59 protein-coding genes and 1 tRNA gene (2 of these 60 cut by a window edge) are annotated in these 54,802 nt (G+C 65.7%); 24 read left to right on the top strand and 36 right to left on the bottom strand.

Annotated elements, in window-relative coordinates; genetic code table 11:
• From DK847_RS13645 to yajC, 10 genes are all read right to left on the bottom strand, one after another.
• On the bottom strand, positions 1–27 hold the beginning of the coding sequence (locus tag DK847_RS13645; protein ID WP_111199076.1) for an ATP12 family chaperone protein. The gene continues 702 nt to the left of window position 1, outside the view; 27 of the gene's 729 nt are visible here — the first part of the coding sequence; the start codon lies at positions 25–27; its stop codon lies beyond the left edge, outside the window.
• Positions 24–698, bottom strand: a complete 675-nt coding sequence (locus tag DK847_RS13650) for an HAD-IA family hydrolase (protein ID WP_111199077.1) — start codon at positions 696–698, stop codon at positions 24–26. Before DK847_RS13650 ends, DK847_RS13645 begins: the two co-directional genes overlap by 4 nt.
• On the bottom strand, positions 695–1,681 hold the full coding sequence (locus DK847_RS13655) for an RluA family pseudouridine synthase (RefSeq protein ID WP_111199078.1): 987 nt from the start codon (positions 1,679–1,681) through the stop codon (positions 695–697). Before DK847_RS13655 ends, DK847_RS13650 begins: the two co-directional genes overlap by 4 nt.
• Entirely contained in the window at positions 1,678–2,061 is a 384-nt protein-coding gene (crcB, locus tag DK847_RS13660) for a fluoride efflux transporter CrcB (RefSeq protein WP_111199079.1), read from the bottom strand. Before crcB ends, DK847_RS13655 begins: the two co-directional genes overlap by 4 nt.
• A complete protein-coding gene (gene corA / locus DK847_RS13665; RefSeq protein WP_111199080.1) occupies positions 2,061–3,065 on the bottom strand; it encodes a magnesium/cobalt transporter CorA in 1,005 nt (334 codons plus the stop codon). Before corA ends, crcB begins: the two co-directional genes overlap by 1 nt.
• Before the next feature lie 91 nt (positions 3,066–3,156).
• Positions 3,157–3,900: a phytoene/squalene synthase family protein gene (locus DK847_RS13670; RefSeq protein WP_245414613.1), complete on the bottom strand. Its 744-nt coding sequence runs from the start codon at positions 3,898–3,900 to the stop codon at positions 3,157–3,159.
• Positions 3,897–4,271, bottom strand: coding sequence for an Mth938-like domain-containing protein (locus tag DK847_RS13675; protein ID WP_245414614.1), 375 nt, complete (start codon positions 4,269–4,271; stop codon positions 3,897–3,899). The genes DK847_RS13670 and DK847_RS13675 overlap by 4 nt, the downstream gene beginning before the upstream one ends.
• Positions 4,268–5,218 carry a protein translocase subunit SecF gene (gene secF, locus DK847_RS13680; RefSeq protein WP_111199081.1) on the bottom strand — a complete coding sequence of 317 codons (951 nt, stop codon included), beginning with the start codon at positions 5,216–5,218 and terminating at the stop codon, positions 4,268–4,270. Before secF ends, DK847_RS13675 begins: the two co-directional genes overlap by 4 nt.
• A 16-nt stretch (positions 5,219–5,234) precedes the next feature.
• Complete coding sequence (secD, locus tag DK847_RS13685; RefSeq protein ID WP_111199082.1) at positions 5,235–6,839, bottom strand: protein translocase subunit SecD; 1,605 nt, start codon at positions 6,837–6,839, stop codon at positions 5,235–5,237.
• 6 nt (positions 6,840–6,845) lie between these two features.
• Complete coding sequence (gene yajC / locus DK847_RS13690) at positions 6,846–7,187, bottom strand: preprotein translocase subunit YajC (protein ID WP_161957275.1); 342 nt, start codon at positions 7,185–7,187, stop codon at positions 6,846–6,848.
• Positions 7,188–7,297: 110 nt separating this feature from the next.
• Here yajC and DK847_RS13695 point away from each other — a divergent pair, with 110 nt between their 5' ends.
• Complete coding sequence (locus DK847_RS13695) at positions 7,298–8,158, top strand: ATP-binding protein (RefSeq protein ID WP_111199083.1); 861 nt, start codon at positions 7,298–7,300, stop codon at positions 8,156–8,158.
• A 151-nt stretch (positions 8,159–8,309) separates the two neighbouring features.
• On the opposite strand, the gene DK847_RS13700 is transcribed toward DK847_RS13695, so the two are convergent.
• The 3 genes from DK847_RS13700 to folK form a co-directional block, all read right to left on the bottom strand.
• Complete coding sequence (locus DK847_RS13700; RefSeq protein ID WP_111199084.1) at positions 8,310–8,975, bottom strand: glutathione S-transferase family protein; 666 nt, start codon at positions 8,973–8,975, stop codon at positions 8,310–8,312.
• A gap of 102 nt (positions 8,976–9,077) precedes the next feature.
• Positions 9,078–10,499: a peptidoglycan DD-metalloendopeptidase family protein gene (locus DK847_RS13705; protein WP_146256125.1), complete on the bottom strand. Its 1,422-nt coding sequence runs from the start codon at positions 10,497–10,499 to the stop codon at positions 9,078–9,080.
• Between the two features lie 111 nt (positions 10,500–10,610).
• Positions 10,611–11,096: a 2-amino-4-hydroxy-6-hydroxymethyldihydropteridine diphosphokinase gene (folK, locus tag DK847_RS13710; RefSeq protein ID WP_111199086.1), complete on the bottom strand. Its 486-nt coding sequence runs from the start codon at positions 11,094–11,096 to the stop codon at positions 10,611–10,613.
• Positions 11,097–11,160: 64 nt separating this feature from the next.
• On the opposite strand from folK, the gene DK847_RS13715 reads away from it, so the two are divergent.
• On the top strand, positions 11,161–11,757 hold the full coding sequence (locus DK847_RS13715) for a LabA-like NYN domain-containing protein (protein ID WP_111199087.1): 597 nt from the start codon (positions 11,161–11,163) through the stop codon (positions 11,755–11,757).
• The gene (locus tag DK847_RS13720; protein ID WP_245414615.1) at positions 11,744–12,397 is read left to right on the top strand and encodes a uracil-DNA glycosylase; all 654 of its coding nucleotides are present in this window, start codon (positions 11,744–11,746) and stop codon (positions 12,395–12,397) included. Before DK847_RS13715 ends, DK847_RS13720 begins: the two co-directional genes overlap by 14 nt.
• A 145-nt stretch (positions 12,398–12,542) precedes the next feature.
• Here DK847_RS13720 and DK847_RS13725 read toward each other — a convergent pair whose 3' ends face one another.
• From DK847_RS13725 to dapA, 3 genes are read right to left on the bottom strand one after another with little or no spacing between them, the layout of a single operon-like run.
• Complete coding sequence (locus tag DK847_RS13725; protein WP_111199089.1) at positions 12,543–13,043, bottom strand: redoxin domain-containing protein; 501 nt, start codon at positions 13,041–13,043, stop codon at positions 12,543–12,545.
• 11 nt (positions 13,044–13,054) lie between these two features.
• Positions 13,055–13,552, bottom strand: a complete 498-nt coding sequence (smpB, locus tag DK847_RS13730; protein WP_111199090.1) for an SsrA-binding protein SmpB — start codon at positions 13,550–13,552, stop codon at positions 13,055–13,057.
• Between the two features lies 1 nt (position 13,553).
• Positions 13,554–14,435, bottom strand: a complete 882-nt coding sequence (gene dapA, locus DK847_RS13735) for a 4-hydroxy-tetrahydrodipicolinate synthase (protein WP_280956406.1) — start codon at positions 14,433–14,435, stop codon at positions 13,554–13,556.
• Between the two features lie 217 nt (positions 14,436–14,652).
• Here dapA and DK847_RS13740 point away from each other — a divergent pair, with 217 nt between their 5' ends.
• Together DK847_RS13740 and DK847_RS13745 are read left to right on the top strand one after the other, a co-directional pair.
• Positions 14,653–16,797 carry a transglycosylase SLT domain-containing protein gene (locus DK847_RS13740; RefSeq protein WP_146256126.1) on the top strand — a complete coding sequence of 715 codons (2,145 nt, stop codon included), beginning with the start codon at positions 14,653–14,655 and terminating at the stop codon, positions 16,795–16,797.
• A 13-nt stretch (positions 16,798–16,810) separates the two neighbouring features.
• The gene (locus DK847_RS13745) at positions 16,811–17,674 is read left to right on the top strand and encodes an alpha/beta fold hydrolase (protein WP_161957276.1); all 864 of its coding nucleotides are present in this window, start codon (positions 16,811–16,813) and stop codon (positions 17,672–17,674) included.
• A 1-nt stretch (position 17,675) separates the two neighbouring features.
• Here the strand turns inward: DK847_RS13745 and DK847_RS13750 are convergent, their stop codons facing one another.
• Entirely contained in the window at positions 17,676–18,272 is a 597-nt protein-coding gene (locus DK847_RS13750; RefSeq protein ID WP_146256127.1) for a TetR/AcrR family transcriptional regulator, read from the bottom strand.
• A 218-nt stretch (positions 18,273–18,490) separates the two neighbouring features.
• On the opposite strand from DK847_RS13750, the gene DK847_RS13755 reads away from it, so the two are divergent.
• Positions 18,491–18,817 (top strand): hypothetical protein, encoded by a 327-nt coding sequence (locus DK847_RS13755; protein ID WP_111199095.1) that lies wholly within the window; start codon positions 18,491–18,493, stop codon positions 18,815–18,817.
• On the opposite strand, the gene DK847_RS21030 is transcribed toward DK847_RS13755, so the two are convergent.
• The 3 genes from DK847_RS21030 to DK847_RS13760 are packed head-to-tail and all read right to left on the bottom strand — an operon-like array spanning position 18,801 to position 19,479.
• Positions 18,801–18,935, bottom strand: a complete 135-nt coding sequence (locus tag DK847_RS21030; protein ID WP_280956407.1) for a hypothetical protein — start codon at positions 18,933–18,935, stop codon at positions 18,801–18,803. The two genes, DK847_RS13755 and DK847_RS21030, sit on opposite strands and share 17 nt — an antisense overlap.
• Positions 18,932–19,090, bottom strand: coding sequence for a hypothetical protein (locus tag DK847_RS20640; RefSeq protein WP_161957277.1), 159 nt, complete (start codon positions 19,088–19,090; stop codon positions 18,932–18,934). The genes DK847_RS21030 and DK847_RS20640 overlap by 4 nt, the downstream gene beginning before the upstream one ends.
• Positions 19,090–19,479: a hypothetical protein gene (locus DK847_RS13760; protein ID WP_111199096.1), complete on the bottom strand. Its 390-nt coding sequence runs from the start codon at positions 19,477–19,479 to the stop codon at positions 19,090–19,092. Before DK847_RS13760 ends, DK847_RS20640 begins: the two co-directional genes overlap by 1 nt.
• Before the next feature lie 227 nt (positions 19,480–19,706).
• Between DK847_RS13760 and DK847_RS13765 the strand changes: the two genes are divergently transcribed.
• The 3 genes from DK847_RS13765 to DK847_RS13775 all read left to right on the top strand — a co-directional run bounded on the left by DK847_RS13765 (position 19,707) and on the right by DK847_RS13775 (position 24,191).
• Entirely contained in the window at positions 19,707–21,185 is a 1,479-nt protein-coding gene (locus tag DK847_RS13765) for a porin family protein (RefSeq protein ID WP_146256128.1), read from the top strand.
• A gap of 523 nt (positions 21,186–21,708) precedes the next feature.
• Positions 21,709–23,172, top strand: a complete 1,464-nt coding sequence (locus DK847_RS13770) for a porin family protein (RefSeq protein ID WP_146256129.1) — start codon at positions 21,709–21,711, stop codon at positions 23,170–23,172.
• A 167-nt stretch (positions 23,173–23,339) separates the two neighbouring features.
• Positions 23,340–24,191 (top strand): S1 family peptidase, encoded by an 852-nt coding sequence (locus tag DK847_RS13775; RefSeq protein ID WP_161957278.1) that lies wholly within the window; start codon positions 23,340–23,342, stop codon positions 24,189–24,191.
• Here the strand turns inward: DK847_RS13775 and DK847_RS13780 are convergent.
• The gene (locus DK847_RS13780) at positions 24,188–25,753 is read right to left on the bottom strand and encodes a tetratricopeptide repeat-containing sulfotransferase family protein (RefSeq protein ID WP_111199100.1); all 1,566 of its coding nucleotides are present in this window, start codon (positions 25,751–25,753) and stop codon (positions 24,188–24,190) included. The two genes, DK847_RS13775 and DK847_RS13780, sit on opposite strands and share 4 nt — an antisense overlap.
• Positions 25,750–26,721, bottom strand: a complete 972-nt coding sequence (locus tag DK847_RS13785; RefSeq protein WP_111199101.1) for a quinone oxidoreductase family protein — start codon at positions 26,719–26,721, stop codon at positions 25,750–25,752. Before DK847_RS13785 ends, DK847_RS13780 begins: the two co-directional genes overlap by 4 nt.
• Before the next feature lie 69 nt (positions 26,722–26,790).
• On the opposite strand from DK847_RS13785, the gene DK847_RS13790 reads away from it, so the two are divergent.
• A complete protein-coding gene (locus DK847_RS13790; protein WP_111199102.1) occupies positions 26,791–27,951 on the top strand; it encodes an aminotransferase in 1,161 nt (386 codons plus the stop codon).
• Positions 27,952–27,967: 16 nt separating this feature from the next.
• Here DK847_RS13790 and DK847_RS13795 read toward each other — a convergent pair whose 3' ends face one another.
• From DK847_RS13795 to DK847_RS13805, 3 genes are all read right to left on the bottom strand, one after another.
• Complete coding sequence (locus tag DK847_RS13795; RefSeq protein ID WP_111199103.1) at positions 27,968–28,672, bottom strand: Crp/Fnr family transcriptional regulator; 705 nt, start codon at positions 28,670–28,672, stop codon at positions 27,968–27,970.
• Positions 28,673–28,737: 65 nt separating this feature from the next.
• Complete coding sequence (locus DK847_RS13800) at positions 28,738–29,808, bottom strand: DUF2279 domain-containing protein (RefSeq protein WP_161957279.1); 1,071 nt, start codon at positions 29,806–29,808, stop codon at positions 28,738–28,740.
• 81 nt (positions 29,809–29,889) lie between these two features.
• Complete coding sequence (locus tag DK847_RS13805; protein ID WP_111199105.1) at positions 29,890–30,720, bottom strand: PfkB family carbohydrate kinase; 831 nt, start codon at positions 30,718–30,720, stop codon at positions 29,890–29,892.
• A 107-nt stretch (positions 30,721–30,827) separates the two neighbouring features.
• Between DK847_RS13805 and DK847_RS13810 the strand changes: the two genes are divergently transcribed.
• From DK847_RS13810 to DK847_RS13820, 3 genes are all read left to right on the top strand, one after another.
• Positions 30,828–31,190: a PilZ domain-containing protein gene (locus DK847_RS13810; protein ID WP_111199106.1), complete on the top strand. Its 363-nt coding sequence runs from the start codon at positions 30,828–30,830 to the stop codon at positions 31,188–31,190.
• Between the two features lie 40 nt (positions 31,191–31,230).
• Positions 31,231–33,102 (top strand): methyl-accepting chemotaxis protein, encoded by a 1,872-nt coding sequence (locus DK847_RS20930; RefSeq protein WP_146256130.1) that lies wholly within the window; start codon positions 31,231–31,233, stop codon positions 33,100–33,102.
• Positions 33,103–33,174: 72 nt separating this feature from the next.
• Positions 33,175–34,227 (top strand): Gfo/Idh/MocA family protein, encoded by a 1,053-nt coding sequence (locus DK847_RS13820; RefSeq protein WP_111199272.1) that lies wholly within the window; start codon positions 33,175–33,177, stop codon positions 34,225–34,227.
• 45 nt (positions 34,228–34,272) lie between these two features.
• Here the strand turns inward: DK847_RS13820 and ku are convergent, their stop codons facing one another.
• Positions 34,273–35,100, bottom strand: a complete 828-nt coding sequence (gene ku, locus DK847_RS13825) for a non-homologous end joining protein Ku (protein ID WP_111199107.1) — start codon at positions 35,098–35,100, stop codon at positions 34,273–34,275.
• A gap of 256 nt (positions 35,101–35,356) precedes the next feature.
• Between ku and DK847_RS13830 the strand changes: the two genes are divergently transcribed.
• Complete coding sequence (locus DK847_RS13830) at positions 35,357–36,877, top strand: sensor histidine kinase (protein ID WP_111199108.1); 1,521 nt, start codon at positions 35,357–35,359, stop codon at positions 36,875–36,877.
• Positions 36,878–36,883: 6 nt separating this feature from the next.
• Here the strand turns inward: DK847_RS13830 and DK847_RS13835 are convergent, their stop codons facing one another.
• Positions 36,884–37,666, bottom strand: a complete 783-nt coding sequence (locus DK847_RS13835; protein WP_111199109.1) for a DUF3108 domain-containing protein — start codon at positions 37,664–37,666, stop codon at positions 36,884–36,886.
• Between the two features lie 146 nt (positions 37,667–37,812).
• Between DK847_RS13835 and DK847_RS13840 the strand changes: the two genes are divergently transcribed.
• The 4 genes from DK847_RS13840 (at position 37,813) to gspD (ending at position 42,513) form a co-directional block, all read left to right on the top strand.
• Complete coding sequence (locus DK847_RS13840) at positions 37,813–38,883, top strand: fatty acid desaturase family protein (protein WP_111199110.1); 1,071 nt, start codon at positions 37,813–37,815, stop codon at positions 38,881–38,883.
• A gap of 17 nt (positions 38,884–38,900) precedes the next feature.
• The gene (locus DK847_RS13845; RefSeq protein ID WP_111199111.1) at positions 38,901–39,215 is read left to right on the top strand and encodes a MocE family 2Fe-2S type ferredoxin; all 315 of its coding nucleotides are present in this window, start codon (positions 38,901–38,903) and stop codon (positions 39,213–39,215) included.
• Positions 39,216–39,472: 257 nt separating this feature from the next.
• Complete coding sequence (locus DK847_RS13850; RefSeq protein WP_425358694.1) at positions 39,473–40,063, top strand: carbonic anhydrase; 591 nt, start codon at positions 39,473–39,475, stop codon at positions 40,061–40,063.
• A 272-nt stretch (positions 40,064–40,335) separates the two neighbouring features.
• Entirely contained in the window at positions 40,336–42,513 is a 2,178-nt protein-coding gene (gene gspD, locus DK847_RS13855; RefSeq protein ID WP_161957280.1) for a type II secretion system secretin GspD, read from the top strand.
• Between the two features lie 70 nt (positions 42,514–42,583).
• Here gspD and DK847_RS13860 read toward each other — a convergent pair whose 3' ends face one another.
• Positions 42,584–44,791 carry a multicopper oxidase domain-containing protein gene (locus tag DK847_RS13860; RefSeq protein WP_245414616.1) on the bottom strand — a complete coding sequence of 736 codons (2,208 nt, stop codon included), beginning with the start codon at positions 44,789–44,791 and terminating at the stop codon, positions 42,584–42,586.
• Between the two features lie 354 nt (positions 44,792–45,145).
• Between DK847_RS13860 and DK847_RS13865 the strand changes: the two genes are divergently transcribed.
• From DK847_RS13865 to DK847_RS13880, 4 genes are all read left to right on the top strand, one after another.
• Positions 45,146–45,355, top strand: coding sequence for a cold-shock protein (locus tag DK847_RS13865; RefSeq protein WP_111199114.1), 210 nt, complete (start codon positions 45,146–45,148; stop codon positions 45,353–45,355).
• A gap of 10 nt (positions 45,356–45,365) precedes the next feature.
• Positions 45,366–45,635, top strand: coding sequence for a hypothetical protein (locus DK847_RS13870; RefSeq protein ID WP_111199115.1), 270 nt, complete (start codon positions 45,366–45,368; stop codon positions 45,633–45,635).
• A 275-nt stretch (positions 45,636–45,910) separates the two neighbouring features.
• Positions 45,911–46,303, top strand: a complete 393-nt coding sequence (locus tag DK847_RS13875; protein WP_111199116.1) for a Rap1a/Tai family immunity protein — start codon at positions 45,911–45,913, stop codon at positions 46,301–46,303.
• Between the two features lie 170 nt (positions 46,304–46,473).
• On the top strand, positions 46,474–46,842 hold the full coding sequence (locus DK847_RS13880; RefSeq protein WP_146256131.1) for a Rap1a/Tai family immunity protein: 369 nt from the start codon (positions 46,474–46,476) through the stop codon (positions 46,840–46,842).
• Positions 46,843–46,853: 11 nt separating this feature from the next.
• Here the strand turns inward: DK847_RS13880 and DK847_RS13885 are convergent, their stop codons facing one another.
• The 6 genes from DK847_RS13885 to DK847_RS13905 form a co-directional block, all read right to left on the bottom strand.
• Positions 46,854–47,534: a sulfotransferase family 2 domain-containing protein gene (locus tag DK847_RS13885; protein ID WP_161957281.1), complete on the bottom strand. Its 681-nt coding sequence runs from the start codon at positions 47,532–47,534 to the stop codon at positions 46,854–46,856.
• 114 nt (positions 47,535–47,648) lie between these two features.
• Positions 47,649–49,541, bottom strand: a complete 1,893-nt coding sequence (locus DK847_RS13890; RefSeq protein WP_111199119.1) for a tail fiber domain-containing protein — start codon at positions 49,539–49,541, stop codon at positions 47,649–47,651.
• 711 nt (positions 49,542–50,252) lie between these two features.
• On the bottom strand, positions 50,253–50,438 hold the full coding sequence (locus tag DK847_RS20410; RefSeq protein ID WP_146256132.1) for a hypothetical protein: 186 nt from the start codon (positions 50,436–50,438) through the stop codon (positions 50,253–50,255).
• A 26-nt stretch (positions 50,439–50,464) separates the two neighbouring features.
• Entirely contained in the window at positions 50,465–50,941 is a 477-nt protein-coding gene (locus DK847_RS13895; RefSeq protein ID WP_245414617.1) for a thermonuclease family protein, read from the bottom strand.
• A 273-nt stretch (positions 50,942–51,214) separates the two neighbouring features.
• Positions 51,215–51,307 (bottom strand) — tRNA-Ser (locus tag DK847_RS13900).
• A gap of 56 nt (positions 51,308–51,363) precedes the next feature.
• On the bottom strand, positions 51,364–51,570 hold the full coding sequence (locus DK847_RS13905) for a hypothetical protein (protein WP_111199120.1): 207 nt from the start codon (positions 51,568–51,570) through the stop codon (positions 51,364–51,366).
• Between the two features lie 169 nt (positions 51,571–51,739).
• On the opposite strand from DK847_RS13905, the gene DK847_RS13910 reads away from it, so the two are divergent.
• A complete protein-coding gene (locus DK847_RS13910) occupies positions 51,740–52,774 on the top strand; it encodes a Fe(3+) ABC transporter substrate-binding protein (RefSeq protein ID WP_111199121.1) in 1,035 nt (344 codons plus the stop codon).
• Between the two features lie 123 nt (positions 52,775–52,897).
• The gene (locus DK847_RS13915) at positions 52,898–53,179 is read left to right on the top strand and encodes a hypothetical protein (RefSeq protein ID WP_146256133.1); all 282 of its coding nucleotides are present in this window, start codon (positions 52,898–52,900) and stop codon (positions 53,177–53,179) included.
• Between the two features lie 56 nt (positions 53,180–53,235).
• Here the strand turns inward: DK847_RS13915 and DK847_RS13920 are convergent, their stop codons facing one another.
• Together DK847_RS13920 and DK847_RS13925 are read right to left on the bottom strand one after the other, a co-directional pair.
• On the bottom strand, positions 53,236–54,243 hold the full coding sequence (locus DK847_RS13920) for an endonuclease/exonuclease/phosphatase family protein (RefSeq protein WP_111199123.1): 1,008 nt from the start codon (positions 54,241–54,243) through the stop codon (positions 53,236–53,238).
• 18 nt (positions 54,244–54,261) lie between these two features.
• On the bottom strand, positions 54,262–54,802 hold the 3' portion of the coding sequence (locus tag DK847_RS13925) for a glutathione S-transferase family protein (protein ID WP_111199124.1). It continues 233 nt past the right edge of the window; 541 of the gene's 774 nt are visible here — the last part of the coding sequence; its start codon lies beyond the right edge, outside the window; it ends in the stop codon at positions 54,262–54,264.

Here is a 54,802-nt window from a genome sequence, read left to right on the forward strand (position 1 = left end):
CTTGTAGAAGCGTTTGCGCGCAGTCATCTCATTCGTTCCTGCCAAAGCGATTCAAGGTGCCGCTCCAGCTCGTTGAAATCATTGGATATGGTGTGGGCGCCCGCAGAGGTCAATTCGGCCGTCGCGTGGTTGCCCCAGGATACGCCGGCAGCGCCCACATCCGCCGCCCGCGCCATGGCGATGTCGAAGCTCGTGTCGCCGATCATGATGGCGGCGGCGGGCTCCGACCCCGTTTCGGCCAAGGCAGTGACGATCATCGAGGGGTGCGGCTTCGAAGGATGGTCGTCGGAGGTCTGCACCGTTGCGAACCATCCCTGCCAGCCATGTTTCTCGATCAAGTGGGCAACGCCGCGGCGCGACTTGCCGGTGGCGATTCCCAGGGCGACGTCTTCCCGTGCCCGAAGTTTCGCCAGCAGCTGCTCGGCGCCGGGAAAGAGAGACTCGGTATGCTCGCCGCGCGACCGGTGCTGCCAGAAGGCCTCCTTGTAGGCGGCGGCGAGGCGCTCGTGGCGAGCGGCCTCATGCTCCGGCGCCAGTGCGGCCATGGCATCGACCAGCGACAGGCCGACGATGGACATCATGCGGCTGCGCTCTGGCACGGCAAGGCCCTCGCCCAGGAAGGCGGCGGTGAGCGAGGCGGCGATCATGGCCTGGCTGTCCACCAGCGTGCCGTCGACATCGAAGATCGCGAGCTTCACGCCTGCCCCTCCGCGAAGCGCCCGGCGTCGAAATCGAGGCGCTCGAAGCTTCGCAGCATGTGCTCCGGCAGGGGAGCGGTGATGTCGATGGTGCCCTCGCGCGGGTGCGGGAAGATGATGCGGCGGGCATGCAGGTGGAGCTTGCGGTCGATGCCCTCCGGCAGGCCCTCGAGTCCGCCATATTTCTCGTCGCCCAGGATGGGGGTGCCGATATGGGCCATGTGGGCGCGGAGCTGGTGCTGGCGGCCGGTGACGGGCTTGAGCGACACCCAGGCGGCGACAGGGGCGGAGCGGTCGAGCACGTTGTAGAAGGTGACGGCGGGCTGCTCGTCCTCCTCCTCGCCTTCGCGCGAGGCGCGCATGCGGTCGCCCTCGGGCCCCTTGGCCTTGATGAGGGCCACCTCGATCCGGCCCTGCGGCGGCTCCGGTACGCCCTTGACCACGGCCCAATAGGTCTTCTTCACCGCGCGGGTGGCGAAGAGCTTTCCCAGCGCCGCGGCGATCGAGCGGCGCCTGGCGATGACGATGACGCCGGAGGTGTCACGGTCCAGCCGGTGGACGAGCAGCGGGCGCTCGCCCAGTTCGGCGCCAAGCCCCATCAGCAGGCCGTCGAGGTGATGGTGCGTCTTGGTGCCGCCCTGCACGGCGAAGCCCGAGGGCTTGTTGAGGACGAAGATGTCCTTGTCCTCATAGAGCACCATGCTGTCGAACAGCCGGCGCTCCTGCGGGGTGAGCGGCTTGACGTCGCCCTTGGGAACATCGGCGGGGCGCGTGTCGAAAGCGAGGGGCGGCACGCGGATTTCCTGCTCCGCCTCGAGCCTGGTGTTGGTCTTGGCGCGGGCGCCTGCGACGCGCACCTGGCCGGTGCGGGTGAGCTTGTTCAGGTAGGCGAAGGTCACCTGCGGGAAATGCAGCTTGAACCAGCGGTCGAGCCGCATGCCGGATTCTTCGGCCGTGACCACATGGCGCTTCACCTCGCTCATGATGCGATGAGCGTGCGCACGAGGTTCATGCCGGCGAAGACGGCAATGAGCGAGATGACCACGGAGGCGATGGCATAGCCGCCAGCGGCCATGACCTGCTTGCGCTCCACCAGATAGGCGAAGTCGAGCGAGAAGGCCGAGAAGGTGGTGAAGCCGCCAAGGATGCCGGTGGTGAGAAAGGCGCGCGTCTCCTGCCCCACGTTGAGCTTCAGCGCCATCATCTCCGTCAGCGCGCCCATGATGAAGCAGCCCAGGACATTGACGGTCAGCGTCGCCCACGGGAACTCGGTGCCGAACATGCGGCCCGACCAGACATTCACCGTGTAGCGCGCCGCCGAACCAATGGCGCCGCCGAGGGCCACCCAGAGCACCACCGGCATCACAGCCAGCCCTTGCCCTTGAAGTAGTAATAGGGGAGCACGGCGGAGAGGATCATCAGGCCGATGGCGAAGGGATAGCCCAGCTGCCATTGCAGCTCCGGCATGAAGGCGAAGTTCATGCCGTAGATCGAGGCCACCAGCGTGGGCGGCAGGAAGACCACGGCCGCCACCGAGAAGATCTTGATGATGCCGTTCTGCTCGATGGAGATGAGGCCGAGCACGGCGTCCAGCAGGAAGCTGATCTTGCCGGAGAGGAAGGTGGCGTGGTCGGTCAGCGAGACGATGTCGCGCTGCAGGATCTTGGTGCGCGCCTTGTTTTCCTTCACCTGCTTGTTTTCCCGCGCCTGGTCTTCCACCGCCTGCATGAAGGCGACGGCGCGGCCGATGGAGACGAGGCTTTCGCGCATCTTGGAGACGAAGTCGCCCTCCTCGCCGATCCGCTCGATCAGTTCCTGCAGGTTGACGCCCTTGCGCGGGTTCTGCTTGTGCACGCCCGCCAGCGTGCGCTTGGCGCCGAAGGTCTTCTTCGAGGTCTCGTCGACGATCTGGCCGGCGCGCTCCAGATGGTCGGCGGCGCGGTCCACCACCGCCTCGAGCAGCGAGATGAGGATGCCCCAGCCGTTCATCGCCGTGGTCTGCGGCCGCATCGCCCGCTTCACATAGGCCGGGAAGGCCTGCGGGTGGTGGTAACGCACGGTGATGAGCGTGTTGTCCTTGATGATGAAGGTGACGGGGGATGATTCCGGCTCGTCATTGTCGCCGCGGCGGATCAGGTTCGCCGTCATGAACACCGCGCCATCCTCCTGGTAGAGCCGGGAGGAAGCCTCGATCTCGGCCAGTTCCTCGCGCGTCGGGATGTCGATCCCCAGCACCGCCTCGACCTTCGATTCCTCGCCCGCCGTGGGCTCCACCAGGTCGAGCCACACGGCCTCCGGCGGCAGGCCCTCGGCAGTGGCGGGAAGCTCGGTCAGGCAGCCATTGGCCGCGCCATAGACATTCAGCATGGGGTGGACTCAAGCGACGGGGTTAAGGGGGTTCCGACCACTTCCGTAACCCTCATGGGCGGGAATGGCAAGCTGGGCGGGACCATGGGCATCAGCCCCACCGTTTCGCCGTCCACCACATGTGCCACTGGCGGCGCAGGGCCGAGACCTGCAGGGGCACCTCCGGCCTCCTGTCGATCTTCGCAAGATAGAGGCCCGTGAGGCTCACCGGCAGGAAGGCCGGCAGGACGCTGCGGGGCAGCTGCGGCAGCAGCGCCATGGCCTGGGCGAGGCGGTTTTCGGCATGGCCCAGCACCGCCTTCACGTCCATCCCCTGCGGCAGGAAGGGGCCGCGGTGGCGCGGATCGCCCAGGATCAGCGCGAGGCCCTGCGCCACACCCGCGAGCCCGGCGCATTCGCTGGCGCGGGGTGCGGCCTCGCGGTCGAGGACCATCGCGGCCATCACGATCAGCCGCGACCAGGCCTCGCCGAGATAGGCCTCGAGTTCGGTGAGGCCGGGCATCGGGTCGTGGAACAGGTCGAACTCATGGGCGGTGACGAGATCGAGCAGCGCCTGTTTCGGCAGCCCGCCTTCCGCGATCGCACCTGCCAAGGCCACCGCTACGGGATGCTGCGGGGCGGCGGCGCCCTGACAGATGCCCTCGATCGTGTCGCGCCACCACTGCAGGCGGATCATGCCGAGATGCGGCTCGCTCACCACGTCCCGGACCTTCACCACCTCGGCGTTGAAGGCATAAAGGGCGAGCAGATGCGGGCGCTTGCCGTCGGGGGCGAAGAAGGTCGAGAGATAGCGGTCACGGTCGCGCTCGCGGACGATGGCCTCCACCTCGTTCATGCGGCGAAATCCACGGCGATGAGCGCCGCGGCAACGCGGCGCTTCTCCTCGAGCAGTAGGTTGTAGGTGGAAACGGCATGGCCGGTGGCCATCGGGTCATACATGATGCCGGCGGCTTCCAGCGCAGCGCGCACAGGCTTCGGGGGCCGCGCCATTTCCGGCCCCATGCCGATGAGGAAGAGGTCGATCTCCGCCTTCTCCGTGATCACCATGGAGAAATCCGCCGGCGCAAGCGCCAGCGGATCGATGTTCCAGGCGTAGATGCCGGAGGGCAGCGCCAGGATCGGGCCGCGGTGCGACATGCCCGCGAAGCCGAAGCCGCCCGCTCCATAGGTTTCGATGACGGCCCGGCCGGGGTAATGCGCCGTCACGGACGGGCCGCGGCGGCGGCCTTTGCTGCGTCGGTCGCGGTCTTCTTCTCGCTCATCACCGTGCCCAGCAGGATCAGCACCGGCGAGGCGATGAAGATCGAGGAATAGGTGCCGATCAGCACGCCGAGGATCATGGTGAAGGTGAAGCCCCTCAGCACCTCGCCGCCGAAGATGTAGAGCGCGATCAGCGCCAGCATGGTGGTGACCGAGGTGAGGATGGTTCGCGGGAACACCGAGTTGATCGAGAAGTCGATCAGGTCGGCGAGGTTCATCGACTTGTACTTGCGCATGTATTCGCGGATGCGGTCGAACACCACGACGGTGTCGTTCAGCGAATAGCCGACGATGGTCAGGATCGCCGCGATGATCTGCAGGTTGAACTCGATCCGGAGCAGGCAGAAGACGCCGATGGTGATCAGCACGTCGTGCAGCAGCGACAGCACGGCACCCGCCGCGAACTGCCATTCGAAGCGGAACCACACGTAGAGCAGGATGCCGATGATGGCCGAGACGACCGCAATGATGCCCTGCTCGGCCAGCTCCGCCGAGACCTTGGGGCCCACCACCTCGACCGAGCGGAACTCGACGCCGGAGCCCAGCGCCTGCTTGACCTTGGCGATGGTGGTCTGCTGCGCCTCGTCGCCGCCCTCGACGGCGGGAAGCCGGATCAGCACGTCCCTGGGCGAGCCGAATTCCTGGATTTCGGCATTGCCGAAGCCCAGCGAGTTCACCTCCTCGCGCAGCTGCTCGATGTTGGCGGCCTGCGCCGTGCGGATGGTCATCACCGTGCCGCCCTTGAAGTCGACGCCGACATTGAGGCCGACGAAGACGAAGAGCAGCACGGAGGCGAGCGACAGGAGGCCCGACACGAAGAAGCCGAAGCGGCTGAGCCGCATGATCGGGAAGCGGGTGTCGTCCGGAATGAAGCGGATGGGCTTGAATTTCATGAGATGACCTCCGCCCTCAGAGCGGAACCTCCTTGGGCTTGGCCCAGCCGACCCACAGGGACACGATGTAGCGCGTCACCGTATAGGCCGTGAACACGGTGGTGAGGATGCCGATCACGTGGGTGATGGCGAAGCCCTTGACCGGGCCGGAGCCGACGCCGAACAGCACCACCGCCGCGATGAGCGCGGTGAAGTTCGAATCGAAGATGGTGCCGAAGGCGGCCTTGAAGCCGGTCTCGATGGCGCTCATCGCCGAGCGGCCGTTGCGCCACTCCTCGCGCATGCGCTCGAAGATGATGACGTTGGAGTCCACCGCCATGCCCATGGTGAGCACGATGGCCGCGATGCCCGGCAGCGTCATGGTGAAGCCGAAGAAGCTCATCACCGCGATCAGCATGACCAGGTTCACCAGCAGCGCGATGTTGGCGAAGAGGCCGAACAGGCCATAGGCGATGACCATGAAGATGACGACCAGCGCGAGGCCGATGATCGAGGCGTTGAAGCCGGCCGAGATCGAGTCGGAGCCGAGGCTCGGGCCCACGGTGCGCTCCTCCACGATGGTGAGCTTGGCGGGCAGCGCGCCGGAGCGCAGCACGACGGCGAGGCTGTTGGTTTCTTCCACCGTGAAGTTGCCGGAGATCTGGCCGGAGCCGCCGAGGATCGGCTCGTTGATGCGCGGCGCGCTCATCACCATGTCGTCGAGCACGATGGCGAAGGGCTTGCCGACATTGTCACGCGTCATCTTGCCGAAGCGCTCCGCACCCTTCTGGTTGAAGCGGAAGGAAACGACGGGCTGGTTCGACTGGTCGAAGGCGCCGCGCGCATCGGTGAGGTCGGCGCCGTCCACCGTGGCGCGGCTCGAGGTCTGGATCCAGATGATGTTCTTGGGATCATCCTTCATCGGCAGCGCCTTGCACTCGGGCGGCGGATTCTGGCCGGCGGCGGTGGGCTGGGCCTCGCAGACCAGCTGGAAGGTGAGCTTGGCGGTGCGGTCCAGCCGGCTCTTCACCTCCTGGGAATCCTGCACGCCGGGGAGCTGGACCACGATGCGGTCCTTGCCCTGCTGCTGGATGGTTGCTTCCACCACGCCGTCAGGGTTCACGCGCTTCTCGACGATCTTGATCGACTGGCTCACCGCCTGCTGGATCTTGTTGTCGATGCCCTGCTCGTTGAAGGTGAAGTTCACCTGCTGGCCATCGACGGACACGTTGAACAGCGATGTCGCCGCACCGGTGCCGAACAGGCCGCCGGCATCGACGGGCTGCGCCAGCTTGCGCAGGTCGGTCACCGCCCGGTCGACGTCCTCGGGCTTGGTGATGCGCACGCGCACGCCATCGGGGCCGCGGTTGATGCCGTTGTAGCCGATCTTGGCCTCACGCAGGCTGGAACGGATGTCGCCCACCAGCTGCTCGGTCATGCGCTTCTTCAGGTCGTCGCGGTCGATCTCGAGCAGGATGTTGACGCCGCCCTGCAGGTCGAGGCCGAGCGTCATCGGCCGCAGGCCATAGGGCCGCAGCATGTCCTGGTACTTGGCGGGCAGCACGTTGGGCAGCGCCACCACGATGGACAGGAGCACCGCGAACAGGATGCCGAACTGCTTCCATTTGCTGAAATGCAGCATCGGCGCTTACTTGGCTTCGGACTTGACGGGCTCACCCTTGGCGCGGACGTCGGCGATGCCGGTGCGCAGCACGCGCACCTTGATGTTCTCGCCGATCTCCACCTGCAGCTCGTTGTCGTCCACGACCTTGACGACGCGGCCGATGAGGCCGCCGCTGGTCACGATCGTGTCGCCCTTGCCCACCTTCTTGAGCATCTCCTGATGCTCCTTCATCTTCCTCTGCTGCGGGCGGATGAGCAGGAAGTAGAACACGCCCATGATGAGCACGAGCGGCAGCACCATGCCGATGAAGTCGCCCGCACCGGCGGGAGCGCCGGCGGCCTGGGCAAAGGCCGGAGTGATGAACAAGGATGTTCTCCTGAACGAAGTTTGGGCGGAATATAGCGATGGTTGCCTCTATTGCAACCAATCGATTGGTGCTTCTTTACGGCCCCGCTGCCCTCGGCTAAGAGTGCAGAATGGCACAGGAAATCGATAATTCACTGCTGTTGCGCATCGCCGACGCGCTGGACCGGCTGGCCCCCCCGCGGGCGGCGCAGCCCGACCTCGGGGCCGCTTCCGCCTTCGTCTGGCACGCCGCACCGCCCGGTCTGGAGCCGGTCCGCCGCGTCAACCGGGTCGATCTGTCGCTGCTGCGCGGCATCGACCTGACGCGCGACATCCTGATCGAGAACACCGAGCGCTTCGCCCGCGGGCTGCCCGCCAACAACGCGCTGCTCTGGGGGGCGCGCGGCATGGGCAAGTCGTCCCTCGTCAAGGCCGCCCACCACGCCATCAACGAAGCCACCGGCGGCCGGCTGAAGCTGGTCGAGATCCACCGCGAAGACATCGAGAGCCTGCCGGTGCTGATGGGCCTCATCCGGCGCCACCCGGATGACCGCTTCATCGTGTTCTGCGACGACCTCTCCTTCGATGCCGACGACACGTCCTACAAGTCGCTCAAGGCAGCGCTCGACGGCGGCATCGAGGGCCGGCCCGCCAACATGATCTTCTACGCAACCTCGAACCGCCGCCACCTGCTGCCGCGCGACATGATCGAGAACGAGCGCTCGACCGCCATCAACCCCTCCGAGGCGGTGCAGGAGAAGGTCTCCCTGTCCGACCGCTTCGGGTTGTGGCTCGGCTTCCACAATTGCTCTCAGGACGAGTTCCTGGCGATGATCGAGGGCTATGCGCGGCATTATGGGTTGAAGGCCGACGCCGAGACACTGCGCGCCGGCGCCATCGAATGGCAGGCCACCCGCGGCAGCCGCTCGGGCCGCGTGGCCTGGCAGTACATCCAGGACCTGGCGGGCAAGCTGGGGCAGCGGCTGGAGTAGGACAGAGAGACGCCCTCACTCCCTTGTATTCATCCTTGTATTCATCATGGCCGGGCTCGACCCGGCCATCCTCTTCTGGCGGTCGAAAAGGAAGCGCGGGTCAAGCCCGCGCATGATGGATTGAGAGGAGTCAGTGACGGCTGCGGCGTCCCTAACCCGTCTCCTTCTCGATCCGGTTCCAGTCGGCGAGGTCCCTGGCGCGGGGCACGGCCATCACGGTGCGGCGGAAGGGGTCGCGTTCCTGCAACGCATCGAGCCATTCGTCGAGATGCGCCGTGGCGGGGCGTTCGATCGCCAGGCCCTTGTAGCGCCAGAACAGCGCGCCCATGACGATGTCGGCGAAGCTGAAGTCATGGCCCGCGAACCAGTCGTGCCGCGCGATCCACCGGTCGGCGAGTGTGGCCAGTTCTGCCGCGCGCGTGGTGGCGGCGGTGACGGCGGCATGGTCGCGGCTCTCAGGCAGCGTGCGCACGAGGTTCATCTGCAGCGTGCCGACGGCGGGCGAGAAATTCACCTGCGCCCATTCCATCCACTGCTCGGCCATCGCAAGGCCCTTCGGATCCGACGGGCGCAGCACCCCTGCCCGGTAGCGCGCGGCGAGCCAGCGCAGGATGGCATTGGACTCGAACATGGTGACGTCGCCATCGCGGATCACCGGCACGAGGCCCATCGGGTTCATGGCGAGGAAATCGGCATCCCTGTTGCCGCCGAAGCTGCCGCCCACGTTCTCACGCGTGTAGGCGATGTCCAGTTCCTCCAGCGCCCACAGCACCTTCTGCACATTGACGGAATTGCGCCGCCCCCACACCGTGATCATGGCCCTGCTCCCTGACGAGGCCGGGGAGCATGGCCGAACGGCGCACAAAAACAAGAGGCCCGGAGTTGCCTCCGGGCCTTGAGTTTCACACTTGGGACGAAATCAGTTGGCGGACGCGGTGTTCTGCGAAAGGAACTTCATCGGGTCCAGCGCCACCGCGCCCTTGCGCACTTCGAAGTGCAGCTGCGGGCTCGACACCGAGCCGGTCTGGCCGGCCTTGGCGATGACGTCGCCGCGCTTCACCGTGTCGCCGCGCTTGACGAAGAGCTCGCTGGCATGGGCGTAGGCCGTCACATAGCCGTCCTCGTGGCGGATCAGCACGAGGTTGCCATAGCCCTTCAGCTCGTTGCCCGAATAGGCGACCACGCCATCGGCTGCGGCGCGGATCGAGGTGCCTTCCGGCACGGCGATGTTAATGCCCTCGTTCTTCAGGCCATTGGCCTTGGGGCCGAAGCCCGAGATGATCTTGCCGCGCACCGGCCAGCGCATGCCGGGCGCCCCGGCAATCGGCGCGCCTTCGGCGACCTGCTGGCCACCGGCGGCAGCCTCAGGCGGCGTCGTGGCGGCGGCGGAGGAACCGGGGATCGGCTCGGGAACGGCGGCCGCGGTGGTCTTGGAGGCGGTGTCGCCGGCTGCTTCCTCGCCCGTGGCGGCGGGCATGGCGCCGGCCGCGGCCGTGGTGGTGGCCTTGGGTGCCGCGGGCTTGGGCGCGGCGGCGACCGCCGGGGCAGACTCGCCGCCCGCCGGGATCCTCACCTTCTGGCCGAGCACCAGCTGGGCGTTGTGCGGCAGGCCGTTGGCATCGGCGATGGCATAGGGCGACATGCCGAACTTGCGGCCGAGCGAGAACAGCGTGTCGCCGCTCGCAACCGTGTGCAGCTCACCCGTGCCGGAGTCGGCGACGGAGGGGCCCGTCTTGAACGGCTTGGCGGCAGCGCTCGTGGCCGGCGCGCCGGGCTTCGGCGCGATCGGCGTGTCCGACGGCTCGGAGAAGGTGGTGTTGTCGGGCGGCACGGCATTCTGCGAGGCGACGCGGGGTGCAGCACCGCCGGGCAGCTTCAGCACCTGGCCGGTGTGCACCGAGTAAGGCGCCTTGATGCCGTTGACCGCGGCGAGTTCGGCGACCGAGAGGTTGTTGGCGCGGGCCACCGAGTAGAGCGTCATGCCCGGGCCCACCGTGACGGTGCCGCCGGTGGCGGGTGCGGTGGTGGCCACCTGCGGCTGCGGCGCCGGCTGGCGATACTGCGGCGCCTGGTAGGACTTGGAGTAGTCATAGGTCGGCGGCTGGGAGGAGGCGCCGGCGAGCGGCTTCGAGGCGACGCCGGTGTCGGACATGCCGACGTTCGAGGCGTTCACGTTCTTCGGCACGCTGGCGGTGTAGACCGGATCGGCGTCGGAAGGGTTCGACGCAAAACGCTCCGTGTCTGCGGAGCAGGCGGTGAGCATGACAGCGGCGGCGGCGGAAACCAGAAACTGCGGCCTGGCGAGAGAAGACCAGGCGGTAAAGCAAAGTTTGGACGACATGCCCCGAACTCCAGAACAAACTGACAGGGCAAAAATGGCTTGGTTAGGTTAAGGGAGCGTTATCGTTGACGATGTCCTGTTCATTTTGGAACAGAGCGGGAACACGCACCCTCAGAGCAGCCTGCCCTCGCCCTCGTGGTCAAGCCGCGCCAGCATTTCCGCCGCGGTGAGTTCGGTGACCGGGTGGCGCCACTGCGGGGCAATCTCGGCAATGGGGGCGAGCACGAAGATGCGCTCGGCAATGCCCGGGTGCGGCAGCAGCGGCGGGGCGTCGCTGCGGATCAACCCGTGATAGTCGATGAGGTCGAGGTCCAGCGTTCGCGGGCCCCAGCGCAGCGTGCGCTCACGGCCCGCCTGGCGCTCGATCCCATGCAGCTGCGCCAGCAGCTCCTCGGGCGAGAGCGCCGTCCGCAGTTCCGCAACGGCATTCACGAAGTCCGGCTGGTCGGTGACGCCGAAGGGCGCGGTGACGAGGAGCTTCGAGGCTTTCACCAGGCTGATGCCACCACGATCGAGATGACGCAGCGCCTCGGCCACCGCCTCACGCGGGGTTCCCCAGGGGCCGGCACTGTTGGAGCCAAGGGCAACGAGAATCATTTTGCTTGAGCGTCTTCGGGTGGCTGTCTAAATCGATCCCATACACGTTTAGGAGTTTTCAGACATGCATTTTTATCAGGATGAACGCGTTGCGCTGTTCATCGACGGATCCAATCTCTACGCCACCGCCAAGACGCTGGGCTTCGACATCGACTACAAGCGGCTGCTCGGCTATTTCCGCAAGCGTGCGCGGCTGATCCGCGCCATCTACTACACCGCGCTGCTCGACGATGCCGACTATTCGCCGATCAAGCCGCTGATCGACTGGCTCGACTACAATGGCTATCGCGTCGTCACCAAGCCCGCCAAGGAATTCACCGATGCCATGGGCCGCCGCAAGGTGAAGGGCAACATGGACATCGAGCTCGCAGTGGACGTGATGCAGCTGTGCGACCAGCTTGACCACATCGTGCTGTTCTCGGGCGATGGCGATTTCCGCTCGCTCGTCGCCGCGGTGCAGGCCAGGGGCCGCCGCGTGACGGTGGTCTCGACGCTCACCACGAGGCCGCCGATGATTGCCGATGACCTGCGTCGCCAGACCGACCAGTTCATCGACTTGAGCGACCTCCGCGACGAAATCGGCCGCGATCCATCGGAGCGCCGCGAGCGCCCTGCCCCGCAAGCCCCGCGCGAGAGCTTCGAGGACTTTGCCGATATCTGACCCCAAGCCCCACGAGCCCGGCCGCGATTGCCCGCTGTGCCCGCGCCTCGTCCAGTACCGGCATGAGCAGCGCAAGCTGCATCCGGACTGGTTCAACGCGCCGGTGCCGACCTTCGGCAGCGACGATGCGCGCCTGCTGATCGCAGGCCTCGCCCCCGGTGTCGCCGGGGCCAACCGCACGGGGCGGCCCTTCACCGGCGACTTCGCGGGCGAACTGCTCTACGGCACGCTGATCCATTTCGGCTTCGCCAAGGGCGAGTTCAAGGCAGACCCGAAGGACGGCCTCACGCTCAAGGACACGATGATCGCCAACGCCGTGCGCTGCGTGCCGCCGCAGAACAAGCCGCTGCCCGTGGAGATCAGGACCTGCAACGGATTCCTCCGTGCACGGATCGATGCGCTGCCGAAACTCACGGCCATCGTGGCACTGGGCCGCATCGCACATGATGGCGTGCTGACGGCACTCGGCGCAAGGAAGTCGGCGCATCCCTTCAGCCACGGCGGCGAACACCAGCTTGGCGAGGTGCGCCTCTTCGACAGCTATCACTGCTCGCGCTACAACACCAACACCGGCGTGCTGACGCCCGAGATGTTCCGCGTGGTGTTCGGACGGGTGCGGGCGTATCTCGACTCGGTGTGAGAGCCCTCATCCGGCACTCACTCCACAGGGATTTCATCATGCCCGGGCTCGTCCCGGGCATTTTTTTCGGTGGCCACCGGAGAGGATCGCCGGGACAAGCCCGGCGATGATGACTTGAGGAAGATGCCCAGAAGACCGCGCGGCCCTACATCAGCGCCGCAAGCACCTCGACGGCATCCTTCTCCGGCTCCGGCACCGGGAAGCGGACCGACGAGATGATGCCGTCATGCAGGATGAAGGTGATGCGCTGGAGATAGAGCCCGCCTCCGGTCTCGAACATCGGCAGCCCGAGGCGCGACTGGAACAGCCGGCCGTGGTCGGAGAGCAGGCGGTAGCTGAGCGCATTGCGCGCCACGAAATCCTGCTGCCATTCGCTTGTGAGCAGGCTGAGACCGAAGAGCTTGACGCCGAGGCGACGGAACTCGCCATAGAGATCCGAATAGGCCAGCGCCTGCGGCGTCGAGCCGTGCGCCCCCTTGATGTGGTCCCAGTTGGGCGGGTTGGGGTAGCCGGGCCTGCCGGTGAAGGGATAGCAGAAGATGACTGCCGGGCCCTGCAGGCGCGCCGGGTTGACGGGGGCGCCGGAGGTTGCCTCGAGCTCGACGTTGGGCATCCTGCGGCCCAGCAGATGCTGCATGAAAACCATGGTGACCGGCGTCAGCCTTTCTCGCGCATCAGGCGCGCCCGCTCACGGTCCCATGAGCGTTCCTTGATCGTCTCGCGCTTGTCGTGGAGCTTCTTGCCGCGGGCCAATGCGATGTCGACCTTCACGCGGCCGCGCGGGTTGAAGAACATCTTGAGCGGAATGATGGTCAGATGCTCCTTCAGCACGCCGGCCGAGAGCTTGTTGATCTCCGACTTGTGGAGGAGAAGCTTCCGCGGCCGCTTCGGCTCATGGTTGAAGCGGTTGGCCTCGCGGTATTCGGGGATGTTGGAATTGATGAGCCAGAGCTCGCCCCCCTTCATCGCGGCATAGGCCTCGGCCAGGTTGGTGTGGCCGGTGCGCAGCGACTTGACCTCGGAGCCCTTCAGCTCGATTCCCGCCTCGAAGGCCTGGAGGATCTCGTAGTCATAGCGCGCGCGCCGGTTGTCGGAGACAACCTTGATGCCCTCTTCCTTGCGCGACGCCTTTGCGCCGCCGCTCTTGGAACTCATCTCAGTTCAGGAGCCCCGCGTGCATCATCGCCTCGCGCACCGCCTTCTTGGTGGATTCGACGACGGGCACCATGGGAAGGCGCGCTTCCGGAGTGCACAGGCCGAGCAGGCTCGCGGCATACTTGACCGGGCCGGGGCTGGTTTCCACGAACATCGCGTGGTGCAGCGGCATCAGCCGGTCCTGAAGTGCCAGCGCCTTGGCATAATCGCCCTTCAGCGTCGCTTCCTGGAACTCGGCGCAGAGCCTGGGCGCCACATTGGCCGTGACCGAGATGCAGCCCACGCCGCCATGGGCGTTGAAGCCCAGCGCCGTGCCATCCTCGCCCGAGAGCTGGATGAAGTCTTTGCCCGAGGCGAGGCGCTGGCGCGACGGCCGCGTCAGGTCGGCCGAGGCATCCTTCGTGCCAATGATGTTCTTGCAGTCGTGCGAGAGCCTGGCCAGCGTTTCGACCGAGATGTTGGCCACCGTGCGGCCGGGCACGTTGTAGACGATGATCGGAATGTCCACCGCATCGGCAATCGCCCGGAAATGGGCGTAGAGGCCGTCCTGGGTGGGCTTGTTGTAATAGGGAACGACCACGAGGGCGGCATCGGCACCTGCTTCCTTGGCGTGCTCGGTATAGTCGATCGCCTCGGCGGTGGAGTTCGAGCCGGTGCCGGCGATGACGGGCACCCGGCCCCGCACCTCCTCGATGCAGATCTCGATCACGCGCTTGTGTTCCTCCGGGTCGAGCGTCGGGCTCTCGCCCGTGGTACCGACGGGAACGAGGCCATGGGAGCCCTGCTCGATCTGCCAGTTCACGAATTTCCGGAACGCCACCTCATCGACCTTGCCATTCTGCATGGGGGTGATGAGCGCGGGGAAGGAACCTCTCAACTGCACGGGACTGCTCCGGTAATGACTTGCGGTAATGACTTGGAAACCATGACTGGCCTAGTTTGGGAACCGGTTTCACCGCCAGCCCGCAAACGGCGCGGCACCATAGACGCATCGCCGGTGAGCGGCAAGCGCCGATGGGGCCCGTCCAAAGGCCATGCAAAGGGCACAATTGGCCCCTAGCGGCGGTTCTCGACGATTAAAGGATGTGATTGGATCGTTCATGCGTATCAACCGGTTCCTGCGTATCAGCCTGATTGCCCTCGCCGCCACCACGGCGATGGTGACACCCGGATTCGTGTCGCAGTCCGGCATGGTGCTGGCCGCCTCCGAGCCGTCCTCGGCCGCGGTGGAAGCCGCACGGCTGGCGCTGAAGGGTGATTTCGTGGCCGCGGGCCAGGCGGCGCAACGCTCCGGCGACGAGGCCGCGATCAAGCTCGTGGAGCTGATCTACCTGCGCGACCACCCCAATGACGCGGGCTACCAGCGCATCCTCGCCTTCCTCGACACCGCCCCGAAGTGGCCGCTGTCGGAAGCGCTTCTGAAGCGCGCCGAGCGCTCGCTCTATGTGAACAAGGAATCGTCCGAGCTCATCCTCGCTCACTTCGCCAGGCGCAAGCCGGTGACCGACGAGGGCTCGCTCGCGCTGGCCCGCGCCCTTCTCGCCACCGGCGACACCAAGGGTGCGCGGGCCCAGGTGCAGAAGGTGTGGGCCGACCCCGAAGCCACCGCCGAACTGGAGAAGCAGGTCGCCGCCGAATTCGGCGACCTCCTCACCGAGGACGACAACAAGCGCCGCATGTGGCGCCTCGTCTATGCCCAGGAAACCAATGCCGCCATCCGCGCCGCCAAGCGCCTGCCGTCCGAGTACCAGAAGGCCGCCGCGGTGGCGCAGAAGCTGGTGCGCGGCGAGAAGGGCGCGGACAAGCTCTATGCCGGCCTCCCCTCCGCCATGCGCCAGCAGCTGGGCATGCGCTATGCGCTGGCGCGCTACCACCGGGTGAACGACAACTATTCCAAGGCGCGCGAGGTGCTGCTCGGCGTACCGGGCGATGCCGACAAGATCGGCGATGCCGAGGCCTGGTGGATCGAGCGCCGCATCGTGGCGCGCCGCTCGGTGGGCCTCGACGACAACAAGGCCGCGCGCAAGGCAGCCTACAAGATCTCCGCCGCGCATGGCTTCGCGGATGGCGACGAGGCGGTGGAAGGCGAGTTCCTCGCCGGCTGGATCGCGCTGCGCTCGCTCAACGACCCCGAGACGGCACTTCGCCACTTCCAGCGCCTAGCGGCCATCGCGCCGTCGCGCACCGAGAAGGCGCGGGCCGGCTACTGGACCGGCCGCGCCTATGAGGCGATGGGCGACAAGGGCAGCGCCAAGGCCGCCTACCGCGAGGCCTCGGCCTATTCCACCATCTATTACGGCCAGCTGGCGCGCGAGAAGATCGGCCTCGGCAAGGTGCCGGAGGAAATCGAGAGCGGCAAGGCTTCCTCCGCCGCGCAGGCCAGGGTTGCCCAGGACGAAGTGGTCCGCGCCTTCAAGATCATGACCGAGGCCGGCACCAAGAACGACCTCTACATGTTCCTGTGGTCCTTCGCCAACCGCTTCGACACGACCGACGAGATGAACGCGGTGGCCTCCATCGTGTGGGACGCGGGCGGTGCCACCATGGCCGTGCGCCTCGCCAAGGCCGCGGCGGCGCAGAACGTCGACATCGATTCCTGGGGCTATCCGGTGCGCGCCCTTCCGGACTGGAAGCAGGTGGGCAAGCCCATCGAGAAGCCGATGGTCTATGCGCTGGCGCGCCAGGAGAGCGAATTCAACCCCAATGCCGGCTCGAAGGTGGGCGCGCAGGGGCTGATGCAGATCATGCCGGGCACGGCCAAGCTCATCGCCAAGCAGCACGGCATCAAGTACAATCCCTCGCAGCTGATGAACCCGGAACTCAACGTGACGCTGGGCGCCGCGCATCTGGGCGATCTCGTCGCCGACCATGGCGGTTCCTATGTGCTGACGCTGGTGTCCTACAACGCGGGGCCGCGCCGCTCGCGCGAGTGGATCAAGGAATATGGCGACTTCCGTGCCGGCCAGGTCGACCCGGTCGACTGGGTGGAATCCATTCCCTTCCAGGAAACCCGCCAGTACGTGCAGAAGGTGATGCAGAACCTGCACGTCTACCGCTCGCGGCTGGCGCCCAAGACAGTGCGGCCGATGACGGCGGACCTGATGCGCGGCGCGCGCACCGACAGCCTCAACGTTGCCTCGACCTCGGCCGCCCCCGAAGCGGCCGCACCCGAAGCCACCGCCGATGCGGCGCCGCAGGGCTGCGCCAAGTCGTCGATCGCCTCGCTCATCACCGGCTGCGACTGAGACACCCCCCGAGATGGACTTCGCCGAGCATTTCGTCACCGCGGCCGACGGCACGCCGCTTTATGCGCGCGACTATGCGGCGGAACGCACGGGGCCCGTGCCCGTCATCTGCCTTCCGGGGCTCACGCGCAACGCCAAGGACTTCGAGACCATCGCGCCGCGCCTGGCGCGCACGCGCCGGGTTCTGGCTTTCGACTTCCGCGGCCGGGGCCGCTCGGGCCGTGCCGATCCCGCAACCTACCGCCCCGACCAGGAGGTGGCCGACACGCTCCAGGTACTCGACACGCTGGGCATCGGGCGCTTCGCCATCATCGGCACGTCACGCGGCGGCATCGCCGCCATGGTGATGGCGGCACGCGCACTGCCGCGCATGGCGGGCGTGGTGTTCAACGACATCGGGCCGAAGATCGACAAGGCCGGATTGCTCCGCATACGGACCTATCTCGGCAGCGACCCGCAGTTCGCCAGCTGGGCCGAGGCCGTTGCGGCGCTGAAGGCATCGAACCCCGGCTTCGACAGCCTCGGCGCGGATGAGTGGCTGGCCTTCGCGCGCCGCGTCTACCGCGAGGTCGACGGCCTGCCCCGCGCCGACTATGACCCCGCCCTGGCGCAGAACTTCCCCAGCGTCGCCGACATCGAGGCCGGCAAGGTGGCGGAACTCTGGCCGCTGCTCGGCATGATGGCGGATGTGCCCTCGCTTGTGCTGCGCGGCGAACACTCCGACCTGCTGAGCGCCGAGATCGTCGCGGCCATGCACCAGCACCACCGCAGGCTGGCCGCGGTGACGGTCAGCAACCGCGGCCATGTGCCCTTCCTCGATGAACCGGAAAGCGTAGCGGCGATCGACGCCTGGCTCGCGCAGGTGGACGCCGCCTGAACTAGGCCGCGGCCTTCTTCGGCCTGTGGCCGTCGAGCATGTTGCGCACCAGCGCGCCGATGTCCTGGCCATAGGCGGAGGAGTGCGTCACCAGCTGGATCATCAGCAGCCCGTTGATCATCACCACCAGCTGGCGTGCCAGGGCGGTGGGCTCCCGATAATCCTCGCGCGCGAGTTCGGCCTCGATCCAGCGCTCCATGTCCTGGTTGGCGGCGGCCACCAGCATGTGGACGGGGTGGCCCTGCAGGCTGCCCAGCTCCGCCGCCATGCGGATGAAGCAGCAGCCCTTCCAGTTCGGATTGTGGGCGGCCTTGGTGATGTTCTCGAAAATGTTTGCGATGCGCTGATCAATCGTCGCATCGGATCCACAATTGTCCGCCCAGGTCCGGTAGCGATCGAGATAGGTCGGCCGGCTGTATTCCACCACTGCCGCCAGCAGGTGATCCTTCGAGGGGAAGTGCTGGAAGAATGTGCGGCGGGACACGCCGGCCTTGTCGGCGATGTTCTCGATGCTGAGATTGGCGAGACTCTCCTCCGCCACCAGGACCGATGCAGTCTCGAGGAGCCGGAGCCGGGTGGGTTCGCTGCTTTTCGGCATGATCTGCGGCTCCTGGTAGAAGAATCTGGAAACGATTTCAAACACACTGCGTCACGATCATCATACCATGAAATACCAATGAAAATCCGGATTTTCCCTTAGGAAGTGACGTTTTGTCCCCGTAATTGCACCGAGATGTGAAACAAAAGCATCGTGGACAATGCAACAAATGATGGGACGAAACTTCACACCTCCCGTTCCCTGAAAGGAAGCCCCTGATGGACACCGTGCAGAGCCCGCTTCGCAACATCGTCATGCGCTTTGCCGAGATCGTCGACCAGGTGGGCAAGCGCCTGCACGTCGGCTGCGTCATGGCGGCCGGCCAGGACTGGGTGGAGGTGAGCATCCCGGAGCACCTGCAGCTGGGCAGCCACCTGCAGGTGCGCTTCCTGCCCTCCACCGTGTCGCATGACGTCAGCGCCGGCTGGCGCGGCAATGACCGGGTAGGCTTCACTTATGACCGTGGTGGCCCGCCGGAGGACCAGTTCGCCGGCATCCCCGGCCTGCTCGATCCGCGCCCGGCCTCGCTCAAGACCCGCCGCTGAGGCGCTTCCTGTCGGCCACGCGGCGCGCCAGCGCGCCAAGGGGGCAGCCGAGCAGGAACAGGCCCGCCATCCACAGCGCCAGCTCGGCCCAGTAATGTATCAGGCCTGAATGGATCATGGCTGTTCCTCCTCCGGCGGCGGCGGGGCAGGCTCGCCCGCCGTGAACCAGCCCACCCAGACCCCCAGCCCCAGCGCCACCAGCATCCAGAACCAGTGAACCTGGAGCAGGACCAGCGTTCCGCTGAAGGTCAATGCATCGGCAATGGTGCTCATCACCGGGCCGTCCCCGTCCGAATCTCGAGGCGGCGCACCCCGAAGCTCGCCGCCGCCACCGCGGCGGCCGACGCGGCGGCGGCCTTGTCGGGGGCGAGGCCGCGCATCTCCACATCGCGGCCACGCACCGTGACCTCGGCCCAGCCCTGCCCGGCCGCCGCGAGCTCCGCCTGCAGCTGGCGCTGCAGCCGCGCCTCGAGCCGCGGCCCCTGAAGCGCGGCCGCCGCCAGGAACGGCAGAAGGGCCAGCGGCAGGAAGGCAATCCAGCGCAACGGCCTCAGATAGACGGTCGACTCATCCATGACGGGAAGATTGCGCAACTTCCAGGGTGAGTCGATGGCTGCGCCGTGATCGTCCACATGCAGTGGCGTGACTGCAAACCTTTTCATTCACAATCCCGTCTTTGCAATTGATTTCATTCAATCTTTGTCCAGTCAAAACTGTGGCAATGCGGTAACAGCACCCAAAATTCCCGACGGATTTCTCTCGCAGACGTTGACCCGCCGCCCGATTGCGGTGACAACGGAAGCGTGCTCGACCAGATCGTGCATTTACCTCCGGATCTGTTGCAGGGGATGGGGGGATGTCTCAACTCCAAGACTTGGGAGAAACAAGAATGAAGACTATGAAGATGGCGCTTCTGGCTGGTGCGGCGGTTGCCGCCTCCGCCGCCGCCGCCCACGCCGACGAGCTGCAGGACCTCAAGGCGCAGGTCGAGGCCCTCAACGCCCGCATGGCCGCCATGGAAACCGCCCCGTCGGTTCCCGCCGGCTACCAGCTGCTGGCGATCACCGAGGGCGAAGCCAAGCAGATCCCCGGCATGATGGGCTCTGACCGCGACCGCGTCGTCAACAACCGCGCCACCTATATCTCGATCCTGCCAACGGCCGATGCGCCGGCTGGAACCCAGATCTCGTGGTCGGGCTATGTCCGCGCTGCGATCGTCTATTCGGGCAAGTCCGGTGATGCGACCGTGAAGAAGTACGACACGGCGAATGGCACCAGCACGCTGACATCAAAGGTAAAGTACTCCCGCAACAGCGATGATGACTGGGATGTGAAGTCCCGCGGCCAGCTCCGCGTGGTCGCCACGACCGACACCGCCGTTGGTGAAGTGGGCGTCGAACTGAAGATGCGCGCCGATTTCGACGGTACCAGCAAGGCTGACGTCTATATGAAGACGGCCTGGGGCTACTGGGCGATGACCCCGGAACTGACGTTCGGCGGCGGTTACGCTGGCTCGCTGGGCAACATCGGCTACGGCTATGATGGCGCCTGCACCTGCTACTACACCGACAACGCGGACGTCGGCTTCGATCCGGGTGACACCACCCAGCTGCGTCTCTCCTACAACTCCGGTCCGTTCGCCATGGCAATCGCTCTGGAAGATTCGACGACCGGAAACTTCAATGGCGCCGAACTCGGCGTTGCGGGCGAGATGAAATACACCGGCGACAGCTTCTCCGGCGAGATCTCCGGCGTTTATCGCAACACCAACGAGGGCGACTACAACCTCAAGGGCACTTACAAAAATGCCGGCGCCGGTGTTCCTGGAACGACGGGTGCTGACTTCAACTACAATGCAGACCTCGAAGCCCTCTGGCAGGTCGGCATCGGCGGCGCCTTCAGCCTCGGCGACATCGCGAGCATTTCGCTTGCCGCCGCCATGGGCTCGGGTCCGTACCAGGTTGTCAATAGCAACGGGTCGATCGAAGCCGAATACCCTGTCAACAACAGCTGGTGGGGTGTGTCCGGCTTGGCTTCCGCCAACCTGTCTGACTCGGTGCACACCGAGTTGGGTGTGGGCTACAAGAGCCGCGACATCGACAACTTCAACGGCGTGACCATTGGTACCGACGATAATCCGCTGTGGCGTTACACGGGTGTCGAGCAGGACACTTTTGCAGTCCTCGGTGGCGTCTACTACACGCCTGTCGACCAGCTGACCATCGGCTTGGAAGCTGAATGGTACCAGAACCAGCTCTCTGGCAAGCGCACGGGCAACGTCGACACAGCTGCAGAAAACAAGAAGCAGGACGTGGATGCGTCCGGTGACAACTGGACGGTCGACCTCGTGTCCGTCTGGCGCTTCTAAGCGAACTTACAAGACCGGGGGGAGACGGCCTGCTTCGGCGGGCCGTCTTTCTTTTTGGCTGGCCCTTTGGCTGGCATTTTGGGGATCATTGGGTGGGGCACCCCCTCTTCAGGGCGTTTTCAGGCATGAACTGCCTGGCTGGAGCCCTTGCCGGCCGCCCGGCGACTCGGGCGGTTCACGGGGGCAGAATCATCGGGCCCCGGAATCGGGCGGGCCTGCCCCACTCGTGGCGGGAGCGTGGAGAAGTCCGGCACCCGGCCAGACCGGGTTTGCGGCGGTTTTTGTTTACGATCTGTTAACTTGTTGATAACGTGCCGTTAATTCGGCCTGCCCCAGGGGCCCGCAACTGTGGCAATTGTGTTACAGGGGCCAAAATTCAAATCGATTGCAGTGGGTCTTCGTTGACCTTTGGGGGATTAGGGACGACAACAGCACCGTGCCCGATGACGTCGTGCATGGCCTTCCGCAACCGTTTGCAGGGGATGGGGGGCTCCTCAACTCCAAGAGACTTGGGAGAACAAGAATGAAGACTATGAAGATGGCGCTCCTGGCTGGTGCGGCGGTAGCCGTTTCCGCCGCGGCTGCTCACGCCGACGAACTGACCGACCTGAAGGCTCAGGTCGAAGCTCTCAACGCCCGCGTCGCCGCGATGGAAACCGCTCCGTCGGTTCCGACCGGCTACCAGCTGCTCGCCATTTCGAAGGGCGAAGCCATGCAGGTCCCGGGTCTGACCGAGTCTGCCCGTGAGCAGTTCACGGAAGGCAAGAATGCCACGATCATCTCCGTCATGCCGACGGCTGATGCTCCGGCCGGCACCACGATCTCGTGGTCGGGCTACGTCCGCGCTGCGATCATCTACGCTGGCGCCGAGGGCGACGCCACGCTGAAGCGCTCCTACGCTGGCACCGTGTACTCGAAGTTCACGATCTCCGGCAGCAGCGATGACGATTGGGATGTGAAGGCCCGCGGTCAGCTCCGCGTGGTCGCCACCACCGACACCGCCGTCGGCGAAGTCGGCGTCGAACTGAAGATGCGCGCTGACTTCAACGGCAACGGCCCGGGCGACGTCTACATGAAGACGGCGTGGGGCTACTGGGCCATGACCCCCGAGCTGACGCTCGGCGGTGGTTATGCTGGCTCGCTCGGCAACATCGGCTACGGCTATGATGGCGCCTGCACCTGCTACTACACCGACAACGCCGACCTGAGCTTCGATCCGGGTGACACCACCCAGATGCGTCTCAGCTACGCTTCGGGTCCGTTCTCCATGGCTGTCGCCATCGAAGACTCGGGCTTCAACAACGGCTTCGGCAACGACAACGTCTACGTCAACGGCCAGAACCTGGGCGTCGCCGGCGAAATGAAGTACTCGGGTGACTCGTTCTCGGGCGAGATCTCGGGTGTGTATCGCTCGGTCAATGACGACGACTACAACACCAGCGCCGTTCTCGCGACCGGCACTGTAATCGGTTACAACGCGAACATCGACGCGCTGTGGCAGGTTGGCATCGGCGTCGGCTTCAACCTCGGCGACATCGCCAGCCTCTCGCTCGCGGCCGCCATGGGTTCGGGTCCGACCCAGGAGACCAACAGCAACGGCGACATCATCCGTTCGTATCCGGTCAACAACGACTGGTGGGGCATCACGGGCTTGGCTTCTGCCAACCTGTCTGACTCGGTGCACGCTGAAATCGGCGCGGGCTACAAGCACCGCGAAGGCGACAGCCACAACGAGGCCACCGCTGCTGGCGTCGACCCGATCTGGCGCTATGCCGGCTTCGACTACGACACCTGGGGCGTGCTCGCCGGCGTGTACTACACCCCGGTCGATCAGCTGACCATCGGTCTGGAAGGCGAGTGGTACACTGCGGACACCAACGTGACCCGTCGTGGCATCACCGGCACCGTGGCCGAAGGCTACAAGGACAGCCTCGACGTTTCGACCGACAACTGGACGGTCGACCTCGTCTCGGTCTGGCGCTTCTAAGCCTTACCCCTGCAAACGATCCCAAGAGACGGCCCGCTTCGGCGGGCCGTTTTTTTATGCCGCCCTGCCCTGCGCCCACCGGCACTGCCAGTTTTTCTGAATTGCGTGTCTCAGGGCCATTCCGTGGCCTGATTTTGTGCTATGAGGCTGGAGAACACGAGAGACAGATGTTGCCTCCCTTTTGCGCCCTGCTTTCACTGAGCTTCCTCGCCCTGGCACTGGCTGCCTGCGAATCGACGTCCAACGTCGATCTCGAGAGCCGGAATTTCAACGTGCAGCAAACCTCCGTGCCGCCGGGCGAAGCGGTGGCCAGCACCGAGCAGATCACCAGCCTGGTGCGCCGCTCCGGCCCCACCTATGTGACGCTGATCGTGTCGCAGCCCGCCTCCGCCGACACCGTGTCGAAGGAAACCCGCAAGGGCACGCCGGTCACCTCCGGCTCGGGCTTCGTGGTCGATGGATCGGGCTATGTGATGACCGCCGCGCATGTGGCCAAGCGCGTGGGCAACACGGTTTCCGCCAAGGCGGCGAATGGCCGGGTCTATTCGGGCGACGTGATCGCGCTCAACCCTGGCAACGACATGGCGGTGATCCGGCTGCGCGGCTTCTCCGGCAAGGCGGTGACACCGGCCGACAACCAGTGCCTGGCCAAGGGCAACATCGTCTATTCCCTCGGGCGGCCCCACGCCCAGGGCGACACCGCGCGCCTCGGCGAGTTCGAATCCGCCAGCTTCGGCCAGGCGGTGAAATATGCCGGCGACGATTCCAAGTTCGGCTACCCGGATGCCATGGTGCTGCGGCTGTCGACGCAGAAGGGCGAGTCGGGCGGCCCGCTGTTCAATGCCAAGGGCGATCTCGTCGGCATGGTGGTGAGCACGCTCTATGACAATACCGGCCAGCCCCTGAACCTGGCCCATGCCGTGCCGTCGCGCACGCTCGCGGGCTTCCTGTGCAGCAATTCGCAGTGCTCGGCGCAGTGGCGCGCCATTGCCGCCGGAAATGGCGGCTGCCAGTCCTAGCGGCTGGCGAGGATCGGCCCGAGGTGCCGCTCATAAGGCTTCCAGCGCGCCACCGACGACGTGTTGATCCCTGACCTCACCTGCAACCGGCTGAAGGTGGTCACCGCCCCCGCATTGCGTTCGGGGTGGAGGCAGGCTTCTTCCATCGGCAGGCCGAGATAATCCAAGAGTCCGGCAATGGCAGCCTCCGGCTCCGACACCAGACGCTCATAGGGAAGATCGAGGACGCGGCCCGGCAGGGCCTCATGCCAATGCGCCATCAGGCGGCGGTACTGGGCGTGGTAGGCGGCATAGTCGGCAGGGTCATAGCTATAGGAATGCGCCGCGTTCATTTCCGTCTGCAGTGCCGAGATGAAGGTATCCGCCGGGTGGCGGGTGCAGTTCACGAAGCGGGCGTGCGGAAAGAGGATCGCCGCCTCGCCGATGAACCGGAAGTTCAGCGGCATCTTGTCGACGGCCAGTTCCTTGCCCGGCACGACATGGCGCATGCTGCCCTGATAGAGCGCTGCAAGCTTCGCAATCCCCTGCTCGCCGAGGGCAGCAAGTGCAGCATCTAATTCCGCCAGGGGCCGGCCACCGCCAAGCTTCGCCGCGACATAGGTCATGGTCTCGAGCTCGCCCGCATTGCCGGCCTTGCTGTGGGCCGAAATGATTTGCGCGGCGAGCGTGGTGCCGGAACGCGGCAGGCCAACGACAAAGATCGGGCGGCAATCGCTGCGGCCATGGCGTGCGGCGAGTTCGGCCAGCTTCCCGCGCCCGAAGGCTGCGATGCGGGCATCGACCTCCTGGCGGAAGGCGGCGGTTACGGAAGGCGCGCGCAGCAGCTTCTTGCCTTCGGTGAAACGCGCGAAGGCCTCGTCGAAACGCCGGCTCTGCTGCAGCATCACGCCCTGGCGCACCATCAGGTCGCTGCGATCGACGGGTGACACGCCGGGCCTTGCGAGTTCCTGGGTGATGCGGGCAAACATCTCCGAGTCCGCATCATGCTTGCCGATGGACGAGAGCAGGCAGAGATAGCGCGCATGGAAGGGTGTCACGCCGATGAACCGCGCGATGTGCTCGCGCGCCTCGTCGATGCGGCCGAGCGAGAGAAGGCAATCCAGCACCTCGAGACGGATCGGGTGCTTCATGCCCTCCGGGGCGCGTTCCAGCGCCTTGGAGAAGGCGGCGAGGGCCTGCTCCATGTGGCCGATGCGCGCCAGGAAGGAGCCGTTGCGCCAGACTGCCTCGACATTGGACGGAGCCGCCCGGCGCGCCGCGCCATATTGCACGGCCGCCTCCTCCACCCGGCCCATGCTGAGCAGGCAGAGGCCGTAGTTGAGGAGATAGCTGACGTTCCTGCCATCGAGCGTGACGGCGCGCGCGAAATGCGGCTCCGCCTGCTCGAAGCGACCCTGCGACTGGATGGTGATGCCCAGCATGAACTGCGCCTGCGGCGACAGCGGGTTCTCCACCACCAGGCGGCGCGCCAGTGCCTCCGCCTCGCGCGGCTGGCCGCGGCGCAGCAACTCGTCCGCCTGCTGGAGCGCCGCCTTGATGCGCTCCGCGCGGCCTGCCGTCATGGCGTCAGGACCGTGGTGCCCGTCGTCTTGCGGCTTTCGAGATCACGGTGCGCCTGCACCACGTCAGCCAGTGCATAGCGCTGGTTCACCGGGATCTTCACCTTGCCGCTGGCCACGATGTCGACGAGGTCGCGCGCGGTGTCCTGCAGGTCGGCATCGGAGGCGGTATAGGCCATCAGCGTCGGGCGGGTGGCGTAGAGCGAGCCCTTGGCGGAGAGGAGGAGCATGTCCAGCGGCGGCACGGGGCCCGAGGCATTGCCGAAGCTGACGAACATGCCGCGCGGGCTGAGGCAGTCGAGCGACACCATCAGCGTGTCCTTGCCGACGCCGTCATAGACGACGGGCACGCCCTTGCCGTTCGTCAGCTCGCGCAGGCGCTTCACGGTGTCTTCGGTCGAATAGTTGATGACGTGGTCACAGCCATGGGCGCGCGCGATCTCCGCCTTCGCGTCGGAGCCCACGGTGCCGATGACGGTTGCGCCCAGCGCCTTGGCCCACTGGCTCATGATGAGGCCCACGCCACCTGCCGCGGCATGGAGCAGGATGGTGTCGCCCGGCTTCACCACGTAAGTGGCACGCAGCAGGTAGCGCGCCGTCATGCCCTTCAGCATCATGCCGGCGGCCGTTTCGTCCGAGATCGCATCGGGCAGCTTCACCAGCCGGTTGGCGGGAAGGTTGCGCATGTCCGCATAGGCGCCGATGGGGCCCGTGCCATAAGCGATGCGGTCACCCGGCTTCAGGCTCGTAACACCTTCGCCCAGTTCTTCCACCACGCCCGCCGCCTCGAGGCCAAGGCCCGAGGGAAGCGGCACCGGATAGAGGCCGGTGCGATGGTAGGTGTCGATGTAGTTGAGGCCGATCGCCGTCTGGCGCACCCGCACCTGGCCGGCGCCCGGCTTGCCGACCTCGGCGTCGACCAGCTTCATCACCTCGGGTCCGCCGGTTGTCTCGATCCGGATTGCTTTCATGCTTGCACCTCCTGGCGGTCGACGGCATGTTCCGGCGCATCCGCATTTTCGAGCCCTTGGTGCCCCATCATGACCTATGCCGTCAATCCTGCCGTCAACCGCGTCGAGGCGCCGCCGATCATGGAGGCGCAGACCTGGGTGCGGCCCGGATTGCGCAACAGGAAACTGCTCAATCTCTGCCAGGCGGTGCCGAGCTGGTCCTGCGCCGAAGAGCTCGACGCGGAAGTGGCGCGCCTGGCCCATGAACCGGGCATCAGCCTCTATACCGACATCTACGGCATCCCGGAGCTGCGCGCCGCGATCGCGGATCATTTCAGCGCGGACTACCAGGGCAAGGTTGTGGCGGAGAATGTCTGCGTCACCGCCGGCTGCAACCAGGCTTTCGCGGCGGCGCTCATGGCGATTGCCAAGGCGGGCGACAACGTCATCCTGCCGGTGCCCTATTTCTTCAATCACACCATGTGGCTCGGCATGCTGGGCGTGGAGGCGCGCTTGATCTCCGGCCTCGGCCAGCCGGACCCCGCCGAGGCGGCGAAGCTCATCGACGACCGGACCCGCGCCATCGTGCTGTGCTCGCCCAACAACCCGACGGGCGCCATCTACTCACCTGACACCATCAAGGCACTGTTCGAGCTGGCGCGCGCCCGCGGCATCGCGCTGGTCATCGACGAGACCTACAAGGACTTCCGCGACGGCGATGCGCCCGCCCACCCGGTCTTCGCAATCGAGGGCTGGGAGGATGCATTCATCCACCTCTACAGCTTCTCAAAGGCCTTCGCGATGACGGGCTATCGGGTCGGGGCCATCACGGCATCGGCCCCCGTGCTGGCGGAGATCGAGAAGATCATGGATTGCCTCGCCATCTGCACCACGCACATCTCGCAGCGCGCGGCACTCTTCGCGCTGCGCGAACTCGCAGGCTGGAAGCGCGGCAAGATCGCAATGATGCACGGCCGCCTTGCAGCCCTGCGCCAGGCCTTCGGGCGCGAGGGACTGCGGTATCAACTCGTCAGCTCCGGCGCGCTCTTCGCCTATGTGCGGCACCCCTTTGCCGGGGAGAATGCAAAGCAGGTGGCCATGCGGCTGGCGGGCGAGCATGACCTGCTCTGCCTGCCCGGCTCGATGTTCGGCCCGGGACAGGAGCAATACCTGCGCATCGCCTTCGCCAATGCCGAGGCGAGCGACATGGAGACGCTAGTGGACCGGCTGATCGAGAGCCAGGGACGCTGACGGTTCAGGCGGCCCGTCAGATCTCCGCCATGTCGGCGAGTTCGTCCGGCCGGGCGATCACATAGAAGCTGCCCTCGCGGGCCAAGATGCCGTCACGCAGCAGGTCGTTGATGGCGCGGCTGGCATTCTCGCGGGCAACACCCGCCATGCCGGCAATGTCGTTCTGGGTGATCTTGTTGGGCAGCAGGATCATGCCGTTGCCCCTGCCCTCGCCCAGGCCCTGGGCCAGCGAGGCAAAGGCGCGCGCCACGCGGCCAGCCACCGTGACCGTGCCCTGCGCCACCATGGAATCGTTTGTCTGGCGCAGACGGCGCGTCAGGATCTTGAGGGCCTCGCGGTAGACCTGCGGGTTGGCATCGGCCAGGCGGAAGAACGACCCCTTGGACATGTGCCACAGGCTGCAGGGTTTCAGGGCTGAAATGGTGGCGGAGCGCGGCTGGTCGTCGAACAGCGACAGTTCACCGATGAGCGAGCCGGGGCCGAGCACGGCGAGCAGGCGTTCCTGCCCGTCCTTGGCCACCACGGCGGCCTTCACCACGCCATCGCGCAGGAAATAGCAGCCGTCACCCGCATCGCCCGCATGGAACAGCACCTCGCGGGCCTTCAGCCTCACGTCATTGGCGGCCGACAGCAGCGACCTGCGCACGCCCCAGGGCATGACCGGCGGCGCGGCGCGCGGCCTCGCCCTGCCATTCGGTGCTCGAGAGGAAGTGCGCAACATCGGACCGGCCCCCTGTGACGGCCGCGAGGCTAGCACAGCGGCGGGCGGCTGAGAATGCCGTGCGCTCAGTCGTGGTAGGAGGAAGAGACGTAGGTGTAGGGCGGCTGCCAGTAGGTGAAGGCCACGGCCGCGGCATCGCCCGGCAGGGTGTTGCGCACGTCCGGCGCCTCGCCGAGCAGCTCGTTGAGGTTCAGGCCCACGGCCACATAGGGGTTGCGCGAGGGTTCGACGCCGGCCTTGCGGGTCTCGTCGGTGTAGCCCTCGGTGTAGTAGCCGGCCTGCAGCTCGACGAAGCGCAGCGGGGTCTGTTCCAGCTTCTCGAAGCCCGCGAGCTTGAGGGCCAGCACATAGCGCTGGCCGTCATAGTCGGTGAAGGGGTCCCAGTCGTGGTAGTCGGAGGCACCCCAGTATTCGAGGCGGAAGTCCACCTTCTCGGCAAGGCCCGGCACGGTGTTGCGCAGGAAGGAGAAGCCGGCGCCCACGCCATCGGCGATCAGGTCCTCGTAGGAGAAGCCATGCTCGCCGGCGAAGCCGTCGAAGAACTCGATATAGGTCTGGAAACCCATGCCCAGCAACGCGCCGGTGATGGCGGCGTTGGTCGGGTCGTCAACCGTGTGGGCGATGCGCTGGGTGAAATATTGCGACACCACGTAACCCGTATAGGCATGGCCGAGCTTGTCGATGCCGCCGTACTTAGTGTCCTCGCCGAACCAGCCCTCGCTCTGGAAGTTGTAGCCGGAGCTGCCCCAGTCCCAGTTCTTGATGCCGAAGACGGTGATGCCGCCATAGAGCGCCAGCAGGTCCCACTTGATCGACTTGGTCTGGTCCCAGAACACATCGAAGCTGTAGTCGCCGTATTGCGACACGTCGATGTGCTGGAGGTTATACTGGACGCCGTTGATGAAATTGGCGACCGGCGAATTGGTCGGTTCCGGGCGCACCGGATCGGCCATGGCCGAAGCGGGCAGGATGTCGATGCGGTCCTGCTTTCCGAGCGCCACGATCTCATCGCTCGACAGGATGGCGTCGTTGCTCAGCGGCACGAAGGGCTGCAGGGCGGCGAGGTCCATGGCGGCAGCACTGCTGGTGACGATTTCTCCCGCCTCCGCAGCGCCACACAGCGCCACGGACAGCATGCAACCCACCGCAACTGCCCCGGACCTCTTCATGTGCCCACAGTTACTAGAAACTCAATGCGCGTCCAAGACTCTTTCGCCTCAGGAGCCCCTATCGTGAACAAATGGTTGCAGCGGTGCCTGCGGGAAGCCCCCACGGTAGCGGCATGCCAGCGCTCCCCGCTCCGCACCCGATGCCAAACATTGCTGCAAATTCAAACCCTTGGCATGAGCATCGAGGAAGCCGGCAATGAATGCGTCGCCAGCACCCGTGGTATCCGACACCGGCGTGGGGAGGGCCGCCATTCTCCGTATTTCCACGCCGTCATTGGCCAGGCTGCCGGCCGCGCCGAGGGTGACGACGGCCACTGCTGCGCCCGCGGCCAACAGGCGCCACGACTCGGCCTCCCCCGCGCCGGGTGAAGCCGAACTGAAAGCGACGTCCAGTCCCGAGGGGTCGAGGTCCTCCGCGGCATTGTTCACCGACAGGTCCTGCGACAGGACCGCAGCGGAGTGGCGCAACGCCCGGCGCAGGGCGACAGCACCCCTGATCCAGCCAAGGTGGACATAGGCCATGGTGGCGAGACGGGCGATGTCCGCGCCATCCGCACGGTAATGGACGGCGGCGCCAAAGCTCTCGAACACGAAGCGCCGGTCGCCATCCGGCAGGGTCTCGATGTCGGTGCGGGCCGTGGCGTGAGCTCCGACGCGGCGCAGTCCGGCCACGTCCACTGCGTTGCGGCGCAAGGCGGCCTCGACAGCGCGGCCTGCCGCGTCCTCGCCCACGGCGCCGAAATAGGCGACGCGGCGGCCGAGGCGGGCCAGCTGCACGGCGACGTTCACCGCATTGCCGCCCACCAGGCAATCACCGACCGGCGGCAGAAACTGGTCAATGCAATTGTCGCCCACGGCGGCGAAGGCAGGTTCCGGCACGGCGTGTCTCCTTCAGACCACGAGACTGCCGGGAAACGGCGCGGGGCTCAAGTTTGGGACAACGTTGCTGCCATAGCGTTCGCAGCACTTGAAGCCAGGAGCCCTCCATGCCTGCCGAGCCACCGCGCGCGGTGCCGTCCGCCAGCCACCCCGCGCTCGACCAGCGGCGGCGCTCCGAGCGCCGCGCCTGCAGCCTTGCGGTGAGCCTGCGGGGCGGCAGTGGCACCTATCTGGCACGGCTCACCGACCTCTCGGCCGACGGCATCGGCATGCGCATCGACACGCTGGCCCCGCTCAAGCCCGGCACCAGCCTGACCCTGACGCACCCGGAGCTGGGCGAAGTGCCCTGCCTGCTGCGGTGGTCCATGCACCCACGCTACGGCGCTGAATTCCAGGCCACCACCCGCGTCCTGGCGCGCATCCGCGCCTACTACGACAGCCTGCCGCCCGGACCGGGCGAGATCATCTGACACCGCAACCCTCAACCCAGCACAGACAGCGGACCCGCGCATGAAAAAAAGCCTCTTCACCATCCAGCGCCTGATGATCGCCTTTGGCCTCGTCATCACCGGCATGCTGGCCTTCCTCGGCCTGCAGACGCACGGCGCCATCAGCGACAACCGCATCGGCAGCCCCAGCTATGAGCGCATCGTCAACGGCAAGGACCTGATCGCCGACATCCTGCCGCCGCCGCTCTACCCCGCCGAGCCCTTCGCCTACATGCACATCATGGAAGACGAGCCGGAGCTGCTCGACAAGCTCAATGCCCGCCTGAACCAGATCGAGCAGGACTACCGGACACGCATTGCCTTCTGGAAGGAACACATGAAGGATTTCGACATCATGCCGGAGGAGGAATGGGCCGCCTTGGGGCGCGAGATCGAAAGCCGCAACGACCGCTTCTGGTCGGACCTGCGCAACCGCATCATTCCGGCCTTCCAGCGGCGTGACGCGGCGGCCATCGACTCCCTGTCGAAGGAAATGAGCCACGAATTCATCAGCTTCGGCATCTACATGCAGGAGCAGGCCAACAAGATCGCCGCGACCGTGGGAAAGATCGAGGCCGAGAACAAGCTTGAATCCGACCGCGACATGAACATGACCACCGCCTTCAACATCGGCATCGTGTTCATCATCATGCTGATGCTCCTCGGCGCGCACCAGTTCGTGATACGGGCCCTCACCTCGATCTCGGCCACCATGGCAAGGCTCGCCGGCGGTCACCTCGAGGAAGAGGTGCCCTATGCCAGCCGTGGCGACGAGGTCGGCGAAATGGCCCGCGCGCTAACCGTGTTCAAGGACCAGGCAGTGCAGAACCGCAGGAACGACGAGAACTCCCAGCAGATCATCACCGTGCTCGGCCACGGGCTCGAGAGCCTGGCCAAGGGCAACCTGACGCACCGCATCGACAGCCCGTTCCCCGACGCGCTGGACAAGCTCCGCCAGTACTTCAACTCCGCCGCCGACAGCCTGGCCGACACCATCAACACGGTGAAGCGCGGATCCTATGGCATCAAGTCCGGCACCGAGGAGATCGCCCAGGCCTCCGACAACCTCTCGCGCCGCACCGAGAACCAGGCAGCGAACCTCGAGGAGACAGCCGCCGCCGTGGCCGAGATCACCTCCACCGTGAAGAAGACCGCCGAGGGTGCCCAGCATGCCCGCAACATGGTGACCGCCGCCAAGGAGGATGCCGACCGCTCCGGCGTCGTCGTCAAGCGCGCCGTGGAAGCGATGCAGGGGATCGAGAAATCCTCGCAGGAGATCACCCAGATCATCGGCGTCATCGACGAGATCGCCTTCCAGACCAACCTGCTCGCGCTCAATGCCGGTGTGGAGGCCGCGCGCGCGGGCGATGCGGGCCGCGGCTTCGCGGTGGTCGCCTCGGAAGTCCGCGCCCTCGCCCAGCGCTCGGCGGAAGCCGCAAAGGAGATCAAGGGCATCCTCTCCACCTCGCGTGACCAGGTGCAGGAAGGCGTGCAGCTCGTCGCCGAGACGGGAAGTTCGCTGCGCCAGATCATCGACAGGGTGAACGAGATCAACGGCATCGTCACCGAAATCGCGCGGAGTGCGGAACAGCAGGCGACGGGCCTCCAGGAAGTGAACACCGCCGTCGACCAGATGGACCAGGTGACCCAGCAGAACGCCGCCATGGTCGAGGAGGCCACCGCCGCCACCCGCACGCTGACGCAGCAGTCCACCGAGCTTGCGCAGATCGTCGCCCGCTTCACAACCGCGGCAGGCGCCATCATCGCCCATGCCGAGGAGGCCTCGCGCGAGGCACACCGCCCGGCGCCGCGCGCCCCCGCCGTGCGCAAGAAGGTGGCCGCCGCAGGCGCGGCGAAGGCCGAGCCCGCCGACGGGGGCTGGGAGGAGTTCTGATCTTTTGCAGGCGACAAGCGGCCATGACCTCGGTTACACATCATCTCGTCATACAAGATGGAGAACGGGGTCATGGCGGCGAAGCAACCGGTGGCGATCGGCATGGTGGGATGCGGCTTCTATGCCCAGAACCACCTCAATGCCTGGGCCGACCTGAGGCCGGAGGGCGCGCTGCTCTCTGCCGTCTGCGACCGTGATGCAGCGCGCGCCGAAGCCGCGGGACGGCGCTTCGGCGTTCCGCATTTCACCGACATGGGCCAGATGCTCGACACGGTGAAGATCGACCTCCTCGACATCGCCACCCGCATGGACACGCATCAGGCACTCGCCGCGATTGCCGCCGAGCGCGGCGTCGCCGCCGTGGTGCAGAAGCCCTTCGCGCCCACCTGGGAGGAGTGCGTGGCGATTGTCGAAAAGGCGAAGTCGCACGGCGCCTGGCTCGCGGTGCACGAGAACTTCCGTTTCGCCTCCGCCATGCGCGCGGTGAAGAAGATCCTCGACCAGGGAACCATCGGCACACCGACCTGGGCGAGGCTCTCCTGGCGCACCGGCTTCGACGTCTATCGCGGCCAGCCCTATCTGGCAGAGGAGGAGAAGCTCGTCATCCAGGACGTCGGCATCCACATCCTCGACCTCGCGCGCTATTTCCTCGGCGAGGTGGCGCATGTCTCGGCCGAGACGCAGAAGCGCAACCCGAAGATCCGCGCCGAGGACACGGCGACGATCCTGATGCGCCACGAGTCCGGCGCCGTCTCCATCGTCGAGGCGACTTATGCCGCGAAGCGCCGCGACGATGCCTTCCCCGAGACCATGCTGGAGATCGAGGGCGACGGCGGTTCCGTCATCCTCACCAAGGGCGAGAAGGTGATCGTGACGACGCAGGGCCTGTCCTTCGAGGACCAGGTGGGCGGGCCCCTGCTGCACTGGACGAGCCGGCCCTGGCATGTCTCGCAGGAGGCGGTGCTGCACACCAACCGCCACATGTTCGAGCGCTTCCGCGACGGGCTCGCCGCGGATACCTCCGGCGAGGACAATCTCAAGACCTATGCGCTGGTGGAGGCGGCCTACGAAGCGGCGCGGACGCACAAGGCCGTGAAGCCCATGCAGTGGGTGCCGAAGGAGTGAGATACCATGGGTCTTCTCCCGCTTCCCGAGCGGGAGAGGACGAGATCATGACGCCCGCCTCTGCGGCGCCTTTCCACGCTTGCTCGCTTCGCCCGTCTTCAGGCTCCTGCGCAGCGCGTCGAGCAGGTCGACGACCTTGCCCTGCGGTTCTGCCGGAGAGGGCTTCGCCACGATGCGCTTGCCCTTGGCCTTCTCGGCGATCAGCGCGCGCATGGCATCGGCGTAGCTGTCATGGAACTTCGCCGGCTCGAAGGGGGCGGCCTTCTTCGCAATCAGTTCGCGCGCCAGCGCCACCATCTCCTTGTCGAGCTTGAGGGACGGCAGGTCGCTGAAATAGGGACTGGGCGAGCGTATTTCGCCGGCATAGCGCAGCACTTCCATGACCAGGCCCTTCTCCACCGGCCCCACCGCCACGATGTGCTCCCGGCCGGACATGGTGATCTGGCCGAGGCCCAGCTTCCTCATCCCCGCCAGCGCCTCGCGGATGACGAGATAGCCCTCCGCCGCCTGCTCATCGGCCGGCACCACGTAGTAGGGCTTCTCGAAATAGCGCGGGTCGATCTCGGCGGCGTCGATGAACTGGGTGAGGTCGAGGGTGCGCTTCGACTCGACCTTCAGGGCCTCGATCTCATCGGGTTCGAGCGTCACATAGACGTCCTTGTCGACCTCGAAGCCCTTCACGATGTCGGCGGTCTCGACCGGGCCCACGCCCTGCACCGTCTTGGTATAGTTGATCCGCCTGCCGGTTGGCTTGTGGATCTGGTTGAGGGAAATTGCCGCGGCGGTCTCCACCGCCGTGAAGATCTCGACCGGGATCGAGACCAGCGACAGGCGCAGGAATCCCTTCCAATACGCACGACCGGGCCGCGGCATTCTACGCTCCTGATACAAACAGACTGGACTCGCGCTGCGCGAGTCCTCCCGCGCAGCCGCGAATCAGAACGGGAGTCGCGGAGAGTCAGTTCCGGCCTGCGACTCACATCGCAAGGCGTGCATGTATCCACGCGCGCAATCGCAAGTGGGTTGTCGCTTGATATAAGTTGACTGCCCACATCAAGTTTGTTTCGTGCGGTTGAAACGCCGTGCTACACAATCGCGTGAACAGCTTCAGGGCAGTCCGAACATCCCCATGCGCCGGGTCCTCACCACAGCTTGCGTGATCTTCGCAGTGGCCACCGGCGTGGTGGGCGCCTATATCATCTCGCAGGACCGCGCCGACACGCTGCGGGTGGTGGGCGAGCGAACGCGTTCCATGGCCCGCATGATCATCGCCCATGGCGATGCTGCAACCGATTCCGCGCTGCAGATCATCAACACCGTCTACCCGCTGGTCGACCGCTGGGACCTCACCGACCCGGACACCGGGCGGACGATCTACGCCCGTTTCCACGAAATGGTGGAGGGCAACAATGTCATCGCCTCCGCCTGGGTGGTGGACGAGGCGGGCAAGAACATCGCCGACAGCTGGGGCTATCCGCCGAGACCCGTGAGCGGCGCGGAGCGGCCCTATTTCACGGCGCACAAGGCGGGGGCCGAGGACCCTCTCGTTGCCGGGGACGGCCAACCGGGCTCGGTCACCGGCAAGGAGCGCTTCACGGTCAGCCGCGCGGTTCGGCGGCCCGACGGCTCGCTCAAGGCCATCATCGTGGTCGGCGTCTATGGCAGCGTCTTCGATACGCTCTACAAGGAGGCGGTGACCTGGCCCGGCGCGCGGGCTGGCCTCTACACCACCAACGGCGGCGTGCTGGCCCGCATCCGCAATGCCAGGCTCGCCTCGCCCGCCTTCGCGCAGGAGATGCGCGCCCGCGCCCTGGCCAGCCCCAGCGGCACGGCGCTGGTGCGCCAGGACGACGAGCCGCGCATCGTCTCGTGGAGCCGTTCGGCCAGCCACCCCACGGTCTTCGCCACCAGCTCGCAGCCGGTGACCGACGCGCTGGAGCAGTGGAAGGCGCGGGCCTGGACCACCGCCCTCACCGCCCTCGCCGTCAATGCGGTGTTCTGGGGGCTGGCGCTGTTCATCCTGCGCTGGTCGGTGGCCAAGCAGGAGGCGGCGGCCAACGCGCTGGCGGTGCGCGAGGTCAACCACCGCGTCAAGAATTCGCTGCAGCTGATCTCGAGCCTGATGCACATCCGCGCCCGCAAGTCGGACGACCCGGCCTTCCAGGCGGCCGCGAAGGACCTGACCAGCCAGCTCACAGCACTGGTGGAGACCTACCGCTTCGTGCAGAGCGCGGACTCCCTCGAGGCGGTCGATGCCGCGGTGACGCTGCAGGGCCTGTGCCGCCACCTCGAGGACAGCTACGGCATTCCCATCACCGTCGCGGCCACGCCGCCGCTCGCCATCCATGCCAACCACGGCACCGCCTTCGCGGTGATCGTCAACGAGCTCGTCACCAACGCGCTCAAGCACGGCGGCGGGCCTGTGAAGGTCACGCTCTCGGATGACGGCGACAGCCTCCGCCTTGCCGTGGCCTCGGACCGCGGCCGGCTGCCGGAGGGCTTCAGCGTCGATGAGCAGAAGGGCTTCGGCCTCAAGGCGGTGCGCACCATGCTGCAGCCGCTGGGCGGGCGGATGACGGCGGAAAACCTCGCCGACGGTGGCGCCTGCTTCACCGTGACGATCCCGGCGGCGGCACTGCGCCGCGGCTGAGGCAGATCACTCCGCGGCGGCGCCATCCCGGGTGCTGACCTTGGTCACATAGCCGCGGAAGCCGAGGCCCTTGATCTTGCCCGACATGTCCACCGGCAGCCACAGCTTGCGGCCATTCTCGAGGTCGGCCACCGGTGCGAAGTCGACGTCATAGCTGTCGCCCGGGACACCCTTGTCCTTGGCGCGGCCCGCGATCGGCGTCCAGCGTACCGAGCAATGCTGCACATCGCCCTTCCAGGCGGAATCGCCTGTGGCCATGCCCATTCCCTTGTCGGTCAGGGCAAGCTCATAGACCTCGCGGCCGTCGAACACCTCATGGGTTGAGGGGCACGGGCTCTCGCCCACCGTGCCCATGCGCAGCACGGCGGTGACCGGGTCGATGACGCCGCCCGCCAGTGCGGCATCGAGCTTGGCCTTGCGCTCGGCGCTCTTGATCGGCGGATCATAGGTGACGGTGCCGCCGTCCCAGGTGAGCGTCGTCACCTTGCGCATGTCGGACTGGTCGCGGGTGACGCGGTAGCTCACCGGCTCCGGCTGGCCCCCGGCAATGCGCGTCCGGGCCTCGGCGGTGGCGCCGAATTCGGAGAAGGCGCGGCTCATGCCGGCGGCCTTGATGCGCGCTTTTGCGTGCGCTTCCTCGTCAGTCACGTCGAGGCTGAGCTTCACCACCGTCACCGTCAGCGGGCCGACATCGACGTTGTAGCTCACCGACAGGCTGGCGGCGGCGGCAGCCCGGGCCGCCAGAAGGGCGAACCCGAGGGCAAGAAAGCTGGTGGTCGCCTTGCGCATGGTGGGTGTGGTCCTGACTAGTGGCGTGCGAAGGCCCCTCTTCCCCCGGCTCTATGGCGAGAGTGTGATTGCGGGAAGGAGGCCGCTTGTTCCCTTTTTGAAGGGACGTTAGGCTTCCTGCAAGCGCCACACAGGACCAGCACAGAATGGACAATGCCCCGCCAGCCCCGCATGACTACAGCCTGACCGGCCCGTCGAGCCGCTACGCGCTGGAGCATGGGCTGGCCAATGCCGAATGGTACCGCGCCCCCATTCCGCGCGCCAGGATGAAGGAGCTGATGAAGCGCTCCGACGGGCCGGCGATCCGCGACACGATCATCTGGATCGCGGCCTTCCTGGTGACGGGCGGGCTCGCCTTCCACTTCTGGCCGACCGCCTGGTCGATCCCCTTCTTCCTCGCCTATGGCGTGCTCTATGGCTCCTCCTCGGACTCGCGCTGGCACGAGTGCGGGCATGGCACGGCCTTCAGGACGGCGTGGATGAATGACGTCGTCTACAACATCGCCTGCTTCATGATCATGCGCGAGCCCACTGTCTGGCGCTGGAGCCATGCCCGCCACCACACCGACACCATCATCGTCGGCCGCGACCCCGAAGTGGCGGTGATGCGCCCCACCGTGGTGCTCCGCGTGATCCTGATGTTCCTCGGCGTGCCGCAGGTGTGGGGCGCCATCAAGAGCATGGTACGCCATGCCATGGGCCGCCTTTCCCCCGACGAGGCCGATTACATTCCCGAGATGGAGCGCGCCAAGGTCTATCGCACGGCGCGCATCTGGCTTGCCATCCACCTCGCCATCATCGCTGTCTCGATTTACGCAGGCACGATTCTGCCGATGCTGTTCGTGGGGCCGCTGCCTACCATGTATGGCGCGTGGCTGCACATCGTCACCGGCCTCACCCAGCATGCGGGCCTGCCGGAAAACGTGCTGGACCACCGGCTCAACTGCCGCACCGTCTACATGAACCCGGTGATGCGCTTCCTCTACTGGAACATGAACTACCATATCGAGCACCACATGTTCCCCATGGTGCCCTATCACCGCCTGCCCGAACTGCATGAGGCGATGAAGCCCTACTGCCCGCCGCCCTACCCCTCGACCTTTGCCGCCTATGCCGAGATCATCCCGGCCATCATCCGGCAGATCAGGGAGCCCGGCTGGTCCATCGCGCGGCCGATCCCGCGTGAATACCCTGCGCAGGCCGTGCCGGCCGAGTGAACGGAGAGACAGCAGTCATGCCCAACTGGATTGCCGCCTGCAGCCTCGGCGAGATCGCGCCGGAGGACGTGATGCGCTTCGACCATGGCGGCCGGAGCTTCGCCATCTACCGCTCGCCGGATGATGAATACTACGCCACCGACGGCCTGTGCACGCATGAGCGCGTCCACCTCGCCGACGGGCTGGTGATGGACCACGTCATCGAATGCCCGAAACACAATGGCCGTTTCGACTATCGCACGGGCGAGGCGAAGGGCGCCCCGGCCTGCGTCAACCTCAAGGTCCATGCCGTGAAGATAGAGGCCGGCAAGGTGATGATCGACGTCGGCTGAGCCGCGGCGGGCGACGTTAACGATATTCCGCGCGGCGGCATCCGCGGGCTGCATTGCCTTTGCAGCGACTCGTGAAGCGGCGTAGGCTCCCCGCCTCGCGCCGAACGCAACCCCCGGAGGCCGCCATGTGCCAGACCTGCATCGATGACCGCCGCCGCCAGTTCATGCTGCGCTCCGCAGCCGGGCTTGCCGCCGGGGCGCTGGCCATGGCCGGCCTCGACCGGCCGGCGCGGGCAGCTGGCGTTCCCCCCACCTCGCTGACGCCGGACGAGGCCCTGGCCAAGCTCAAGGAGGGCAATGCGCGCTTTGTGCAGTCGCCGGAGCTTTGCGCGCTGGACCTGACCAAGCGCCGCGAGGAGGTTGCCAAGGGCCAGGCGCCATGGGCCACGATCCTCGCCTGCGCTGACAGCCGCGTGCCGCCGGAGCTGATCTTCGGCGGCCTGAACCTGGGTGAACTCTTCGTCTGCCGCAATGCCGGCAACACGGCGGATACCGACGTTCTCGGCACCATCGAATATGGCGGCGAACACCTCGGCTCGCCCCTCATCGTGGTCATCGGCCATTCCAGCTGCGGCGCGGTAAAGGCCGCCTGCGAAGTGGCGCAGACGGGGGCACAACTGCCCGGCCACATCGGCCTGATGGTCGATGCCATCCTGCCCGCCGCCAAGGCGATGATGGGCAAGGAGGGCGACTTCGTGGCCAACACCGTGCGCGAGAATGCCCGCCGCGTGGCCGGGAAGATCGGCTCGGAAAGCGAGATCGTCCAGCACCTGGTGCATCAGGGAAAAGTGAAGATCGTCCACGCCGTCTATGACCTGGACAGTGGCAAGGTAGAGTTTCCGGCCTGACGGCCAACCATGGCGCGCATTCGAGGGGCCGCTACCTCTGCGCGCAGACCATGCCGCAATGCGCAGCCATTGCCCTGCCCGCCGTCACATCCGGGCGGAAACCGGGGGTAGTTTCCCACACCAGCCTATATTCAGGGTTTTTTAACCTTCTCGAATCAGCCGTTAGCGGGCAGTGACTTAAAGGTTAACGGTGACGAATCCCGTCCGTTACGGGAACTAGGATCGCGTAGGGTATGGTCTCATCGGCGGCTCACCGCAGAAGATGGGCCGGAATGCATTTCCGGCCGGTGCGACCACTACTTCTGTGCCTCGCCTCGCTCGGCCTTGCAAGCTGCAACCCGCCCTCCTCCATGCTCGATGCCACCGGCCAGGTGGACCTGACCGCCAAGAACCCGCGCAAGGTGGCCCGCCCCGACGGGCAGGCGAAGGTGAAGAACCAGGCCGGCCGCTATGAGATCATCCCCGGCATGAGTGCCGCCGACTTCGCCGATGGCGGCGGGGGCGATCCGCCGGCCGGCGTCGGCCAGCTCGACGATGGCAAGTTCACCGTCAACGTCGACCAGGCGAGCCTTGGCGAATCCGCCAAGCTCATCCTCGGCGAGACGCTGGGCTTCAACTACACCATCGACCCGCGTGTGCAGGGAACTGTTACCCTGGTCAGCAATCGATCTCTCACGGGGCGTGAGCTGCTGAGCGCCTATGAAGCCGCGCTGCGGCTTGCCGGCGCCGCGCTGATCCAGTCCGAGGGCAACTACAAGGTCGTGGCGCTGCAGGAGGTGCTGGACGGCGAGATGGGCACGCCAGACCTCGGCAAGGGCGTGTCGCCCGGCTATGGCGTCAACGCCATTCCGCTGCGCTATGTGAGCCCGGCCAGCGTGATGGAGCTGCTCGACGGCTTCATGGCGCGCTCGGGCACGGTGCGCGCAACGAAGGTCGGCAACATGATCCTCATCCGCGGCCCTTCGGCGGAGCGCCGCCAGCTGGTGGACGTGGTGATGTCCTTCGACGTCGACTGGATGCGCAACCAGACCTCCGGCCTTGCACGGCTCGAAAATGCCCGCGCCGAGGACGTGGCCGGCAAGGTGGAGCAGGTCTTCGCCGATGATGGCGCCGCGGCGGGGCCTAATGCGCTGAAGGTCATTCCCGTTCCCAGCATCAACAGCCTCATCGTCATCGCCCGCACCCGGGCGAAGGTGAACACGGCGATGAACTGGATCCGCCGCCTCGACCAGGAGAGCGTCGATTCACCCAACTACTATGTCTATGCCGTGCAGAACGGCAATGCGGTGGATCTGGCGCGCATCCTCAACGCCACCTTCGGTTCCGGCGGTGGCGGGGCCGGCACCACCGGCGACGTGGCGCCCGACAACCAGTCGATGGACGTTTCGATCGCCAACGACACCTCCGGCCAGGAACCGCCACAGCCCGACCCGCAGGGCTCCGCCGAACAGCTGGGCAAGACCGACCTGCAGACCGGCAGCACGGATGGCTCGTCGTCGGGCTCATCCGCCTCGACGGGCAGCGGCGGCGGCCTGGGCGGCGGCACCGGCGGCGCTGGTGGCGACGGCTCGTCCTCGATCCGCATCACGCCGAACCCGACCAACAATACAATCGTCATCAGCGCCACGCCGAAGGACTACCGCAAGATCCTCGCCACCCTGCGCCAGATGGATGCGCCCTCGACCCAGGTGCTGATCAACACCATGATCGCCGAGGTCTCGCTCAACAACCAGCTGCGCTACGGCGTGCAGGCCTATTTCGAGACCAACAACTTCGCCTTCGCACTGGCTGGCGCCAAGCCCGCCACCAATGGCCCGATCATCAGCCCGCAGTTCCCGGGCATGAACTTCCTGTGGGGTGGCATCTCGAACCCCAAGGTGGTGGTCGATGCGCTGTCCGGCATCACCAACGTGCGCATCGTCTCCTCGCCGTCGATCCTGGTGCTGGAGAACGAGACGGCCACCATCAAGGTTGGCGACCAGATTCCCATCCAGTCGCAGACGGCCGTCACCGACGGCGGCAATTTCGTCAACTCCTATGAATACCGCGACACCGGCGTCATCCTGAAGGTGAAGCCGCGGGTGAGCGCCAATGGCGTCGTCACCATCGAGCTCGGGCAGGAACTCTCCGCCGTGCAGCGCGACAGTTCCGGCGTCGGCGACAATCCGAAATTCACCCAGCGCTCCGTCACCTCAAAGGTCTCGGTCAACGACCAGCAGACGGTGCTGCTCGGCGGCCTGATCTCCGGCATCGAGGAGCGCGCCCGCAACACCGTGCCCGGCGCTGACCGCGTTCCCATCCTTGGCAACCTCATCGGCACCACAGACAACAACGGCCAGCGCACCGAGCTCATCGTCTTCATCACCCCGAAGATCATCCGCAACGGCGAGGAAGTGGCCCGCGAGTCGCAGGACCTGCGCAACAAGATGCGCAACCTCAGCTTCGACTGAGGTGACCGCCTGAATGCGAAATGGCCGGGCTTGCGCCCGGCCATTGCCGTTTCAGGCCATGCGCTCCGGCTCACGGCACGGGCGACGGCACCACCTGGATCTTGGCCATCATGCCCGCATCCTCATGCTCGAGGATGTGGCAGTGATAGACGAACTCTCCCGTCTCGGCGAAGGGGATGTCGACCACTGCGGGGGTGTTGATGCAGGTGCCGTCATGCCACTGCGCGATGGTGCAATAGCCATTCTGGTTGTCGGAGATCTCCTGTGCCCAGCTCTGGTCCTTGGCATGGGCGATCTGCAGGGTTGCCTCGTCCTCCATCACGCCGGGCCCCGTCTCGGGGTGCAGGATGGGAGCGAATGGCGACTTCGAGCCCGGCGCCAGCGTCGGGTCGACGGCGCGGAACTTGGTCTGGTGGATGTGGAAGTTATGGTTCTCGGTGGCGAGATTGACCAGTTCCCACGCCTCGCGCACCGGCATCTGCCCCGCGGCCAGCGGCAGGCAGATGAAAGGATTCATCGGGTCGAAGGCCGAGACCGGATGCTCGGAGCCGAGCACCACCTTGCCGTCCTGGTCCAGCTCTTCATAGCCGAGGCCGAAGATGTTGGGGTTGGTCACGTCGACGAGGCCGAAGAAGATGCGGCGGCGGTGGCCGGGGGGCAGCGCGGCGCAGCCCGGCGGCAGGTTGGCGGCCTGGGCATAGGGCACCTTGGCGGCGAAGATGCCCTGCGGGGCGTTGGCCTTCAGCGCCTCGCCCTCGAGCTTCAGCGCCACCAGGGCGGAATTGGTGTAGGTGCCGTGGAAGGTCACCGCCGCCAGGTTCACCGCCGGCCAGGGGTCGCCCACGCCGGCCTCGCCGGTGGTGATGCCCACCGAACGCAGCGTGGCCGAGGCGCCGCGCGGCGGCTTGACGATATTGCCGCTGGCGTCACGGTAGGTGACCCAGACCTCGGCCCGCGAGCCCGGCAGCATGCTCATGCTCTTGATGCACATCGGCTCGGGGAAATCGGCCGGCCAGGTGCCCGGGCAGGTCACCACGTCGAAGCGCGAGCCGCCGAGCTTCTGCTTGTCGGCGAGCGAGGTGCCGGGCGGCAGGTAGGCGCTGATGCCATCGACCGAGATCAGCTGCATCAGCATCGGATAATTGCCGGTGTTGCTGTTGAGCTCCAGCCGGTAGGTGGCGCTGGCGCTGGCATTGGTGATGCTCCACAGCTCGCCCTTGGGCTTGTTGACGGCGATCGTGGGGTAGACGACGCCGCTCACCGGGAAGTACCAGGCGCCGTTGGTGTAGTCGTTGTCGCCATCGACATTGGTGCCCGGGCAGCTGCCGAGGCGCGTCTCCGCCGGGCTCGCCGGATACTGGGTGCAGAACTGCGGGTCCTGCTGGTCGTCCAGCACCTCGCCATTGCTGACGGGGAAGGGATAGGCATTTATGCCCTGCTGGAAATTGACCGTGCCGGCGGCCAGAACCTGCATGTCCTTGAGGATGAGGTGGCGCTGCTGCTGCTTCGGGAAGGCCTTCTTGCCGTCACTCAGGTAGGTGCCGTGCCTGCCGATGCTGATGATGCCCGACAGGCCGCTCGACAGGCTGTCGGAGGTGATGCCGTGCACATGCGGGTGGAACCAGTCGGCGCCCGAGGGTTCGTTGGGCGGAATGTCGATGACATAGTCGAGCACCCCGGAGGTGACGACGGCGCCGTGGTCCATCATCTGCTCCTGCGGCATGCCGTTGGCGGGGTTGTAGAGCGTGACGTAGATGTCGTCGCCCCAGGTCGGATTGTTGACGGTGGCGCCACGCGCTTGCACCACCAGGCCGTGGGTGTGCAGGTTGGTGGGGCTGAGCGGCAGGTTCACGCCGGCCTCGTCCACCACCGGGGTTTCTTCATCGCTGTTCCAGTAATGCATGACCTTGTTGGGGTCCTGCTTCGGCAGCCGGTTGACGAGGCGGATCTTCAGCTTGTCGCCCGGCTGCAGGGCAAGGCGCACACCGCCGAACTCCGAGATGGTGGACTTGTTGAGCGGGCAACGGTCATTGATGGCCTGCGAGCGATAGCAGATCTCGTAGACCCAGCCCGTGGGATTGATGGCCGTGGCCTGGCCGGGCGGCTTGAAGGCGATCGCCGCCACGGGCTTGGCGCGCGCTATCATGAGAATGTCGAGAACGCCCTTCTTGCTGCTGAAGACCGGGGGTTCGACGAACTTGGCCGCGCCGGCGCTGCCGCCCATGCCGGCCACGAGCAGCGCCGCCATCAGCGCCGTGCGAGTGAGCTTCGATGTCACCTGACTCTCCTTGATCCGCGATCGGAGGCAGCCAGCCTGGCCCCTGCCAGACTCACCCGCTCGACCGTTGCCGCCACCGTTACTGCCCTTCGCACAGCACGGGAAGACCGCGAATCCACGCAGGCGGCGGCATCACGCCCTCATGCGGGCGGCCTGCACGCGAGGCGCGAGAAAGCCCTCCGCTCCCGCCCCCGTCTCCGGCCAGCCTCCCCCGAGCGGCCGGTAGCGGGCCAAACCGGCTGCCGCAGCGCACACTCACGTAAGGATTGACTTTCTTTACCCAAGGCTGCTTTGATCCCGCCCGCGGTGGCCGAACGTTTCGGTTACCCCCTACTATGAAAGCGAGAACATATTTTGGCTACAGGCAAGGTTAAGTGGTTCAACGAGACCAAGGGTTACGGCTTCATCGCGCCGGATGACGGCTCGAAGGACGTGTTCGTTCACATCAGCGCCGTGGAGCGCGCCGGTCTGCGTTCGCTCAAGGAAAACCAGGCGGTTTCCTTCGAGCTGGTGACCGACCGCCGCTCGGGCAAGCAGTCCGCCGACCAGCTGCGCGCTCTCTGAGCCGCGGTTGATGGCCAAGAAGGCGAAGAAGAAGGTTGCGGCGAAAGCGGCAACCCGCAGCAAGAAGACGAAGAAGGCCATTGCCGTGAAATCGGTGAAGGCCCGAAAGCCTGCTGCGAAGAAAGCGCCCCGCAAGGCGGCCCGCCGCAGCGCGGCCGAGGTCGCCAAGCTGCGCAAGGCGGTCATTGCCGGTCTCAAGTCCGGCAAGTCTGCCGAGACCGTGGCGAAGCAGCTGGGCATTTCCCGCCCCTACCTCTACCGTCTCAAGAGCAACGGCTGAGCCCTCGCGGGCCAGCCCCAGAATTACGACCATTGCCACGCGCCCCGGAAACGGGGCGCGTTGCCGTTTGGCGACACGCTTGCAGGGGCGATGCCCCTGCTCGCGCCCGACGCCTGCCCAAAATTACATCATGCATGAAATCTGCTTGATCGCCGTCAAATCTCAACCTGACGTAACGTTGAATTGATCGGTATCAAATCGGAAACTACCTACGTAGCCTACGAGACTGTCAGGCGCGATTTACAAATCGAGTCGCCCTTACAGGACAGAACACCATGTTCACCCGGACTTGCCTCCTCCTCGCCTCCGCCCTGATGCTCGCCACGCTTGCTTCCGGGCCTGCCGGGGCAGGCTTCGTCACCGGCCGCGACCTTCTCGCCAGCTGCAGCCCGCAACCCGTTGACCCGGTCTACCGGCTCAAGGTGGCGGAGTGCCGGGGCTATGTCATCGCCGTGGCAGATTCTTCCGAATGCGATCGCCGCAACGTTGAATTCAAGTGGAACAGCGCCATGAATTCCTCCCAGCGCGACTTGGTCGAAACGGTGGTCAAGTGGCTTCACGCCCACCCCGCCATGCTGCCGTTCCAGGCGGATGGGCTGGTTGCGGCCGCACTCTCCGAAGCCTACCCGTGCAACGACGTCACGGCATCGGGCAACGGCGCACCCTGACGCCGTGCAGGGTAGGAACCCCTGCCCGGTTGCGGTACTTACTTACACTTGTAAACAGCCTGACGTGACGTCCGTTTGATTTTGATCAAGTCCGCTGCGACGTGCCTTCAATAGGAAATTCCAAGTTGTGGCCCTCCCGGCCGCACTGACATCCAGGAGCCTGAGGCAAAATGCCGAGACTGCTTACCACTGCGGGCGCCGTGCTCGCCGCCGCCATGCTGGTGGCCGCGCCCGCCAAGGCCGGCTACCTCACGGGTGCCGAACTCACCTCGCTCTGCCGCGCCAATGTCGGCGGCCACGGCCATGTCGTCGAGGCGGCGGAATGCCTTGGCTACATCGTCGGCGTCGCCGACACCTTCGACTGCGTCGAACCGCTTCACGGCTTCCACTGGGACAGCAAGCGCAACATCAGCCAACCCCAGCTGGTGTCGACTGTCGTCAACTGGATCGAGGCGCATCCGTCGGCCGAGGCCTATGAATCGGACGGTCTCGTCGGCGCAGCACTTGCCGAAGCCTATCCCTGCACGCCCCAGCAGTAACGCCTCCGGTCTCACACCGGCCGCGCATAACCGAAGATCTCGATCTCCTCGGCATAGGTCCTGCGGATGAGCGCGTCCGTCGCGTCATCCAGTACTTCCGCCAGCGGCAGACCGCCCTCTCCCGCCACCTTGTGCGGCAGCGTGACCGCACCGAGCGACAGCCGGGCGGAGACGGTGGCGAAATCCTCGACCAGGGTTTCGAACCGGCCGATGAAGTCAAGGTCCAGTGTTCCTGCACGATCGCGCAGCCAGTGCAGCTGCGGCCGCAGCCAGCCACGTCCGGCATGGCGGGCCATGTAAGCCGCAAAGGACAGGCCGGGCATCTCCTGCCCCTCGTGGTGCCGGCCATCCCGCATGGCGTTGCGGTACCATGAATAGGCCCTCGTCCACGGATTGCGCACGATGGAAAAGCGGTAATAGCGGCGGTACTGCTCCGGCGTGACGGTGAGGCTGTTGCAGGGATTGGGTGTCGCCACCGGCCGCAGCACGCGCTTCACCTGCCGCAGGCTTTCCATCATGCCGCGCCGCGACAGGCTGCGCGACAGGCGCCAGGGCTCCAGCTCCGCCAGCGTCCGGTGATCCTGCGCGCCCCAGCCGGTATAGACGTCATGATGCCCCAGCACCCACTCGATGCTGGTGCCGCCGCATTTCGGGATGTGGATGAAGATGCAGTGGTGCTTGTGGCTGATCACCGGGCCTGAACCTTCGGCAGGGACAGGACTTCCATGCCCGAAGCACAACACGACCACAAGACCGTTGGTGCAGCGAACCTGCCGTGCGGCGGCTTCGCCGCTTCGTTGGTAGCCTTACTTTGAGAGCGGCGAGTCAATCTCGACGAGATGGTTCATCGCCGTCTTCAGGGCAGAGAGTTCTGCTTCCATGGCTTCGAGTTTGGCCCTGGTTTCCTCGAGCTCGACGGCCTGCTTCTGGTATTCGTTGAGCAGCAGGCTGGGGAGCACCTGGTAGGCGACGGATTCCGGCTTGCCCTCGGCGTTGTAGATGGCGAGCCCTGGCATGACTTCGGCCACCTCTTCCGCAACCAGGCCGTACTGCAGCGGGTGGCTGCCATCGGCCTCTGCCTGATTGTAGTGGAAGGTCACGGGCCGCAGCCGGAGAAGGGCAGCGCTCGCATCGCCCATGGGCTGGATGTCCTGCTTGAAGCGGCGCGAGGAGGAGACGACGCCGAGCTGGCCGTTCACGTCCACCACCACGGCCTGGCCGCCCGTCACGTTCACGCCCCTGACGCCTGCCAGGAAGGCTCGGGTCTGGGTGCCCTGCACGCCGATGCGAATGGTGTTTGCCTCGGCAGCCACGCCGGGATTGGCGATGGCGACGTTGCTGTTGCCGGTGGTCCAGTTCTGGCCCGCCCTGAAGCCGATGGCGGTGTTCGATGAGCCAGTGGTCTGGGCTTTCATCGCCTCGAACCCGATGGCCACGTTCTGGTTGCCCACCGTATTCGACAGGAGCGCGTTCACACCGCTGGACGTATTGTAGTAGCCAGCCGTGTTTGCCCTGAGGGCGTTGACGCCCGAGGCGGTGTTGCCACCGCCCGTGGTATTGGAACGCAGGGCCCCCACGCCCGAGGCGGTGTTGTTGCCGCCCGTGGTGTTGGAGTTGAGCGCCAAGGCGCCCGTGGCCGTGTTGGAGGCGCCGGTCGAGTTGAAGGACAGGGCACCCGAACCGGCAGCGGTGTTGTAGCCGCCGGTGGTGTTCGAGACGAGGGCCGAGCCGCCCAGGGCAACGTTGTTTGTTCCCGGGATGGGCGGCGCCACGCCAAGCTGTCCCGACGCACTGACGACCACCGACTGGCCGCCGGTGACAGTCACGCCGCTGATCCCTGCAATGAAGGCGCGCGACTGCGTACCCTGCGTGCCGATGCGGATCGAGCCCGACTCGCCCGCGACACCCAGGTTGTTGATGGCGATGTTGTTGGAGCCCGTCGTCAGGCTGACGCCCGCCTGGTAGCCGAGGGCGGTGTTGTTGTTGCCGGTGGTGTTGCTGCCAAGCGCACCGAAACCGTTTGCCGTGTTGCCGCCGCCGCTGGTGTTGCCGTAGAGCGCGGAAACGCCGGTGGCGGAATTCTCGTAGCCATTGGTGTTCAGCTGGAGCGCATAGGTGCCGTTCGCCACGTTGTTGTTGCCCGTGGTGTTGCTGCTGAGCGCTTCGGACCCGGTGGCCGTGTTGCGGATGCCCGTGGTGTTGCCATAGAGCGCCCGTTCCCCGGTCGCCGTGTTCTCGCTGCCGGTGGTGTTCGATATGAGGGCCGAGCCGCCGTAGGCGGTGTTGTATGCCCCGGTGCCGGAGACTGCCGCGACACCCAGTTGGCCGTCAGCCCTGACCACGACCGACTGCCCGCCGGACAGCGCAACGCCGCTGATGCCGGCGACGAAGGCGCGCGTCTGGGTGCCCTGCGTGCCGATCCGGATGGTGGCGGACTCGCCCGCGACACCGAGGTTGTTGATGGCGATGTTGTTGGAGCCGGTCGTCAGATTGACGCCCGCCTGGTAGCCGAGGGCGGTGTTGTTGCTGCCGGTGGTGTACCAAAGCGTACCCCGGCCGATTGCCGTGTTGCCAGAGCCTATGGTGTTGGAAAGTAGTGAACCATATCCGGCCGCGGTATTATAGTCACCAGTCGTATTGTTTTGAAGCGAACTCTTCCCGGTCGCAGTATTCTGGTGTCCGGTGTAGTTAGAGTACATGGCCCTTGATCCGGTGGCGGTGTTGAACTGCCCGCTCGCGTTGGCCTGCAGGCTGGAATAACCAAGCGCTGTGTTGTCAATTCCAGAAAAGCCTATGTTACTTTGAAGAGCTCCCGTGCCAATGCATGTGGCGGTGCCGTCAGACCCAAGACTGGGCGTGCATCCCGCCCGCGTGGCGGTGGACAGAGCAATGCTTGCGCCGAGGGCGAGGAGGCTGACCGTCGTGGCTCTTGCAAAGCACTTCATGGCTTCCTCCAATAGCAATTGCACATAGCTTGAATGTACTATTTTTGCGGGTAAGTTGAGTGTGGTCAAGTAGGCTCTTGCTGGCAACACCGACCGGTGAAGTCAGATGCCCCAGCACCTACTCGATGCTGGTTCCGCCGCATTTCGGGATGTGGATGAAGATGCAGTGGTGCTAGTGGCTGATCACCGGGCCTGAACCTTCACCGCGATCTTCGGCCGTTTATCGCCGCTTGCGGAGGACGAGAAGGTCCTGATAACCAAACATGCACTCATGCACGCCGAGGACGTCCATGTATACAGATTGCATAAGAGTAAGCGATATTGTTCTGCTTTTGCAACCGGTGATCATGCCACACCCAAGCTGCAGATGCTGTTTCACTGCGCGAAATGTCGGGGCCTCGACAGGGTACTGAGCGGAAAACAGTCCTCTCGCAGCCGGGTGCAATGCGGACAGATTGTTTGCTGCTACCGCCCGACTGCGATGAGCACGACGCCGATGCAGCTGACGATCACCGGCGAATAGTGGATGATCGACGGATCCACGAGGCCAAACACCTCTTTCCAGATGTCAATTCCAAGGCCCAATCCCAAACCGAAGTCGGCCCAGGCCCACAGCAGAAGCACCCAGCCTGTCCAATAGAGTAACCTCAACCATCCCTCCTTGAAAGCACCCCGCCCTAGCACCACGCGTGACGGTGACCTTCCCACGGCCACGCCAATCCCTCGGCGATGAGAGTGTCGCCCACCGACCGGCCGTCGACGAGGACGAGCCGGAGTCGCCGCCCGTATTTGTCCCAGTCACGAGCGCCAGACGGCCGGATTTCGACCCGGCCGGAATTGAGAAGCTCCAGCAGGCGCAGTTTCGCCTGCTGGCCGCGAACATACTCGCTAGCACAACGGGGCTCGGAGATTTCGGGTGCGTCGTAATCGACCATTCGAATGCGCTCTCCTTTGAAATCGATTGTGTCTCCGTCAACGACACAATCGTTTCCAAATGCCATGCCGCAGATGGCAAACGGCCTTGTGACGGAGGTGAGGGCCACGCCCACCGACCCGAAGGGTCGCAGGAGACCGCCCATCGAGCCACCCGTTGCAATGTGACCGGCAAGACCACCCAACGCGACAGCGCCGACAACCAAAGCGATCATGGTCATGCGTCTCGCCGGCGGAGAAGGCCTGCTCAACGGCGATTTATGCCGGTCACGCCTGCGAAATTTCATCAGCCTGCCCATGCGCAAGATACTGCGGCTTTCGGCTGCAACGTCAAGACGACACCAGATGGTGCCCCCTTGCTGATCATCCGGCGCGGCTTCAAGTGCCCTTGTGCTGGTCCGGCGCAGACCGGCAAGCTCGGATGACGTGTCCGTTCCGACTTCGGTCACGTTGCCGGATGCGCGGGTCGCAACGGGCGGCTGAACAGGAAGTGGTGGCGGAGACGGAGGGATTCGAACCCTCGATACGCCTTGACAGCGTATGACGATTTAGCAAACCGTTGCCTTCAGCCTCTCGGCCACGTCTCCTGCTGGCGGCCTTTTGCCGTGATTTGACGGGGGATGCAAGTCTGCCGTCGGTGGGCTCAGGCCTTGGGCGGCGGAACCACGGGAAACTCGGCCAGCAGGCGCTGTTCCAGTTCCACGAGGTCGGCGGGCAGCTGCATGCCGGTGGCGCGCATCTGGTTCAGTTCCTGGTGGACCTGCTGGTAAAGCTCATGCAGGTCTTCCGGCTGGTCGTTCATTTCGCCCAGCAGCATGCCGATCTGCGCCTTCAGTTGCTCGAATGCCATGACTCACTCACGTTCCTCTGCTTTGTCCGGCACAGCATAGACCGGTCCGGGCCGCCTCGCCAGTTTGGAACAATTCTAAATCCGAGTGTTTTACTCGGTTTTTCTTGACAGCCGGCGGGCGGGCGCGCCATAGAGGCTGCGTTCCGCTTTCTTGCCCAAGGAGTTGCCCATGTTCGCCAGCCGCCGCCGGATTCTCGCCCTCGGCCTCGCCCTTGCCGCCGCCGCAGGCACCGGCGCCCCCGCCCATGCCGATGGGGTGGTGAATGTCTATACCTATCGCCAACCCTCGCTGATCCAGCCGCTGTTCGATGCCTTCACCGCCAAGACCGGCATTCAGGTGCGCGCCGTCTTCGCCGACAACGGCCTGGTGGAGCGCCTGGCGCAGGAGGGCCGCAACAGCCCGGCCGACCTGCTGCTGACCGCCGATGCGGGCCGCCTGGTGGAGGCCGCGGGCCGCGGCCTGGCCCAGCCCGTGACCGATCCCTTCATCCTTGACAAGGTGCCCGCCAACCTGCGCGACAAGGACAATCAGTGGTTCGGCCTCACCATGCGGGCCCGCGTCGTCTATGCCTCGCGCGAGCGCGCGCCGATCACCGCCATCACCTATGAGGAGCTGGCCGATCCCAAGTGGAAGGGCAAGATCTGCATGCGGCCCGGCAACCACCCCTATAATCTGGGCCTGATCGCCGCGATGCTGGCCCACAAGGGCGAGGACTATACCCGCACGTGGCTCGAGGGCCTCAAGGCCAACCTTGCCGTCAAGCCCTCGGGCAACGACCGCAGCCAGGCCAAGAGTGTTTATGCCGGGGAATGCGACTTGGCGCTGGCCAACACCTATTACATGGGCAAGATGCTGACCGAGACGAAGGAGCCCGAACAGCAGGACTGGGCCAAGTCGGTCAAGATCGTGTTCCCCACCTCGCCCGACTTCGGCACGCACGTGAACATTTCCGGCATGCTGCTCACCGCCAATGCGCCCAACAAGGACAATGCCGTGAAGCTGATGGAATTCCTCGCCAGCGACGAGGCCCAGGCGCTCTATGCCAACGGCAATTTCGAATATCCGGTCAACCCCAAGGTGCCGGCCAACGAAATCGTCACCTCCTGGGGAAGCTTCACGCCCGACACGCTGAACGTGGCCGAAATCGCCAAGCTTGAGCCGCAGGCCTCCAAGCTGGTCGACGAGGTGGGCTTCAACGACTGAGGCCCCGCCCCCCAAAAGCGCTGCGGAACGGCCGGCGCCAGCCGGCCGTTGCCATTTGAAGTCACGGATTATAGATGCTTTTCCGGCAAGACTGGGCTATAGTCCGAGCGAATGGAGTTGACCATGCGTTATTCACTGCTTGCCGCCACAGCCGCCCTCGCCCTTTCGGCCCTGCCCGCCATGGCGGACCAGAACTTCATCCCCATGGGCCAGGACTATGGCCTCGGCAATGATGCGGCCCCGCCGCTCGACAGCGAGCAGAGCAAGTTCAACGCCCAGGTCGATATCTACCAGTCCGAGGTCTATAACCGGAACCTCGAGAAGAAGCAGTTCGACAGCAATATCTTCAACCTCACGCAGCAGCAGACGCCGGACGTGTTCGACAGCGACCAGCTCGACTACTGATCCTGGCATGCCAGCGCTGATGTGAGGGGCCGGTTTCCGGCCCCTTTTGCTTTGGCCTAGGGGCTCACCGGAACGGCGATGCGGGCGCTCACCGGATAATGGTCGGAGCCCGCGGGCTCGCCGATGCGCTCGGCCTCGATCAGCCGGAGGCCGGGCGACACGAAGATGTGGTCGATGGCGATTTGCGGCAGACCGGCCTGGGTGGGCCAGCTCGGCAGGCTGGTGAGCCGGGTGAGATTGCCGCTCGACTGCAGCACGCCCAGCACGCGCGAGAACGGCGTTGCGTTGAAGTCGCCCATCACCAGCTTGTGGCCGCCGGTGCGCTCCACCATGCGGGCGATTTCCGTCACTTCCTTGAACTGCTGCAGCGAATGCGGGAAGCGGATGGTGTGGAAGCCGAAGACGGTGAGCCCGCCTGCCTCCGGACCCAGCCTGACACGGATGTAGGACGGTCCTGACAGCTTGCCCTGCGCCTCCTTGTCCACCAGCGGCAGCTTGGAGAGGACGGCGAAGTTGCAGTAGATCACCTCGAGGCAGTCGAACTGGTGGGGATAGCGGTCCTTCAGCCGCGCCAGGACCGGGCGCAGGGCGCGGCCGACCTCGACGAGCGTGATGACGTCGGCATCCAGCCGCCGGATCTCGGCCTCGACCGCCGCGGCGTCGTGATTGTCCCACAGGGTGTTGAAGCTGGCGACGTTCAGCCCGCGCTCGCCGGGCTGCAGCAAGCTCACCACGCGCGTCTCGCGGCTGGCGAGATGCGGCCACACGCCAATGGCCACGATGCCGAGCACCAGCAGCACGAAGGCGGTGAGCAGCTTGGCGCGCGGCATGGCCCAGCCGATGAGGAAGGCGGCCGTCACCACCGCGAACTGCAGCGTGAACTGCGAGAAGACGTCGAAGGCGATCCACAACTGCCCCAGCCGCGAGGCGCAGAGCCCGGCAATGCCGATCAGCAGGCCGAGCTGGCACTCGATGCTGCCGCTGGGCCTGCGCCGGCGGCGTGGCGGGGCCTCGTCCTCCGGCTGCTGGGACGTCTGGTCCAGACTGTCAGCCGGTTGGTCCAAGGGTTACTCCACGCGCGATCAGAGAAGCCTGCTCTCCATCGGCAGGATCTGTTCCGGTGTACCAAAGCCCGGAAGCGCCTCAAAGCGTTTCTTCCAGGCCGACACGTTGGGATAGGGCGTGAGGTCGATGTTGGCCTCGCCGATGTAGCGCAGCACGCCATAGACGCCGACGTCGGCGATGGTCGGGCGCTTGGCGGCAACCCATTCGGACTTCGAAAGCTCATTCTCCAGCACCGCAAGCGCCGCCTTGGCCTCGGTGTCATACATGATGCGCACCTCGTCGCCGAACTGGCGCAGGCCCCGCGCCCTGGCGCGCAGGCGGTAGACCGGAACGGCAAGCTTGTCCCACTGCCAGAACATCCACTCGCGGATGCGGTTCTTCTCCACATCGGTCTTGCCGTCGAACTTGTGAAGCTCGTCGGCGAGATGCTGCAGGATGGCGGCGGACTGGACATAGTAGACCTGGCCATCGCGCAGCGCCGGCACCTGGCCGTAGCGGTTCTTGACCAGGTAATCGGGCTGCTTGTGCTGGCCTTCGCGCAGGTTCACGTGGAAGTAG

Origin of the sequence: Aestuariivirga litoralis (assembly GCF_003234965.1) — a bacterium.
Lineage (GTDB): Bacteria > Pseudomonadota > Alphaproteobacteria > Rhizobiales > Aestuariivirgaceae > Aestuariivirga > Aestuariivirga litoralis.

Excerpts from the sequence above, each read along its gene's own strand:
- DK847_RS13655 (WP_111199078.1), bottom strand. The coding sequence starts at position 1,681 with ATGAGCGAGGTGAAGCGCCATGTGGTCACGGCCGAAGAATCCGGCATG.
- crcB (WP_111199079.1), bottom strand. The coding sequence starts at position 2,061 with ATGCCGGTGGTGCTCTGGGTGGCCCTCGGCGGCGCCATTGGTTCGGCG.
- corA (WP_111199080.1), bottom strand. The coding sequence starts at position 3,065 with ATGCTGAATGTCTATGGCGCGGCCAATGGCTGCCTGACCGAGCTTCCC.
- DK847_RS13670 (WP_245414613.1), bottom strand. The coding sequence starts at position 3,900 with ATGAACGAGGTGGAGGCCATCGTCCGCGAGCGCGACCGTGACCGCTAT.
- secF (WP_111199081.1), bottom strand. The coding sequence starts at position 5,218 with ATGAAATTCAAGCCCATCCGCTTCATTCCGGACGACACCCGCTTCCCG.
- secD (WP_111199082.1), bottom strand. The coding sequence starts at position 6,839 with ATGCTGCATTTCAGCAAATGGAAGCAGTTCGGCATCCTGTTCGCGGTG.
- DK847_RS13695 (WP_111199083.1), top strand. The coding sequence starts at position 7,298 with ATGGCACAGGAAATCGATAATTCACTGCTGTTGCGCATCGCCGACGCG.
- DK847_RS13700 (WP_111199084.1), bottom strand. The coding sequence starts at position 8,975 with ATGATCACGGTGTGGGGGCGGCGCAATTCCGTCAATGTGCAGAAGGTG.
- DK847_RS13705 (WP_146256125.1), bottom strand. The coding sequence starts at position 10,499 with ATGTCGTCCAAACTTTGCTTTACCGCCTGGTCTTCTCTCGCCAGGCCG.
- folK (WP_111199086.1), bottom strand. The coding sequence starts at position 11,096 with ATGATTCTCGTTGCCCTTGGCTCCAACAGTGCCGGCCCCTGGGGAACC.
- DK847_RS13715 (WP_111199087.1), top strand. The coding sequence starts at position 11,161 with ATGCATTTTTATCAGGATGAACGCGTTGCGCTGTTCATCGACGGATCC.
- DK847_RS13725 (WP_111199089.1), bottom strand. The coding sequence starts at position 13,043 with ATGGTTTTCATGCAGCATCTGCTGGGCCGCAGGATGCCCAACGTCGAG.
- smpB (WP_111199090.1), bottom strand. The coding sequence starts at position 13,552 with ATGAGTTCCAAGAGCGGCGGCGCAAAGGCGTCGCGCAAGGAAGAGGGC.
- DK847_RS13740 (WP_146256126.1), top strand. The coding sequence starts at position 14,653 with ATGCGTATCAACCGGTTCCTGCGTATCAGCCTGATTGCCCTCGCCGCC.
- DK847_RS13745 (WP_161957276.1), top strand. The coding sequence starts at position 16,811 with ATGGACTTCGCCGAGCATTTCGTCACCGCGGCCGACGGCACGCCGCTT.
- DK847_RS13750 (WP_146256127.1), bottom strand. The coding sequence starts at position 18,272 with ATGCCGAAAAGCAGCGAACCCACCCGGCTCCGGCTCCTCGAGACTGCA.
- DK847_RS13755 (WP_111199095.1), top strand. The coding sequence starts at position 18,491 with ATGGACACCGTGCAGAGCCCGCTTCGCAACATCGTCATGCGCTTTGCC.
- DK847_RS21030 (WP_280956407.1), bottom strand. The coding sequence starts at position 18,935 with ATGATCCATTCAGGCCTGATACATTACTGGGCCGAGCTGGCGCTGTGG.
- DK847_RS20640 (WP_161957277.1), bottom strand. The coding sequence starts at position 19,090 with ATGAGCACCATTGCCGATGCATTGACCTTCAGCGGAACGCTGGTCCTG.
- DK847_RS13760 (WP_111199096.1), bottom strand. The coding sequence starts at position 19,479 with ATGAAAAGGTTTGCAGTCACGCCACTGCATGTGGACGATCACGGCGCA.
- DK847_RS13765 (WP_146256128.1), top strand. The coding sequence starts at position 19,707 with ATGAAGACTATGAAGATGGCGCTTCTGGCTGGTGCGGCGGTTGCCGCC.
- DK847_RS13770 (WP_146256129.1), top strand. The coding sequence starts at position 21,709 with ATGAAGACTATGAAGATGGCGCTCCTGGCTGGTGCGGCGGTAGCCGTT.
- DK847_RS13775 (WP_161957278.1), top strand. The coding sequence starts at position 23,340 with ATGTTGCCTCCCTTTTGCGCCCTGCTTTCACTGAGCTTCCTCGCCCTG.
- DK847_RS13780 (WP_111199100.1), bottom strand. The coding sequence starts at position 25,753 with ATGACGGCAGGCCGCGCGGAGCGCATCAAGGCGGCGCTCCAGCAGGCG.
- DK847_RS13785 (WP_111199101.1), bottom strand. The coding sequence starts at position 26,721 with ATGAAAGCAATCCGGATCGAGACAACCGGCGGACCCGAGGTGATGAAG.
- DK847_RS13790 (WP_111199102.1), top strand. The coding sequence starts at position 26,791 with ATGACCTATGCCGTCAATCCTGCCGTCAACCGCGTCGAGGCGCCGCCG.
- DK847_RS13795 (WP_111199103.1), bottom strand. The coding sequence starts at position 28,672 with ATGTTGCGCACTTCCTCTCGAGCACCGAATGGCAGGGCGAGGCCGCGC.
- DK847_RS13800 (WP_161957279.1), bottom strand. The coding sequence starts at position 29,808 with ATGCTGTCCGTGGCGCTGTGTGGCGCTGCGGAGGCGGGAGAAATCGTC.
- DK847_RS13810 (WP_111199106.1), top strand. The coding sequence starts at position 30,828 with ATGCCTGCCGAGCCACCGCGCGCGGTGCCGTCCGCCAGCCACCCCGCG.
- DK847_RS20930 (WP_146256130.1), top strand. The coding sequence starts at position 31,231 with ATGAAAAAAAGCCTCTTCACCATCCAGCGCCTGATGATCGCCTTTGGC.
- DK847_RS13820 (WP_111199272.1), top strand. The coding sequence starts at position 33,175 with ATGGCGGCGAAGCAACCGGTGGCGATCGGCATGGTGGGATGCGGCTTC.
- ku (WP_111199107.1), bottom strand. The coding sequence starts at position 35,100 with ATGCCGCGGCCCGGTCGTGCGTATTGGAAGGGATTCCTGCGCCTGTCG.
- DK847_RS13830 (WP_111199108.1), top strand. The coding sequence starts at position 35,357 with ATGCGCCGGGTCCTCACCACAGCTTGCGTGATCTTCGCAGTGGCCACC.
- DK847_RS13835 (WP_111199109.1), bottom strand. The coding sequence starts at position 37,666 with ATGCGCAAGGCGACCACCAGCTTTCTTGCCCTCGGGTTCGCCCTTCTG.
- DK847_RS13840 (WP_111199110.1), top strand. The coding sequence starts at position 37,813 with ATGGACAATGCCCCGCCAGCCCCGCATGACTACAGCCTGACCGGCCCG.
- DK847_RS13845 (WP_111199111.1), top strand. The coding sequence starts at position 38,901 with ATGCCCAACTGGATTGCCGCCTGCAGCCTCGGCGAGATCGCGCCGGAG.
- gspD (WP_161957280.1), top strand. The coding sequence starts at position 40,336 with ATGCATTTCCGGCCGGTGCGACCACTACTTCTGTGCCTCGCCTCGCTC.
- DK847_RS13870 (WP_111199115.1), top strand. The coding sequence starts at position 45,366 with ATGGCCAAGAAGGCGAAGAAGAAGGTTGCGGCGAAAGCGGCAACCCGC.
- DK847_RS13875 (WP_111199116.1), top strand. The coding sequence starts at position 45,911 with ATGTTCACCCGGACTTGCCTCCTCCTCGCCTCCGCCCTGATGCTCGCC.
- DK847_RS13880 (WP_146256131.1), top strand. The coding sequence starts at position 46,474 with ATGCCGAGACTGCTTACCACTGCGGGCGCCGTGCTCGCCGCCGCCATG.
- DK847_RS13890 (WP_111199119.1), bottom strand. The coding sequence starts at position 49,541 with ATGTACTCTAACTACACCGGACACCAGAATACTGCGACCGGGAAGAGT.
- DK847_RS13895 (WP_245414617.1), bottom strand. The coding sequence starts at position 50,941 with ATGACCATGATCGCTTTGGTTGTCGGCGCTGTCGCGTTGGGTGGTCTT.
- DK847_RS13905 (WP_111199120.1), bottom strand. The coding sequence starts at position 51,570 with ATGGCATTCGAGCAACTGAAGGCGCAGATCGGCATGCTGCTGGGCGAA.
- DK847_RS13910 (WP_111199121.1), top strand. The coding sequence starts at position 51,740 with ATGTTCGCCAGCCGCCGCCGGATTCTCGCCCTCGGCCTCGCCCTTGCC.
- DK847_RS13915 (WP_146256133.1), top strand. The coding sequence starts at position 52,898 with ATGCGTTATTCACTGCTTGCCGCCACAGCCGCCCTCGCCCTTTCGGCC.